General features: G+C 60.2%; 33 protein-coding genes and 1 other RNA gene (1 of these 34 running past the window's edge). 21 read left to right on the forward strand and 13 right to left on the reverse strand.

Annotated features, from left to right (window positions below; all coding sequences use genetic code 11):
- Positions 1 to 388, reverse strand: the beginning of a protein-coding gene (locus tag ACODS9_RS17545) for a DUF2333 family protein (protein ID WP_102684474.1). It extends 680 nt beyond the left edge of the window; the window shows 388 of its 1,068 coding nt (coding positions 1-388); the start codon lies at positions 386 to 388; its stop codon lies off the left edge, out of view.
- Between the two features lie 249 nt (positions 389 to 637).
- On the opposite strand from ACODS9_RS17545, the gene ACODS9_RS17550 reads away from it, so the two are divergent.
- The 12 genes from ACODS9_RS17550 (at position 638) to ACODS9_RS17605 (ending at position 14,438) form a co-directional block, all read left to right on the forward strand.
- The gene (locus ACODS9_RS17550; RefSeq protein WP_367857895.1) at positions 638 to 2,254 is read left to right on the forward strand and encodes a diguanylate cyclase; all 1,617 of its coding nucleotides are present in this window, start codon (positions 638 to 640) and stop codon (positions 2,252 to 2,254) included.
- 361 nt (positions 2,255 to 2,615) lie between these two features.
- Complete coding sequence (locus ACODS9_RS17555; RefSeq protein WP_489094390.1) at positions 2,616 to 4,361, forward strand: methyl-accepting chemotaxis protein; 1,746 nt, start codon at positions 2,616 to 2,618, stop codon at positions 4,359 to 4,361.
- A gap of 85 nt (positions 4,362 to 4,446) precedes the next feature.
- On the forward strand, positions 4,447 to 6,204 hold the full coding sequence (locus ACODS9_RS17560; RefSeq protein ID WP_401111949.1) for a protein-disulfide reductase DsbD: 1,758 nt from the start codon (positions 4,447 to 4,449) through the stop codon (positions 6,202 to 6,204).
- Positions 6,205 to 6,381: 177 nt separating this feature from the next.
- Positions 6,382 to 6,834: a type II 3-dehydroquinate dehydratase gene (aroQ, locus tag ACODS9_RS17565; RefSeq protein ID WP_011535870.1), complete on the forward strand. Its 453-nt coding sequence runs from the start codon at positions 6,382 to 6,384 to the stop codon at positions 6,832 to 6,834.
- A 101-nt stretch (positions 6,835 to 6,935) separates the two neighbouring features.
- Positions 6,936 to 7,400 (forward strand): acetyl-CoA carboxylase biotin carboxyl carrier protein, encoded by a 465-nt coding sequence (gene accB / locus ACODS9_RS17570; RefSeq protein ID WP_489094374.1) that lies wholly within the window; start codon positions 6,936 to 6,938, stop codon positions 7,398 to 7,400.
- A gap of 17 nt (positions 7,401 to 7,417) precedes the next feature.
- Entirely contained in the window at positions 7,418 to 8,773 is a 1,356-nt protein-coding gene (gene accC, locus ACODS9_RS17575) for an acetyl-CoA carboxylase biotin carboxylase subunit (protein ID WP_023631558.1), read from the forward strand.
- A gap of 194 nt (positions 8,774 to 8,967) precedes the next feature.
- The gene (locus ACODS9_RS17580; RefSeq protein WP_046854113.1) at positions 8,968 to 9,261 is read left to right on the forward strand and encodes a hypothetical protein; all 294 of its coding nucleotides are present in this window, start codon (positions 8,968 to 8,970) and stop codon (positions 9,259 to 9,261) included.
- 105 nt (positions 9,262 to 9,366) lie between these two features.
- Positions 9,367 to 9,758, forward strand: a transfer-messenger RNA (tmRNA) gene (gene ssrA, locus ACODS9_RS17585).
- A 187-nt stretch (positions 9,759 to 9,945) separates the two neighbouring features.
- On the forward strand, positions 9,946 to 11,202 hold the full coding sequence (locus ACODS9_RS17590) for an integrase domain-containing protein (RefSeq protein WP_489094375.1): 1,257 nt from the start codon (positions 9,946 to 9,948) through the stop codon (positions 11,200 to 11,202).
- Positions 11,203 to 12,152: 950 nt separating this feature from the next.
- Positions 12,153 to 13,133: an integrase domain-containing protein gene (locus ACODS9_RS17595; RefSeq protein WP_489094391.1), complete on the forward strand. Its 981-nt coding sequence runs from the start codon at positions 12,153 to 12,155 to the stop codon at positions 13,131 to 13,133.
- Positions 13,130 to 13,396 carry a hypothetical protein gene (locus tag ACODS9_RS17600; protein WP_489094376.1) on the forward strand — a complete coding sequence of 89 codons (267 nt, stop codon included), beginning with the start codon at positions 13,130 to 13,132 and terminating at the stop codon, positions 13,394 to 13,396. Before ACODS9_RS17595 ends, ACODS9_RS17600 begins: the two co-directional genes overlap by 4 nt.
- A 106-nt stretch (positions 13,397 to 13,502) precedes the next feature.
- Complete coding sequence (locus ACODS9_RS17605) at positions 13,503 to 14,438, forward strand: restriction endonuclease (protein WP_489094377.1); 936 nt, start codon at positions 13,503 to 13,505, stop codon at positions 14,436 to 14,438.
- 390 nt (positions 14,439 to 14,828) lie between these two features.
- On the opposite strand, the gene ACODS9_RS17610 is transcribed toward ACODS9_RS17605, so the two are convergent.
- The 3 genes from ACODS9_RS17610 to ACODS9_RS17620 are packed head-to-tail and all read right to left on the reverse strand — an operon-like array spanning position 14,829 to position 21,116.
- Positions 14,829 to 18,290, reverse strand: a complete 3,462-nt coding sequence (locus tag ACODS9_RS17610; protein WP_489094378.1) for a DEAD/DEAH box helicase family protein — start codon at positions 18,288 to 18,290, stop codon at positions 14,829 to 14,831.
- A 34-nt stretch (positions 18,291 to 18,324) separates the two neighbouring features.
- Entirely contained in the window at positions 18,325 to 19,503 is a 1,179-nt protein-coding gene (locus ACODS9_RS17615) for a restriction endonuclease subunit S (RefSeq protein ID WP_489094379.1), read from the reverse strand.
- A complete protein-coding gene (locus tag ACODS9_RS17620) occupies positions 19,500 to 21,116 on the reverse strand; it encodes a type I restriction-modification system subunit M (protein WP_489094380.1) in 1,617 nt (538 codons plus the stop codon). The genes ACODS9_RS17615 and ACODS9_RS17620 overlap by 4 nt, the downstream gene beginning before the upstream one ends.
- A gap of 256 nt (positions 21,117 to 21,372) precedes the next feature.
- Here ACODS9_RS17620 and ACODS9_RS17625 point away from each other — a divergent pair, with 256 nt between their 5' ends.
- The 4 genes from ACODS9_RS17625 to ACODS9_RS17640 all read left to right on the forward strand — a co-directional run bounded on the left by ACODS9_RS17625 (position 21,373) and on the right by ACODS9_RS17640 (position 27,415).
- A complete protein-coding gene (locus ACODS9_RS17625; protein WP_489094381.1) occupies positions 21,373 to 21,612 on the forward strand; it encodes a hypothetical protein in 240 nt (79 codons plus the stop codon).
- 391 nt (positions 21,613 to 22,003) lie between these two features.
- A complete protein-coding gene (locus tag ACODS9_RS17630) occupies positions 22,004 to 23,461 on the forward strand; it encodes a DUF726 domain-containing protein (RefSeq protein ID WP_401111921.1) in 1,458 nt (485 codons plus the stop codon).
- A gap of 46 nt (positions 23,462 to 23,507) precedes the next feature.
- The gene (locus ACODS9_RS17635) at positions 23,508 to 25,697 is read left to right on the forward strand and encodes a hypothetical protein (protein WP_489094382.1); all 2,190 of its coding nucleotides are present in this window, start codon (positions 23,508 to 23,510) and stop codon (positions 25,695 to 25,697) included.
- Positions 25,698 to 25,708: 11 nt separating this feature from the next.
- The gene (locus ACODS9_RS17640; RefSeq protein ID WP_489094383.1) at positions 25,709 to 27,415 is read left to right on the forward strand and encodes a LeoA/HP0731 family dynamin-like GTPase; all 1,707 of its coding nucleotides are present in this window, start codon (positions 25,709 to 25,711) and stop codon (positions 27,413 to 27,415) included.
- 116 nt (positions 27,416 to 27,531) lie between these two features.
- Here ACODS9_RS17640 and ACODS9_RS17645 read toward each other — a convergent pair whose 3' ends face one another.
- From ACODS9_RS17645 to ACODS9_RS17665, 5 genes are all read right to left on the reverse strand, one after another.
- The gene (locus ACODS9_RS17645; protein WP_401111912.1) at positions 27,532 to 28,182 is read right to left on the reverse strand and encodes an OmpA/MotB family protein; all 651 of its coding nucleotides are present in this window, start codon (positions 28,180 to 28,182) and stop codon (positions 27,532 to 27,534) included.
- A gap of 12 nt (positions 28,183 to 28,194) precedes the next feature.
- Complete coding sequence (locus ACODS9_RS17650; protein WP_489094384.1) at positions 28,195 to 30,219, reverse strand: hypothetical protein; 2,025 nt, start codon at positions 30,217 to 30,219, stop codon at positions 28,195 to 28,197.
- Positions 30,216 to 31,370 (reverse strand): hypothetical protein, encoded by a 1,155-nt coding sequence (locus ACODS9_RS17655; protein WP_401111907.1) that lies wholly within the window; start codon positions 31,368 to 31,370, stop codon positions 30,216 to 30,218. Before ACODS9_RS17655 ends, ACODS9_RS17650 begins: the two co-directional genes overlap by 4 nt.
- 138 nt (positions 31,371 to 31,508) lie before the next feature.
- Complete coding sequence (locus ACODS9_RS17660) at positions 31,509 to 32,408, reverse strand: ATP-binding protein (protein WP_489094385.1); 900 nt, start codon at positions 32,406 to 32,408, stop codon at positions 31,509 to 31,511.
- A 277-nt stretch (positions 32,409 to 32,685) separates the two neighbouring features.
- Positions 32,686 to 32,820, reverse strand: a complete 135-nt coding sequence (locus tag ACODS9_RS17665) for a hypothetical protein (RefSeq protein WP_401111901.1) — start codon at positions 32,818 to 32,820, stop codon at positions 32,686 to 32,688.
- Positions 32,821 to 33,184: 364 nt separating this feature from the next.
- Between ACODS9_RS17665 and ACODS9_RS17670 the strand changes: the two genes are divergently transcribed.
- Positions 33,185 to 34,216, forward strand: coding sequence for a helix-turn-helix transcriptional regulator (locus ACODS9_RS17670; RefSeq protein ID WP_489094392.1), 1,032 nt, complete (start codon positions 33,185 to 33,187; stop codon positions 34,214 to 34,216).
- 7 nt (positions 34,217 to 34,223) lie between these two features.
- Positions 34,224 to 34,760 (forward strand): GIY-YIG nuclease family protein, encoded by a 537-nt coding sequence (locus ACODS9_RS17675; protein WP_489094386.1) that lies wholly within the window; start codon positions 34,224 to 34,226, stop codon positions 34,758 to 34,760.
- A gap of 381 nt (positions 34,761 to 35,141) precedes the next feature.
- Here ACODS9_RS17675 and ACODS9_RS17680 read toward each other — a convergent pair whose 3' ends face one another.
- Together ACODS9_RS17680 and ACODS9_RS17685 are read right to left on the reverse strand one after the other, a co-directional pair.
- Positions 35,142 to 35,879, reverse strand: a complete 738-nt coding sequence (locus ACODS9_RS17680) for a hypothetical protein (RefSeq protein WP_401111893.1) — start codon at positions 35,877 to 35,879, stop codon at positions 35,142 to 35,144.
- Between the two features lie 87 nt (positions 35,880 to 35,966).
- A complete protein-coding gene (locus tag ACODS9_RS17685) occupies positions 35,967 to 36,257 on the reverse strand; it encodes a hypothetical protein (RefSeq protein WP_401111890.1) in 291 nt (96 codons plus the stop codon).
- A 113-nt stretch (positions 36,258 to 36,370) separates the two neighbouring features.
- Here ACODS9_RS17685 and ACODS9_RS17690 point away from each other — a divergent pair, with 113 nt between their 5' ends.
- Positions 36,371 to 37,246, forward strand: a complete 876-nt coding sequence (locus tag ACODS9_RS17690) for a BrxR family helix-turn-helix transcriptional regulator (RefSeq protein WP_401111888.1) — start codon at positions 36,371 to 36,373, stop codon at positions 37,244 to 37,246.
- 44 nt (positions 37,247 to 37,290) lie between these two features.
- On the opposite strand, the gene ACODS9_RS17695 is transcribed toward ACODS9_RS17690, so the two are convergent.
- Entirely contained in the window at positions 37,291 to 38,250 is a 960-nt protein-coding gene (locus ACODS9_RS17695) for an AraC family transcriptional regulator ligand-binding domain-containing protein (RefSeq protein ID WP_489094393.1), read from the reverse strand.
- Between the two features lie 68 nt (positions 38,251 to 38,318).
- Between ACODS9_RS17695 and ACODS9_RS17700 the strand changes: the two genes are divergently transcribed.
- Complete coding sequence (locus tag ACODS9_RS17700; protein ID WP_489094387.1) at positions 38,319 to 39,170, forward strand: sterol desaturase family protein; 852 nt, start codon at positions 38,319 to 38,321, stop codon at positions 39,168 to 39,170.
- Positions 39,167 to 39,763 (forward strand): NADPH-dependent FMN reductase, encoded by a 597-nt coding sequence (locus ACODS9_RS17705; protein WP_489094388.1) that lies wholly within the window; start codon positions 39,167 to 39,169, stop codon positions 39,761 to 39,763. The genes ACODS9_RS17700 and ACODS9_RS17705 overlap by 4 nt, the downstream gene beginning before the upstream one ends.
- A gap of 50 nt (positions 39,764 to 39,813) precedes the next feature.
- On the opposite strand, the gene ACODS9_RS17710 is transcribed toward ACODS9_RS17705, so the two are convergent.
- Positions 39,814 to 40,791: class I SAM-dependent methyltransferase (locus ACODS9_RS17710; protein WP_489094389.1), on the reverse strand; the 978-nt coding region annotated here is incomplete at its 5' end.

The following is a 40,791-nucleotide window of genomic DNA, read 5'->3' on the forward strand; positions in this document are numbered from 1 at the left end:
CACGCACCTGGACCAGCACGCCGTATTCCCAGCTCGGCATGTTGTCCATCCACAGCCCTGGCGGGAAACGGTCGTTGGAGATGTAGCCACCCGGCTTGTCGAGCAGGGTGCCGGCGACGGTCTTGAGGGTTTCGATGGTGGTGTAGCCGACCACCATCTGCTGGCCGTTGCGCTCGGCGGCGGCCTGGGCGTTCTGCTGCACCGGGAACAGCTCGGGCTCCTGGCTCCAGTACCAGCCCAGGCCGATGCACACCAGCAGGTAGAGGCCGATCAGGGTGCCCAGGGCACGGCTCCACAGGCCGCCAACATAGCTACGGGTAGCGGCGCCGCGGGTTTCGACCCGCTCGCGGGGCTCGGCCTTGGCCTCGCGGTTTTTCCAATCCAGCATGGCATTGTCCTTAATCAGTCACGAACGGTTCAGGGTTTGGACCACAGGCCTCGGCCAGGGTGCCACGACAAACCCAGGTGGCAGCACTATAAAGCAGACGCCGCCATTCGTATAAGCGACCAACAGGTCAGCAACTGAATTACCGTCCCTTAACACTTTGTTGACCCGAGGCACTCGCTTGTCGGAAAAGCAGTGCTAGCATAGAGCCATCATTGAACCTGCGCCCTCCCACTCATAAGTAGTCAGGACATGACCCAGCCAGCCGAGCCGAGCCACGAACGCCTCAAGCAGCATTTTGCCCAGCGGGTGATCCACCAGGCCCGGCAGATCCTCGAGATCTGGCAGCGCCTGCAGCGTGGCGAGTGGTCCAGCGGCGACCTGGGCGAACTGTGCGAGGCCAACCTGCGCCTGCAGCGCTATGCCGAACGCTTCGAGCAGCCCGAGCATGGCAGCCTGTCCACGGCCATCGGCCAGACCCTGCGCGCCATCGAAGCCAACAGCGCGCGCCTGAACTCGGAACTGATCAGCGAGCTCAATCGCCTGATGCAGCGCCTGTCACGCACCGGCCTGCGCAAGGGCGACCAGCTCGACAACGTGCCCCTGCCGCCGCTGCGCAAACCGGTGTACATCGTGCTGCAGGATCACGACCGCGCCGAACGCCTGGCCCAGCAACTGGAGTTCTTCGGCCTGAGTGTGCAGGCGCTGTGCAGCGCCGAGGCGTTCCAGGCGTCGATGAGCGAGCGCTTGCCGTCGGCGATCGTCATGGACGTCGACTTCACCGGCGCCGGCATCGGCCTGCAACTGGCGGCCCAGGCCCAGCAAGGCCTGGAACAACCGGTGCCGCTGCTGTTCTTCAGCCTGCATGAAACCGACACCCCGACCCGCCTGGCCGCGGTGCGCGCCGGCGGCCAGGAGTTCCTCACCGGCACCCTGGACGCCTCCAGTCTGCTGGAGAAGCTCGAACTGCTGACTAGCGCCACCCAGTACGACCCGTTCCGCGTGCTGGTGATCGACGACTCCCGGGCCCAGGCCCTGCACACCGAGCGAACGCTCAACAGCGCCGGGATCATCACCCGCACCCTCACCGAGCCGATCCGCACCATGAGCGAGCTGGCGGACTTCCAGCCCGACCTGATCATCCTCGACATGTACATGCCCGCGTGCACCGGCCCGGAGCTGGCCAAGGTGATCCGCCACAACGACCGCTACGTCAGCGTGCCGATCATCTACCTGTCGGCCGAGGACGACCTGGACAAGCAGCTCGACGCAATGAGCGAGGGCGGCGACGACTTCCTTACCAAGCCGATCCGCTCGCGGCACCTGGTGACCACCGTGCGCAACCGCGCCGCCCGCGCCCGCCACCTCAAGGCGCGGATGGTGCGCGACAGCCTCACCGGGCTGTACAACCACACCCACATCCTGCAACTGCTCGAGGACTGCAGCTTCCGCGCCCGCCGCGAGGTGCAGCCCCTGAGCTTCGCCATGCTCGACATCGATCACTTCAAGAAAATCAACGACCGCCACGGCCACCCCATGGGCGACCGGGTGATCAAGAGCCTGGCGCTGTTCCTCAAGCAACGGCTGCGCAAGACCGACTTCATCGGCCGCTACGGTGGCGAAGAGTTCGCCATCGTCATGCCCAATACCGGACTGGAAGCGGCGCACAAGGTGCTCGACGAAATCCGTCGACGCTTTGCCGAGATCCATTACCCGGCCCAGCCCCACGACCTGCAATGCACCTTCAGCGCCGGGGTGGTGCAGCTGGACGAGCAGCTCGACGCGCTGACCATGGCCAGCGCCGCGGACGAGGCGCTGTACCGCGCCAAGCACGCCGGACGCAACTGCGTGGTGCGGGTCGAGCCTTAGGCAAGCCCGCGATGGACCAGGCACCAATACCGGCACTGTGCCACTTTTTTATGGCGCCAACCCGCCGTCGTCATCACCTCGTCACAAAATCGCAATAACTTCAGGCCCGACTTCTCCACTCCCCCTCCGCAGGAAGTTCGCGGCTATGCGCCTGAAGTGGCTGACCAATTTCAACACCCTGTTGCTGGTGACCGTGTGTATTGCCCTGGGCGCGACCCTGTGGTGGTCGCAACGCGCCCTGGAACGTCCCTATCAACTGATGGAGCGCTACCTGGGCCTGTCCCAGCAGTTCCAGAACGATGCCGCGCGCAACATCCAGGCCTACCTGGGCAGCGGCGACGCCCTGCGCCACGCGGCGGCCATGGAGGCCAACAAGCAATTGCAGGCAGCCCTGGCCGACTGGCCTGAGCCCCTGTCGGCCAAGCTGCGCCCGAGCCTCGACAGCCTGCAGGGCTTCACCGCCAACGAACTGCTAGCCGCCGGCAAGCTGGCCGGCGACCCCCAGGCGTTGCTGCTGCAAGCCGAACGGGAGCTCGGGGCAAACCTCGAGCAACTGGCCGGCTATGCCCGTGACAGCGGCAGCGCCGACGCCAGTCGTTACCTGACGCCACTGCTGGAAGCCTCGTTGCACCTGGGCCGTCTGTCCCTGGCCCGCGACAAGCTGGTCAGCAGCGGCCGCGCCGAGCTGGCCGACGAAGTGGACCGCGAACTGCAACAGATCGCCGCCCAGGCCCAGGCCATCGACGGCCTGCCGCTGCTGGGGGTGACCCGTGCCGCCGAATCCAATGCCGATGACTTTGCCGCGATGATGGGCCTGGAGTCGCAAGCCAGCGCCGAGCAGGAAGACATCGCCGTGGGCCTGAAGCGCGAGCTGCACAGCCTGCTCGGCCGCTACCCTGCCGAACTGCAACGTACCCGCGAGCAGATCGAGCGCCGCGCCACCCTGGCCGCCAGCACCGGTGAGCGCCTGGAGGCGGTGCAGCAGGCCATCGCCGGCCTCGAGCCCGAGGTACGCGGCCTGCACGCCACCATCGCTGGCGAGGTACGGCTGATCCAGGGCCTGATGATCGGCCTGATCCTGCTGATCGCCCTGCTCATCGATACCCTGCAGCGTCGCCTGGCACGCACCCTCACCAGCCTGGCGCCGGCGCTGTCGCGCTGGGCCGAGGGCGACTTCGCCCAACCCATCGCCCTAGGCCGCACCAACCGCGAGCTGCACGATATCCAGGAATCGCTGAACCGCCTGCGCCAGTACCTGGTGGAGCTGGTCGGCACCATCCGTCACAACGCCGAACAGGTGGCCGGCAGCAGCCATGCCCTGGCCGGCATGAGCAGCGCCCTGCACGACGGCGCCGAACGCCAGGCCGGGGACACGGCGCAGATCCGCGACGCCCTGGGCGAGCTGGAGGCGACCATCCAGCAGGTGGCCGGCGATGCCAGCTCCGCCGCCGAGGCCAGCCGCGATGCCGGCCGTGCCGTGGAGCAGGGCCAGACGGTGATTGGCCAGAGCCTGTCCGGCCTGCGCGCGCTGGTCGACGAAGTGCAGGGCAACGCCCGGATGATCGAGCAACTGGCGGAAGAGTCGGCGACCATCGGTGGCGTGCTCACGGTGATCCGCGCGATTGCCGAGCAGACCAACCTGCTGGCGCTCAACGCCGCCATCGAAGCGGCACGGGCCGGCGAGATGGGCCGTGGCTTCGCCGTGGTGGCCGACGAAGTGCGCTCGCTGGCGCAGCGCACCACTGGCGCCACTGGCGAGATCCAGGCGCTGATCGACCGCCTGCAGCAAGCCGCCCGCGATTCGGTGGACGGCATGCGCACCCAGCTGGAGCACGCCGAGGCCACGGCCAACCAGGCACAGTCGGCCGATGGTGCGCTGGACGCGATCGTCAGCGCTATCCGCACCATTTCCGACACCGCGGTGCGTATCGCCGATGTGACCGCGCAGCAGACCGGGGCGGTGAGCGAGATTCGTGATCACAGCGAGCGCATCCACGAGCTGGGCGAGGACAACCTGCAGCGTATTGGCGAAGGGCGTGAGCAGGGCGAGCAGTTGCTCAAGCTGGGCGGTGAGTTGAACACGGCGGTGCGGGCGTTCCGGCTTTGAAAGCATCGCGGGGCTTGCCCCGCGATGGCCCATAGCCTCGCCAAGTCCGCTATCATGCCGCCACGTTCCACCTCGCGAGTCCGCCATGCGCCGCCTGTTTTTCCTGTTGTTCCTGCTGCTGGCCAGCCCTGCGTTCGCCACCGGCCTGCTCGACAACCGCCCCAGCGCCACCCTCGGCGCCGCGTCCAACAGCGCCGACTTCCTGCCGGTGCACGAAGCCTTCAAGCTCAGCCTGATCGAGACCGACGCCCAGACCGTCAAGCTGCGCTTCGTCGCCACCGACGGCTACTACCTCTACCGCCACCGCTTCCAGTTCCGCACCGAGCCTGCGGACATCAAGCTCGGCGCGCCGAACATCCCCCAGGGCGAGGCCAAGCACGACGAGTTCTTCGGCGATGTCGAGGTGTACCACGGCGTGCTCGACATCGAACTGCCGCGCAACGACCCGCGCGCCTTCACCCTGCTGGTGGGTTACCAGGGCTGTGCTGACAAGGGCCTGTGCTATCCGCCGGAGACCGCGCGCTTGAGCATCGACGGCCAAGGCGCCCCGCTGCCGGCAAGCGCCGAGCAGGGCTGGACCTGGAAGTCGCTGCTGCTGTTCTTCCTCGCCGGTGTCGGCCTGACCTTCACTCCGTGCGTGCTGCCGATGCTGCCGATCCTCTCCGGAGTGGTGCTGCGCGGCCAGGTCGGCGGCTTGCGTGGCCTGTCGCTGTCGCTGGCGTATGTGCTGCCGATGGCGGCGAGCTTCGCCGTGCTGGGTGCACTGATGGGCCTGTTCGGCGCCGGGCTCAACCTGCAGGCGCGCCTGCAATCGGCCTGGGTGCTGGTGCCGTTCGCCGCGTTCTTCGTGCTGTTCGCCCTGGCCATGTTCGGCCTGTTCGACCTCAAGCTGCCGCAGGCTTTGAGCAGCCGCCTGGACAGCCTCGCCCACCGCACCAAGGGTGGCTCGCTGCTGGGCGCGGCGGTGCTCGGCGTGCTTTCCAGCCTGCTGGTCTCGCCCTGCGTGTCGGCACCGCTGGCCGGTGCGCTGCTGTACATCAGCGCCAGCGGCGACGCGCTGGGCGGCGCCCTGAAACTGTTTGCCCTGGGCCTGGGCATGGGCGCGCCGCTGTTGCTGGTCGCCACCGGTGGCGCCGCCTGGCTGCCCAAGAGCGGGCCGTGGATGAACACGGTGAAAAACGCCATCGGCGTGTTGCTGCTGGGCCTGGCCATCGGCCTGCTCAGCCGCGTGCTGCCGGGGCCTGTCACCCTGCTGCTGATCGGCCTGCTGGCCGCGGGCGTGGCGCTGTTCCTCGGCGCCCTGGAGTTCGTGGTGAAAACCCCGCGTCAGCGCCTGGCGCAATTGCTCGGCCTGGCGCTGCTGGTCTACGCCCTGGCCTGCTGGTATGGCGCCCTGAGCGGCCAGGGCGATCCGCTGCGCCCACTGCCGCCACCTACCGTGGCCGGCAGCCCCGCAGCGGCCAAGGCCGACGCCTGGCAGACCATCACCAGCCCCGCCGCCCTCGATGCCGCCCTGGCCGAAGCCAAGGCCGCCGGCCAGCCAGTGCTGCTCGACTGGTACGCCGACTGGTGCATCAGCTGCAAGGTGATCGAGCACGAGGTGCTCAACGCGCCGCAGGTCGAGGCGCAACTCGGCGCCTTCCGCCTGCTGCGCTTCGATATCACCGAAAGCAATGCCGAACAGCGCGCCCTGCTCGACCGCTACCGCCTGTTCGGCCCGCCCGCGTTAATGTTCTTTGCGGCGAACGGCAGCGAAATGACCAGCGATCGGGTGATTGGCGAGATAAACGCCGGCGATTTTGCCCAGGTTCTGGCGCGCGTGCGCGGCCAACTCGGTCTATAACTTCCCGCAGCCTCTGAAAAATCCGCTGGCGAGTGACCAAAGTCAGTCATCCGGTCACATACTTTGCGTGAATCTCGGACATCGTGCTGGCTATTGCCGGGAACTGGACACTCAGCGCCTGTTGCGGCATAGTCGCCGCGCTATGTCGAATTGCCCTACAAAACCAAGGAATCGCAGATGGCAACCCTACTGGTGCTGCACGGCCCCAACCTGAACCTGCTCGGGACCCGCGAACCGGGGCACTACGGCGCCGCCACCCTGGCCCAGATCAATCAGGACCTGGAGCAGCGCGCCCGCGCCGCCGGCCACCATCTGCAATACCTGCAGAGTAATGCCGAGTACGAATTGATCGACCGCATCCACGCCGCGCGCAACGAAGGCGTGGACTTCATCCTGATCAATCCGGCCGCTTTCACCCACACCAGCGTCGCATTACGTGACGCATTGCTTGCGGTGAGCATCCCATTCATCGAAGTGCACCTTTCCAACGTGCACAAACGCGAGCCGTTCCGTCACCACTCCTACTTTTCGGATGTTGCCGTAGGGGTGATCTGCGGCCTCGGAGCCACCGGTTACCGGTTGGCCCTGGAGTCTGCGCTGGAACACCTGGCTGCCAACGCACAGCCCTGATGACACAAGGCCTTGGCCCTTTAGGGCCGAGGCTCATGAAGAAACGTTTTCGACACGTTTTAAAAATACGTCCCCGACCGAACCTTGGGAGTTGCTGATTAATGGATATCCGTAAAGTCAAAAAGCTGATCGAACTGCTGGAAGAGTCCGGCATCGACGAACTGGAGATCAAGGAAGGCGAAGAGTCCGTTCGCATCAGCCGTCACAGCAAGACCCCGGCCGCCCAGCAGTTCTACGCACCCGCGCCAATGGCCGCCGCGCCTGCCGCAGCCCCGGTTGCCGCCGCTCCCGCCCCGGCCGCTGAAGCCGCTGCCGCCGCACCTGCCCTGAAAGGCACCGTGATCCGTTCGCCGATGGTCGGCACCTTCTACCGCAAGCCTTCGCCAACTTCGCCGAACTACGCAGAAGTCGGCCAGGCCGTGAAGAAGGGCGACACCCTGTGCATCGTCGAAGCCATGAAGATGATGAACCACATCGAATCCGATATCGGCGGTGTGATCGACGCCATCCTGGTAGAAGACGGCCAGCCGGTTGAGTTCGACCAGCCGCTGTTCACCATCGTTTGATTCGCGGAGAGCCAACGATGTCTGGGAAGCTCGAAAAAGTTCTGATCGCCAACCGCGGGGAAATTGCCCTGCGGATCCTGCGTGCCTGCAAAGAGCTGGGCATCAAGACCGTCGCCGTGCACTCCACGGCCGACCGTGAACTGATGCACCTGGGCCTGGCAGACGAATCGGTCTGCATCGGCCCTGCATCGTCCAAGGAATCCTACCTGCACATCCCGGCGATCATCGCCGCCGCCGAAGTGACAGGCGCCACCGCCATCCACCCGGGCTACGGCTTCCTCGCGGAAAACGCCGATTTCGCCGAGCAGGTGGAAAACTCCGGCTACATCTTCATCGGCCCGAAAGCCGACACCATCCGCCTGATGGGCGACAAGGTGTCGGCCAAGGAAGCGATGATCAAGTCGGGCGTGCCGACCGTGCCAGGCTCCGACGGCCCGCTGCCGGAAGATCCGGAAACCGCGCTGGCGATCGCCCGCGAGGTGGGTTACCCGGTGATCATCAAGGCCGCCGGTGGCGGTGGTGGTCGCGGCATGCGCGTGGTGCACAAGGAAGAAGACCTGATCGAATCGGCCAAGCTGACCCGCACCGAAGCCGGTGCCGCGTTCGGCAACCCGATGGTCTACCTGGAGAAGTTCCTGACCAACCCACGCCACGTGGAAGTGCAGGTCCTGTCCGACGGCCAGGGCAATGCCGTGCACCTGGGCGACCGTGACTGCTCGCTGCAGCGCCGTCACCAGAAGGTGCTGGAAGAAGCCCCGGCCCCGGGCATCGACGAGAAGGCCCGCCAGGAAGTCTTCAAGCGTTGCGTCGACGCGTGCATCGAGATCGGCTACCGCGGTGCCGGTACCTTCGAGTTCCTGTACGAGAACGGCCGTTTCTACTTCATCGAAATGAACACCCGTGTTCAGGTGGAGCACCCGGTTTCGGAAATGGTCACCGGTATCGACATCGTCAAGGAGATGCTCAGCATCGCCGCTGGCAACAAGCTGTCGTTCCGCCAGGAAGACGTAGTGATCCGCGGCCACTCGCTGGAGTGCCGGATCAACGCCGAAGACCCGAAGAAGTTCATCCCGAGCCCAGGCAAGGTGAAGCACTTCCACGCCCCGGGCGGCAACGGCGTGCGCGTCGATTCGCACTTGTACAGCGGCTACTCGGTTCCGCCGAACTACGATTCGTTGATTGGCAAGCTGATCACCTACGGCAAGGACCGCGACGAAGCCATGGCGCGCATGCGCAATGCCCTGGACGAGATCGTCGTCGACGGCATCAAGACCAACATCCCGCTGCACCGCGACCTGGTGCGTGATGAAGGTTTCTGCAAAGGCGGCGTCAACATCCACTACCTTGAGCACAAACTGGCCAACCAGGAGTGATCACGTTAGCGTGATGACAGAGCCCCGGCCCCGTGCCGGGGCTTTTTATTTGCGCGTGCCAAACCCCGCAAGCGCAAGGCGTGGGAGCGGGCTTGCCCCGCGATGCAAGGGCGACAAACCCGATTGAACCCCGCCCAAAGCCGCGCAGTCCACCGATCAGGCCCACCTTCCCGAGGCCTCACGAGGAGACTCCCATGAAAGGTACTGCGCTATCCGCCCTGTTCGCGGCCGCCACCCTGCTGGCCTCGCCTGTATTCGCCGCCGACGACCTGTGCGCCATGAACCTGCAGAAGATCGACGACAGCATGGCCACCGCCGGCGCCACCTCCGAAGGCCTGGACAAGGCCATCACCGAGCACGTGGACCAGGCCAAGGCCGCCCAGGCGAAAGGCGACAACAAGGAATGCATCGCCATCACCAGCAAGGTGCTCGAGCGCCTGGAAAAGACCGAGAAAGGCAGCGGCTCGGCCGGTGGCAGTGGCACCTAGGCCCTGCGCACACGCGGGTGGCCGAACCTTCTGTCGACGTCGCCCGCGTAAGCGCGTATACTCGGCCTTGCGTGCTGAAAGGCACGTTCAGCTAGAGCTGAGTGTGGGGCCGATTAGGATTCGACGCCGGTAGCGAAACTCTAGGTGCATGCCGAGTTGGTAACAGAACTCGTAAATCCACTGTTGCAACTTTCTATAGTTGCCAATGACGAAAACTACGAGGGCTACGCTCTCGCTGCGTAAGCAGCTGAGCCCGCTCTCCTGGTAGCTTCGGCTCCAGCAATCATCAGGGGATGCCTGTAAACCCGAAATGATTGTCATACAGAACAGGATCGTCGTGCAGCACGTTGGGGGCGAAGCGACTAAAACTTACCCAACTCATCCAAAGCACCCTGCCCGTCGGGCGGCTGCGGATTAAATCAGTAGACACGGCTAAGCATGTAGTACCGACAGCGGAGTACTGGCGGACGGGGGTTCAAATCCCCCCGGCTCCACCAAATGATCAAACAAAGACGTCCACGGACGTCTTTTTTTGTGCCTGCGATCCAGTAAATACGCGGCTTCCAGCGCTTTTGCGGTCTTTCAAGAGTTTTTGAGTTCCAGCTATTCGGGTATTCCAGGCGGTATTCCAGCTCACCCGGTGCTAATCTTTGGAATACCGAATCAGTGCTTGAGGACAATCTCATGCCTGCTCAAAACCTCCGCCTCTCCGATCGACAACTCAAGGGAGTCAAACCCGCGTCCAAGGATTACGTCCTCACGGACGGTGACGGTTTGCAGCTCCGCGTACGCAGCAACGGCTCGTTGCTGTGGAATTTCAACTACCGAGAACCGGTGACCAAGAAGCGCATCAACATCGGCTTCGGCACCTACCCCGAACTGTCACTGGCTAATGCACGAAAGATGGCAGTCGATGCCCGCGAGCTGCTCGCACAGGGCATCGATCCGAAGGTGCAACGCAATACGTTGAATGAGGCCAAGCGCGCAGAAACGGAACACACCTTCGAGAACGTGGCCACCGCCTGGTTCGAGCTCAAGAAAGACTCGGTCACCCCGGCCTACGCCGAGGACATCTGGCGGTCGCTCACACTGCACGTGTTCCCCGATTTGAAGACGACGCCACTGACGAAGATCACCGCGCCGATGGTGATCGCATTGCTTCGTCCAATCGAAGCGAAAGGCAGCTTGGAGACGGTCAAGCGTCTAAGCCAGCGGCTAAACGAGATCATGACCTACGGCGTAAACTCCGGGCTGATCTTCGCCAATCCGCTCACCGGCATCAGGGCAGTATTCAAGAAGCCCAAGAAAGAGAACATGGCTGCGCTTCCGCCCGAAGAACTCCCCGAGCTCATGCTGGAGATCGCGAACGCCAGTATCAAACGCACCACCCGCTGCCTGATCGAATGGCAGTTGCACACCATGACTCGCCCCGCCGAGGCGGCGACTACTCGCTGGGCAGACATCGACTTTGAAAGGCGTGTCTGGACTATTCCACCGGAGCGGATGAAGAAGCGCCGCCCTCACAGCATCCCGTTGAGTGATCACGCTGTCGCACTTTTGGAGTCACTGAAAACTCACAGCGGCCATCGCGAATACGTCTTCCCGGCAGACAGAAATCCGCGTACCCACGCCAATAGCCAAACGGCCAACATGGCGTTAAAACGCATGGGGTTCCAGGATCGGTTAGTCAGCCACGGCATGCGCTCGATGGCCAGCACCATCTTGAATGAACATGGGTGGGACCCGGAGCTCATCGAAGTAGCCCTGGCGCACGTCGACAAGGATGAAGTGCGCAGCGCCTACAACCGAGCCGACTACATCGAGCGCCGGCGCCCGATGATGGCTTGGTGGAGTGAGTACATCCAGAAAGCCGCCACCGGCAGCCTGCTCGCCTCTGCATACGGCCAAGTCAGAGACAATAACGTGGTGCCGATCCGCTAGCACTGTACAGGCGCAATAACGGCGGCGACAGCAACTGATCGCTCAAGATTCAGGGAAAGCAGCCTCGTTTATCCGCTTGTCAGCGCGGGTCCATCCAAACAGGGCTGCAAAGCCGCCCTGTTTGGATGGACCTCACCTTGAAGAGCTAAAAGCCACGACGTAATCCGGGATTTACCACGGAATTCCACAGATGGATAACCGCTTTTCACGTCCCCATAAGCGCTGAATCTCGGCCCTTGACCGGGTTTATCCACAAGCGTAGAACTGGCCGAGCAAGCGCTGTCGATGACAGCACCCCAGGTGACCCGAATCTTAAAGGTCACGCCGCTCCCGCGGTGGTTCTCCCCAAGGGCGATTCGCATCCGGCAGCTCGCCCGGTCACCTCCCCGGTGATGGATGCCAACTACATTTCATGGCCCTCGTGCGCCAGACGACACTTCCTATTGCGCTGCCCTGCAGCAACCTATCCGCTTGGCCGAATCTTGCGCCAACCTGTGCCCGTCTCTTTCTCCTGGAAAGAGACGGGCGCTTCTAACCCTGCTGCAGCCCTCATCGCACTTGGCTTTGCGGCAACTTCCCTCGTGACAATCAGCGTGACAACCGTCGATGTCACCAGCAACAGCGCTTTAGATGATGGTGCCGCAGACCAAGGAATGGACTGCACCTGACTGACAGTCAGGCATGCCCCGGTCATCGCACCGCTGCGTTCACCCGGTTCAGGATCTCGCGGCACTGGTCTCGTCAGCCAATGCAGCCTCCACCCGCCCACCGGTAATGGTGCTCAGGAGGCCAGATCATGAGATGCCCTTGCTCCCGGTCGTAAGGAGCCGCCAGTCCCGCGTAGAGGACATTCCCCACAGGTCGCAGGGGCCTTGATCCCTGATAACACTCAGCATTCTTGGCGGGATGACGTGGGGCAGGACTGGAGAGCAAGAGATGAGGTGACCGATATGGCATTGGTGGGTAGACGCGATGGCCGCAATTTCGGCTACGGCAGACAACTGAGCTATGCAGGGCCGCAGGCGTTGAAAGACATGTTCGGCGGCGGCCACTACGGCACGGTGAAGGCACACTGTGATCGGTGGCAGGCATTCGTTAAGTGGTGCCGCTCAGAACAGGGGCCGGGTATCAATGATGCGCGGCAGATTGATCGGAAGGTATTGGCGGACTATGCGGCGTATCTGCGCGAAGTGGTTAGGCGCGGTGAGCTTGCTCTTAGCACCGCACAAAACCGCCTTTCCAGCGTTAACAGGACTATGGCAGCGCTTCGCGGTGATCAGTACGTGGCATTGTCCAGTCCGAGCAGGGCGTTGGGTATGCAGCGCACCGGGATTCGCCACTCAGTGCCGCAGGGCCAAGACCGCGAACAGGTTAAACAGATCGTCAATGCGCTTTGCCGCAATCATCAGCAACGGGCCGCTGCAATCGTTCTGTTGGCGCGAGCCACCGGCATGCGCTTGCGTGAGGCGATCCTAGCCGACTTGCCACGGCTGAGCCGTGAGGCTAACGACCTAGGCAGGATCAACATCCAGGATGGCACCAAAGGCGGCCGAGCTGGCGCCTCAGCGCCACGATGGATTGCGGTGGACCACCATGTTCAAGACGCACTTGGGTTTGCACGGCAGCTGTCACCTACGGGCAGCCGCAACCTGATTGCACCAGATGAAAGCTACCTGAATTTTCTCCAGGAAATCATCCGCCCTGCGCGGGACATCCTCCATGCACACAACCTCAGAGGCTTCCATGAGCTACGAGCGGCGTATGCCTGTGAGCGCTACGAGCAGATCAACCAACACCCCGCGCCAATCAATGGCGGCCAATGTTGCCAGGTAGACGGGAACCTTGATCGTGAGGCCCGAAGGCAAATCAGCTATGAGCTGGGGCACGGGCGGATCGACGTGGTCGCTGCCTACATTGGAGGGTGCGCATGAGCAAGTCATTCGACATGGAGCTGTTCTTGTCTGCGGTATTGACGGGCTCGCACGCAACTCGACAACGCCATGTACGACAGGCGAAAATCATCCAGGCTGAGATTGCAGAGCGCTGGCAGCGAGAAACGCCTTGGACTTGGCAGCGGAAGCATGTGATTTGGTTCCTCGAACAGCGTCTAGCCCGGCGCAGCAATGCAACGCGGTATTACTACCTCCTAACCCTGCGACTGCTCGCTCGCCGCTTAGAAAAATCATGGGTGTGAATATGGTAGACAGCGCGTTGAGATCAGCAATTTGGCTCACTAAGACAAAGCGCAGTCGCTGAGCTGCTACGTTGGACTAAGCCTCTAATCAGGAATAGAAAGAGCCATGTCAGTCCCGACCTACGACCAGTTCATAGAGCCCATCCTACGTTTTCTCGCCACACGTCCTGACGGGTCCACCGCGAGCGAGGCTCACGAAGCCGCCGCCATGTCTCTTTGCCTGAGCGAGTCACAGCGGCAGGAGACCATCGCAAGTGGCCAGGCCACCTACAAGAATCGATCAGGCTGGGCGCATGATCGGCTAAAGCGTGCTGGCTACTCTAGCAGCGCCAAGCGTGGCTACTGGCAGCTGACCGACACCGGCCGCGCATTCGCCCAGGCAAACCCGACGCCGTTGAGCCCAGAGCAAGTCGAGCACCTAGCTGTGAACTTCATGAGCGTGAAGCTGAAGACAGCACCGGACGCCGCCTCGCTTGATGAAAGCAGCGACACGTCAGAGCCTATTGCCAAGACCGACCTCGCCACTAGCAGCCCGCAGGAGCGCCTAAACCAAGCCATCCTCGAGCTGCGCACAAGCGTCGCGGGAGACCTTCTGGACAATTTGCTACAAGCCAGCTCGACACGCTTCGAGCACATCGTACTCGACGTGCTGCACAGCCTGGGCTATGGCGCGAACCGTCAGGCTCTGCAACAAGTCGGCGGCAGTGGCGACGGCGGCATCGACGGCGTGATCTCGCTGGACGCACTAGGGCTGGAAAAGGTTTACGTGCAGGCCAAGCGCTGGCAGAACACTGTCGGGCGTCCCGACCTACAAGCGTTTTATGGCGCCTTGGCCGGGCAGAAAGCCAAACGCGGTGTATTCATCACCACCTCCGGCTTCACCGCCCAGGCCGTTGACTTCGCGCGCTCGGTCGAGGGGTTGGTATTGGTCGATGGTAAACGCCTGGTAAACCTGATGCTCGACCATGAGGTGGGTGTCAGCTCGCAGCTTTACAAAGTGCCCAGGCTCGACAGTGACTACTTCGACGAATCGCTCGGGTGAGCCCCCACTATGGCCTCGACAAGCTCGCAGGCCGTCGGCGCCCTGCGCCTTTCGAACCCTATCCAATGCCAGTGGGGCCTTATAAACGCCCGCGCATCGGACCCCGGTAAGGGACTAACTGAGACGGCGCTGTTCGATTGAAACATCTAATCTCGTGTACACATTGGGGCACAGGCCAGTAAGTGCTCGAAGTGTCGCGTTCAACTAATTCCGGACACCGAATTTAGTTTTCGGTAAGCGCTGGTAGTAACCGACCGTTGAGCTGATGCGTCGCTCCCACTCGTAGCGCTGCATCAGCCAACTGTACGCGGTGAATGAGATGGTACTGTCAGTCAGCATGACAGTCGCAACTCTAGCTATGGCCGCCAACTATCTTCGCCCTGCTGCTTCTCAATACCCTCTCGTGGCTTCCGCGACCATTGACATATTACCCCTCGCCTCCTCATTCACCGCCTGTGCATTATCGTTGATCACACGAATTCGCTGTGCAATATCGGCGATTTGGGCTGGCTGGAATAGCTGCAGCAGGTCGGCGGCGAACGGCGGCTGAGTAAGGCGCTCGGGGGCCAACACGCCATTCTGAGTAAAGTAATCAATCAAAAGAGTGACGAACTGGATCTGCGCACTATTCATTTGTCGCTCGTCTAGATAATCAGCGAAGGCCTCCTTGGCCTCGCTGCGGTCAAGGCCAATCAACTCACGGATAAACACCCCGAGCGATTTATCCGGGTGTATATTTTTCTCGTAAGTTGTACGGTCTGGCAAGCCGCTGGCAGCAAACAGAAGGTCCTCCAGCACCGCTAAGTCTTGGACGGTGACAGGACGGTTGCGCTTTATCCGTTGGATGGTCAACTGCCCCTCGTTGGCCTTGATGAATGCTTCAACTTTCTTGCGGTACTGCAGCAACGCTCCGCCGGTGGCGATGATGGAGATAACATCCTTCTCTGTCGCCTCACTCAGTTCATCCTCAAAGCGGGTATAAACCGCCTTGCGCCCTTCGCGGTCGACAAACTGCACAAGCTTCCGTAGACGCAGACGCATCTCATCGAGCATTGGGATTGTCGAGTCCTGCCACCATTCATCACTTTGCACTTGCTGGATGAAATGCAGGTGCGCCTTAACGTCAGGCACACTCGCTTTGGCTTCCAATTGTCTAGCTAACTCCACCACTTGTAGACGTAAACTCTCCGGGATTATGCCCTCCTCCAGCCGTGCTATTTGCAAGCGGAGAACCAGGTGGTCAAAGCGCAGCGCAAGCTCACTGTCAGCCTCGGCAGTATTGAAGGGAGCTGCCTCAGTGGGCAGCGGTCCCAGATGGTCATTCAGCTCACCAATCTGCAGGGCATTTAGACAGTTCCAGGCATCGCGTTGCAGGTAGCGCTCTACCAATTGGCGACGCGGGCGCACCATGAAGTTGTCGAGGTTCATCCCAGTGATCCGATGGTGCAGGAGGTCGAGGGTGTAGCGCCGATAAACCTGCTCCGCAGTATGCTCGGAGCAAGCAAGCGCCGTAGCAAGCTGCAGACGCTTGGCGAAAATCTGCTGTGACAGCGGCTTAGCAAGGTTATCCGTCGCGCCCTCTGGGTTTTCCTCAAAAAACTCGAAGTTTTGACAATAGTCGAATATCCGAAAATCAGTCTTATCGTCGCCGGGAGCGAAAAGATCTTTGCACAGTCGAGTGCCACGACCAAGCATCTGGAGGAACTTAACCCGAGACTGTACAACCTTGAAGAAAACGAGGTTTACCACCTCAGGGACATCAATCCCAGTATCCAACATATCCACTGATACAGCAATGGTTAGTGGCACGTTAGGATCGACCGGTGCACGCTCGCCCTTAAACTCATCAATCAGGGTGTCTGCGTACTTCTCTTTGTAAGTAATTACCCGTGCGAAATGCCCTTTGCAATTTTTATAGTGATGATTGAATCGATCGACAATCAGCTCAGCATGTGCATTGTTTGCGGCAAAAATTATCGTCTTACCTAACCGATCGCCACCAGCCACTTTGATACCTTGCGCCATCAAAACCTGGAGCATCTTGTCGACAGTGTCGGTGTTGAACAGGAATTGGTTAACCTCCGAGGGTAGTACCTCGTCGCGCTCATCCAGTTCCTCTTTGCTCTCCCACTCTTCACGCTCCTCGGCAGACAACTGAGCGTACTTCACTCCTTGGCGCATAAACTTGAGCGGCACGCTGTAGCCTCGCGGAGGCACCAAGACCTTGTCGTCAAAAGCCTGGTGCGCCTCATAGGCAAAAGTCGGCACGCCGTTCTCGATGTCAAATATCTGATAGGTGTTCTTGTCGATATCACTCTTAGGGGTAGCAGTCAGCCCAACCAGCAGCGCATCGAAGTATTCAAATAGGTAGCGGTACTTCTGGTAGATGGAGCGGTGCGCCTCATCGACGATCACCAGATCGAAATGACCAATGCCACACAGACGCTTGTCTGCTGGTGCATTAAGCTGGTTCATCATGGTTGGATAAGTCGCTAGCGAGATCCGGCTTTTCAGCGCACGAGTGCCGCCAGAAAGTATTTCCGCGCCGGCCCTGGGCAGTAACTTAGTGAACTCCTTCTTAGCTTGGCTGATCAGCGCATTGCGATCAGCGAGAAATAGCACATTCTTCACGCAGCCGGCACGCATCAACACATCCACCAGCGCGATCACCGTTCGTGTTTTACCGGTGCCAGTAGCCATTACCAGTAGGCTTTTACGCTGTTTATGCTGTTCAAATTGCTCGCATACTGAACGGATTGCCTGAACCTGATATGGTCGGCCCTGGCCGGCAATTGCACTGTCAACGCCTACCTCAGCAAGCGGTGTGACCAGAGTACGACGGTCGACCATGCGCTGCAGCTCGTCCTGATTGTGATACCCCTGCACCATACGCGGCGGATAACTGGCATCATCCCAGAACCAGATCTGATAACCGTTGGTGTAGTACATCAGTGGGCGCTGGCCATGCATCTGCTGCAGGCAATCAGCGTACAACTTTGCCTGCTGCCGGCCCAGATGGGGCTCGATGGTAGCCCGCTTAGCCTCCACTACCGCCAGCGGTTTGCCGTCAGCCCCCCACAGGACATAGTCTGCGTATCCGAGCACTTGAGGACTGGGCATGCCGGTGACTTTGTACTCGGCGACATTCGCACCATCGGGCTTCCATTCAGCCTCACGCAGCAATTGATCGATAAGGTACTTACGAGTTTCTGCCTCTGACCAGTCGTGGCTATCAGGCAACTGCTGATGCTGAACCTTGTGGCTGGCAACTTGCGCCTGTAGACGGGCCAGTTCAACACGCAGTTCGGCGTTCTGCTGCTCCTTTTCGGCCAGCGCCTCGGCGGCCTTTTCGTCCCGCTCCTGCAACTGGCGCTCGAGCGCCTTGAGCTGTTTGACGCTCTGCTGCACCAGTTGAGCGTCGACTGCAATCGTATGTGGAAGCTGCGTCGCATCAAACACCTGGTTCTGCGGCGTCTGCCGCGTATAGCTGCGGTAGAACCAATAAAGGATGTGATGCAGCTCCTTGACCACCTGAGCTGCGTCAGCAGGGGACACCTTGCGCTCACTGTGCACCGCCGCATTACCAGCTTTCTGCACCAGCTTCAACTTGCCGAACAGTGGCGGTGGCAACATGTTCTTGAAGCAAGACTGGTGGATCAATGTATTCAGGCTGTGATCGTAGCCGGGCTGGTCCATGGCCGGATCGTAACGGTAGACCCAACTCACCGCTCGCTCCACGGCATAACGAGCATAAAAGCAGGCTGCACGTGGGTCAGCATGTACCAGGCTTTCTGCCTTGCCAGCCGGCTCCAGCAGTTCAGGCCACTCGACCATGAAAAGGAAGTTACTCATCCGTGGTTCCTTTAAATACGGGACTATGGGTGGATCATGCCAGCTTTAAAGCCAACTCGCCCCTGAAAGCGCGTTGCATCAGCGACTGGAAAGCCTGCTCCAGCTCCGCCTGTTGGCGTAAGGTGACCTGTCGCTGGGCCTCAATCCTCTGCAGCGTTACAGCGAACTGCGTCTGCCTGTCGCGCGGCTCCTTCGGCATCGGTAAGGCCTTGAGTTGCGTCATGTTGATTGATGCCAGGTTGGTGGTCTTTTTCGCGCAGCTGAGGAAGTAGGTCTTGACCATTTGAGTGCGCAAATAACACTCAAAGAATTGCGGGTCGTAGTCGTCGGAAAGGCGTACCCGGAAGATGTGGTTCTGGTGAATGCACTCGGTGATTTCTCCCGACCACATGGCACCGCGCCCAAGCTTGTCGAAGTCTCCGCCCTCGGTCATAAGAATGTCGCCAGGCTTGAGCATGTATTTTTTGATGTCGCGCTCGGTTGCCTCGATTTCCTTGACGTCAGACAGATTAAGAAAGCCATCCTGCACATTGGCAACACGTAGATATGGCAGGGTGCGAACTGCACCGCTCAACTTACTACCCTTAGCCACGCCGGAAACCACATCAGCAACTTCCGCCAGCGAAACGAATTTTTCAGCTGTCTGTTGCCGATAATCGCCAAATAACTCCAGAAACAGCGACTGAGTAAGCTGCTTTAGCTCCGTCTCTATCTGCTGCGCCTGCTGACGCAGGCGATCAACCTGCTTCAGCACTTTGGCGATACGGCGCTGTGTGGGCAGAGGAGGCAACGGAATCTTCTGCTCGCCAAACAGTTTCATGCTCAAGCGAGGCATCTTAGCGCCAGCTGTTTTGCTGACGGCCCAATTTACGAAGTCGGGCGAGCGCAGATAGAACGCCAGATAGTCCCGATCAAGCCTTTCCTTGTCCGGAAGCAAGGGCACCAGCTCGCTGGAGCAATATCCATATTCGTCCGGCACCACGACCTTATTTAGGTTAGGACGTAGCTTTGAGTAGAGAACGTGCTGAGGGCCAAAAACATTGGTGGAAGTACCAATTCCATTCAAGTCGACGCGCAGTTTAGAAAGTATACGACCCGAGTTCGCTTCGACCTGATCGAGGTTTAAAAGCCAGTAGCCTTCTCTGTCAATCAAGCCACTTTCCAGCGGGATAATCGGAGCAACCTCTGACATTTTCACTTCAGGAAAGCTCACAGCATCCCCTCCAACGCCTTGATCCCCTGCTCCATGGCATCTTGCAACGCCTTGATCCGCCCCAGAATCGCCTTTGGTGCGTCGTACTGCACATCCTTGTAGATCAGCTGCTTATAACGATTGATCGATAGGTCATAGCCGTTGCCAACGATTTCCGCCTTGGGCACTAGGAACGACTGATCGCTGCGTGCTCGCACCCTCTCATCATCGCGTGCAAACCAGCGGTGGAGGATATCCGGTAGATTGCATTGCTCATGGGCCTCGAAGAGCTCGCCCCTCTCGCCCTGCAGATGCCGATAGAGCGATTCCTGTTGCGCTTGGGAAAGCAACTCCTTGCGCTTGTCGTCAAGGCTCCAACCATCAGCTCGCATGTCGTAGAACCAAACGTCGTCGGTACCACCGTTGCCAGTCTTAGTAAACAGCAAAATGGCCGTTGACACTCCAGCATAAGGTTTGAAAACCCCAGACGGCATGGCGATTACCGCATCCAACTTGTGCTGTTCCACCAGGGTCTGACGGATTGCCCGGTGCGATTTGCTGGAGCCGAACAGAACGCCATCCGGCACGATCACCGCAGCCCGCCCACCAGTTTTAAGCAGGCGCAAGATCAGCGCAAGAAACAGCAACTCGCTCTTTTCCGAAGGACCTTTCTTATCAGCAGTTTCGTCACCGTCTTTCTTGGTCTTGCCGCGAGTCTGTACCTTTTTTGGGGACTTACCCAGCGCAGATAGCAAATCAGGCGACAGTTCGTCATAGGCAACCGAACCCTTAAACGGCGGGTTGGCAAGAATCAGGGAGTAGGCCTCACGAATGTTATCTTCGCCGTGATCGCTGAGACTATCTCGGTAGGCCACTGTGGGGTTGTTGACTCCATGCAGCAGCAGATTCATGGCACCGATGCGCAACATGTGCTGGTCAAAGTCAAAGCCGGTGAACATGCGATTGTGGAAATGGCTTTCGTTGTCATGGCGCAGTACCGGATCACCGTAGCAGGCACGCACATACTCCTCGGCGGCCATCAGGAAACCACAAGTACCTGCTGCCGGGTCACAGATAGTGTCGCTCTTGTTTCCGTCCAGCACCGGCGCAGTCATCGCCACCATCAGTCGAATTATGTGCCGTGGAGTTCGGAACTGACCGTTGGTACCGGCGCTGCTCAGCTTGGAAAGCATATATTCGTAAAGGTCGCCATTGGTGTCGCGATCATGCAAGTCGAGCAGGTCGATCAGTTGCACCACCTGATCCAGCACTGAGGCCTTGGGGATCATGAAGATTGCATCTTTCATGTGCTGAGCAAAGGTGCTTTCAGCATCATGCAGGCTCTTGATGAAAGGGAACACCTGATCACGCACTCGCTCGAACATCTGCTGCGGATCAATGTTCTTGAATTTGTGCCAGCGCAGCCCCTCCTGCTCCGGTGCAAAAACCGGACTGCTCAAAGGCACTCCGATAGCATTAGCGACCTTTTCACGCTGCGTATGGATGTCGTCGAGGCGGCGGATGAACAGCAGGTACGTGAACTGTTCGATGACAGAAATGGGGTTGCTGATACCGCCGGTCCAGAAGGCTTCCCAGATCTTGTCGACCTGACCGCGGAGCTTGCCTGTGAGCATGGTATTCCTTGGAGATTCAGTAGAGAGCGTGGAGCACCACGGAGAACCTTCAATTTTAACCGATTGACGCCAGCTACGTCTCACATGATGAGGAGAGCGCCAGCGCAGGAGAGCGGAACGTAATCGATCATTTCGCTCAATCAATCTGCCACAGAGACCCAACATACCTTGTCAATGACGTGTGTATAGGGCCTGTTCCAAAAATCCCTGAATGTCTTAGAAGGCTTGCAGCAGCACAGCCGGTACGTTTTGACCTATGATCAAGCTCATCGACCAGGCTTCAATCGCTATTGGGGCCAAGCATCTCGCAAGTCGGATCGACTTCATGCCTACGCCTCCGGGTAACCCCTGCGATGGACTGAATGGCGCCTTAGGTCAAGAGCGACCACTCACTATTGCAACCCAGCCCAGATTCGATATTCAATTAGCTTTTTTTCTGCCCGCAGCTTTTGGTGTTGATGCAGCTATGGCGATAGCTCCGGAGGAGTCTGGGTGATGCATGTTATTGGAAAGTCGCTTAGCTGAATGACTGCGCTTGGCTCAGGAGTTACCTGGCAGCGGTCGAGCAGCGGCAGGCCAAAAATCCTGGATCCAGTCTTCCAATTGGTATTCCAGCTTGAATTAAGAACCGATATTCATTCTATAGATCAATCTGTTACTGACTGAATTCAAATTACCCCGGCCCGTAAACAGGGCCATTTTTCCTGACAGCTTATTGCTCATGCTTCAAAGTCCAATCTGCGTTGAGAGGTGTATCGATGCATCACTCTAAAGCTGCGAATTGCAATTCCGGCTGCAACGTAGACGAGAGGACAGGCTGGCAGTTTGCCACCCAGCCTGACATGCTAAGCCCCTGTGGATCGCGCCCTCGCACGGAGCTCTCACCCTTGAAACCCCAGCGCTTCAGCTTCACCACCCAATCCTTCAACAGTACGACCACCACCGCCAACGTGTTTATCCACGGCTACTCCGCGGGCCACAACTTCACCGACCGGGCACTGCTGGTCAGCCAGATTCCGCAGGCCCTGAATACCGATATCAACCTGCTTGCGTTCTGGGAATCCAGCCACTTCGGTTCAATCGGCAAGCTTTCGCGCAATGTCATCTTCGGTGCCTCGCGCCTGCACCCAGCAGCAACGCTGGCGGCGTTTGCCGGGGACAGGGCCGTCCATTTCGCGATGTCCCGCAAACGCGCGAATCTCGTCGGCGAAACCCTGCTCGATGAACTGGGGGACTATCTGCTGGAGCACTACCCCTACGTCACCCACGTAAACCTTGTCGGCCACTCTTTGGGCGGACGAGTGGTGATCAGCGCGCTGCGCAAACTGGCCCAAAACCGCGATGCGTGCGACCTGATCATCAATGACGTGCTGTTGATGGCTGCGGCTGTGGAGGTATCGGCGGACGAAGCGCAGGCGTTGAACGATACCGCGGAACGTGTAATCAACGCCTACTCCAAGTCGGACGGTGTGTTGCTGCTCAATGCCGATGAAAAGTGCCTGGGGCGGCATGAAGTCGAGCCCTTCGATAACGTTGAAATGACCAAGTTCGGCCACCTGGACTACTGGCCGAAACTGCATGACGTGCTCATGCGCACGCAGTTTGCTGGCTTCAACGGCCAACAACTCGGCCAGCTCCAGCTGCAAGACCCGGTGCTCAACGACGTCTTGCTTTATGGGCTGCTCCAGAGCGTCCCGCAAGAGGTACTGGCCCAAGGCATCAAACATCTCAAAACCAGCAGTTGGGCCAGCATCGACGAGCAACAGCCGCTGCACTCCTTCATCCGCGAAATGCAGTACCTGGGTGGCCATTGCATGGTGAACTTCGTGCGGGGCCGGGGCATTGCCTACCCCGCGCTGCTGGACATGCTGGTGGAGCACTTCGACCTGGCCAATGACCGACAACGTTGCGGCGCCGTCGTGGAGTTGGAGGCACTATTGGTTCGGCAAGTGTTCGACAACGCGTTCCCGGAAGGCCATGCCTTCAGCAGTTCGCCTATTGCCGCAGTGAAGGCCATGCCTGCGGACACCTATTTCAGCCATGTCGACGCACTGGCCGAGCGCTTGACCCTGGCTTCCTACGTCAAGGCTTCAGCCTCTGCTCCAGAGGTGGAAACCTCTCAAGCGCTGACAGTCACCGGCGGGACGCTCAACATCACGCAACTGGCAAGCTGGACCCTGCTGTCGGCGCTGCCCGGGGCACTGGGCAAGCATATAGCCGGCCGCTGGATGACTAATTTCAAGACCGCGCTGAAACCCGGCTACTCGGCTTTGGTACCCGCCGTGGCTGTGGTGTTTTTTGCGCGGGTTCACTGGGGGAGCGAGCGTGGGTTCAGACACCGCTGAGACATCCACCGCGCCAAGCGTAACCAACGTCAGATAGGAAGACACCATGACTGCAACCGAAGACCTCCCCGAAGGTCTCTACCTCAGACTCATCGAACATGTCGGCGCGCTGCTCAGCGCCCTGGGCCGCAGCGCTGACGACGCCAGCCTCGCCTCTGCCCAGGCGGATGCCCAAAACAAGCTCAAGGAGATCGAGCAGGCGCTGACCAAGGCCATCCTCGAGCTGAAGGAAAACGCCGAGCACAAGACCTTCACCGTGGCTTTCTACGGCGAAACCAACGCGGGCAAATCGACCCTGATCGAAACCTTGCGCATCCTGCTCAAGGAAAGCACCAAACAGGCCCAGCGCCAGCGCTTTCTCGACCTGCAACAGCAGTCGGGCCTGAGTGAAGCAGCGCTACAGGCGCTGGAAGGGGAAATCGCCTCGTTGACCTCGCGCCTGGCCCAGGCCGAGGCAGAGGTGCTCGCCGCCGACGCCCGCCACGACCAACGCCTGGTCGAGCAACAGCTGCAGGAAGAGGCCCTGCGCACACGTATCGAAGAACAGAAACGCAACGCAAACTTGTTCCAGCGCATCCTCAACCTGCTACGCAAGCTTCCCGAGGAAATCGCGCTGGTGCAGTTGCAGGCTGGCGCGTCGGTATTGCCCATGCAGCGTGACGTCGAATTGACCTCGTTGCGCCAGCAAAGCGAGCAACTTCAAGGGCAACTCGGCGAGCAGAACCAGCGCCACGCCACCACTCTCGACAGCCTGCAGCAACTGGCCGCCTTCGAAGACGGCCGCATCATCGGCGATGGCCGCGCCGACTTCACCCGTGAAACCCAGGCCTACACCTTCGAAAGCGCCGGGCAGCAGTTCCAACTGCTCGACGTGCCCGGTATCGAGGGCGATGAAAGCAAGGTCAGCGAGCAGATCAACAAAGCGGTAAAGCGTGCCCACGCGGTGTACTACGTCACCTCCAAAGCAGCGCCGCCGCAGACAGGCGACGCCGGGCGGCCTGGCACGCTGGAGAAGATCAAGGCGCAACTGGATGCGCAGACGGAAGTGTGGACGCTATACAACAAGCGCATCACCAACCCTATCGCCCTCGACAAACCAAACCTGGTAAGTGCCGACGAACAAACCAGCCTGGACAACCTCGACCAGGTCATGGCCGGCCAACTCAAGGGCCACTACCGCCGCAGCATGACCCTGTGTGCACTGCCAGCGTTCTACGCCGCTGCCGAATGCCTGGTACCGCGCTCCACAGCGGCGGCCAGCCGCAAGAAGTTCCTCAATGCCATGCCTGCGGACGACCTACTGACCAAGTCTGGCATCAAGCAGTTCTACCGGCACCTCACCCATGACCTGGTGACGGACGTGAAGGCCAAGATCCGCCGTTCGAACATGAACAAGGTGCAGTTGGCCGTAACCCACGTGTGCGAGGAAATCGCGGTCATCCAGCACAAACAGTTCGCGCCACTGGCCAGGAAGCTCAAAGAAGAAGCCGAGAGCGCTTGCGAGCAATTGCAGATCGCCTTCAAATCGCTCAACAGCCGACTCGCCAACGAGGGCGAAAAGGCGATCGGCCAATTCGAAGAAAACGTGCGTAACCGCGTTTACAAACGCATTGAAAGCAACATCAGCAACGATGAATTCAAATCCGCGCTCGAACGGGTATTCGAGAGTGAGCAAGCCGCCCTGCAAGAAAACCTGCCGGCGGTGCTCGACAAGCAAGTCGAGCGGTTCCAGAACCAGGTCAGCGATATCGTGCAGCGCTTCGAAGCCCATGCCAAAGACCTGCTCGACGGCTACTCGCAAATCGGCAAGACCCGCTTGGCCAGCGACTTCAACCTGAATGTGAACATCGATAACGGCATCAACGTAGTGGGCCTGCTCGCCAGCCTGGCCGGCGGCGTGGCGTTGTTCTGGAACCCGGTAGGCTGGGTGTTGATGAGCATTGGCGTGGCCACGCTACTTATTGGCGTGATCAAGTCGGTGTGGGGCTTCTTTGACGACGACTACAAGAAAGGCCAACAACGCAAGGCCACCGACAAGAACCTCGATCAAGCCTGCCAGGCCATCCGCGAAGGTTTCCAGAAGACCCTCAAGCAAGCGCTGCCGCCGCTGGAAGAAAAGATCGAGCACATTGACAGCGTCCTGCATCAACCCGCCCGCCAGGCCACGCACATCCACCGCAAGCTCGCAGCCGCGCACCGTGGCCTGAACGACCTTGCCAGCGACCTCAACGCATAAGGAACTGCAACATGCATTCAACTCTTGAAAGCTTTCAACACCAGAACAACCAGGCGCTGGCACTGCTGGGCAAGCTACAGGCGTTTCTCGAACAAGGTGCCGCGCTGGGCGTCAATATCGACCCCAGCCTGTTGAGCAAACTCGAACACGCCAGCCAGAACCTGGCCACCGAAAAGCTCAAGATCGCCCTGATCGGCGGCTTCTCCGAAGGCAAGACATCCATCGCCGCCGCGTGGATGGAGCGCCTGGACAAGGCCAGCATGAATATCAGCCAGCAGGAGTCGTCCAACGAAGTGAAGGTCTACGATGTAGACAACAACTTCGTGCTTATCGACACTCCCGGGCTGTTCGGTTTCAAAGAGCAGTACAACGCCGACATCGATGCCATGGAGAAGTACAAGGACATCACCCGCAAGTACGTCAGCGAAGCGCACCTGGTGCTGTATGTGATGAACTCCACCAACCCGATCAAGGACAGCCACAAGGACGACCTGAACTGGCTGTTCCGCACCCTTGACCTGCTGCCGCGCACGGTGTTCGTGCTCAGCCGCTTCGACGAAGTGGCCGATGTTGAAGATGAAGACAGCTATGCCCAGCACTTGCAGGTAAAACGCAGCAACGTTGAGGCCCGTCTGCGCGAGAGCATTGCTGCCAGCGACGCGGAAGTAGCAGCCTTGAGCATTGTTGCGGTCGCCGCCAACCCATTCGACATGGGCACCGACTACTGGCTCGAACGCCTGACCAAATTCAAGGCACTGTCGCATATCGGCAACCTGCAACAGGCCACTGCCGGGAAGATCCAGGCCAGCGGCGGGCCGGCGAAAATCGTCGAGCAGGCGCGCAAGAGTGTGATCCTCGACGTGCTGCACAAGGAGTTGCCAGTAGCGATTGAGAACGACCTGCGCCTGGGTGATGAAGTGGAGCACCTGAGTGGAGTCAACCGTGCCCTCACTCGCCAACTCAGTGGCGCCGAGGGCCAGATAAGCGAAGTACGCACAGGCCTGCGCGAGTTCGTTGCGCGTTACTTTGCCGGGCTGATCCTGCGCACCAAGGGCCTGACCCAGGAAACCTTCCAGGAATTCTTCGAGCATGAGATAGGTCGCGACGGCGTTATGGTCAACACTCGCCTGAAGAACGAGTTTGATCGCCAGCTCAATGGTGTCAGCCAGGAGCTTTCCCGCATGCGCCTTAGCTTCGACTCGGAGATAGACCACTTCAATAGCACCGTGATCGACCTGGGCAAGCAGGGCTTGAACTACGTGGTCAAGGGCAAGTTCATCAACAACGGCAGCATCCTGGCAGCCCGTGATGGCATCGTGAGCGCGGCCAAGACCCTAGGTGTGGATCTGGGCAAGACTCTCAAGTTCAAACCGTGGGGTGCGGTAAATCTGGCCAAGAATCTCAATGGCATCCTTTCGGTGGCTGGCTTGGCACTGGAGGCCTGGGACAGTTACGAGCGCAAGAAGCGCGAAGATCAGTTCCGTCTGGCGCTCGTCGAGATGGAGAACAACTTCAACGATCAGCGTGAAGAACTGCTGGCCCTTATCGATGCCCCAAGCTTCGAGGCCCAATTCTTCCCGGACTATGCCTCATTGCAAAGCAATGCCGAAGACGTGCGCAATGCTATCGAGAGCCAGAACACGCTGCGTGAACAGTTCCAGCAATGGCGCCAAAGCGGGGAGTTGATCGAGGCCGAGTTCACCCGAATCGAAGGGTAAAAGGCATGTGGCCCAGCCCCCAAATAACAGCGCAATTTCTGTGGGGGCGGGCTTGCCGGCGAGTGCCATCGAGGAAACCCGCCCCCACAGGCGTTGCGTTTATTGCTGGAGAGCGCTTATGGCTTGGCCGGCTCCGGTGTGATCCAGCGCACTTCGATACGCCGCTGCTGAGCATCCTCCGGTGCAATACCGGGGATAGGCTGTGAGTCTCCATAACCCGCCACCACTACTCGCCTTGCCGTGGCAGCATCGAGGTTGCCGATAATCAACTTGCGCGCCTCACGCGCGCGCGCGGCCGAGAGCGTGAAGTTGTCGTCGTAGACCGTGCAATTGGCCTCGAAGTTGGTGACCGGGCGCAACACCGGCAGGTTGTCGGTATGACCCTCGATGTACACCTGGGCGCCCTGGAACTGCCCCAGGAACTTCGTCACCGCCACCTCGATGCTATTGAAGGCTTCCCGGGACTGCTCAGTAATACAGGCACTACCACGGCCAAACACGCCATCACGCAGCGTCAGTTTCTGCGCGCCCAGGTCTAGCGCCACCAGGCTGGCGCCGTCAGTGCTGTTCAGCGAGTCGCGCAACGCACCCAGCAACTGCTCCACCTTCTGCCGCTGGCTGGCACTGCTCTGGGCCTGTTCCTGCTGGTGCTTGATGTCCGAATAGCTCTTCTGCAACACCGCCATCACCAACAGCAGCATCACCACCGCCATTACCCCAGCCATCAGGTCGGCAATAGATACCCATTCATTCGGTTTGTCTTTCATCGCCCGCTACCTTCACTCGACCGTTTCTTGCTGCGGCGCCACCGGCTGTGGGCGATCGAGAACATGGAGCTTCTCGATGATCTGACGCAACGACTGGGTGATCTCGGTGCCGGTACTGTGCTGCTGGCTGCGCTCGGCAAGGTTGCCCAGTGTTTCCATGTGCTGCTCAATACCCTGCAGGTTACGGCCGATCATCTCCACCCGCGCCGCCAGTGCCTCCATCGCAGGTTGCAGCGGGCTGCTCTGCTGCATGGCATTGAGCTGCTCGACCAGGGCCTTGATTTCATTGGCTGCCAGCTCGGCCTGTTTCGTCACCTCGTCGTAGCGGCCATCGAGAGCGACCATGCGCCGGCCACTTTCGGAAACCGCCTTGAGCCCCGAAGTGATCCGCTCTTGCAGCACTTCCACCAGGTGCGTCATGCCTTGCACTTTTTCCTGCAAGGTAAGGCTGGAACTCTCGAACGTGCTAAGCGCCGTGACCTGCATCTTCAGCGAGCGCTCATTGGAGGACTTCATGTCTTCCATGATCTCGCCGACGCTCTGCGACAGGTTGTTCACCGCAATGGAGATGCCTTGCGTGGCGTCGGACAAGCTGGCAGACATTTGCTCCATGTTGCCGGTAAAGCTGCTCCCCATCAGCCCAATGGTCTCGCCCAAGTCCTGTTTCAGATGCCCCAGCACACCGGCGACACCTTCCTTGAAGTCGGCAATGGCTTGCTGCAGGTCACCGGCAGATTCACCGATGGTGCTCGCCGCGCTGGCCATCTGTTCGGCAGCGCCAGAAATTGCCGCCAGGTTGCGTGCGTTGCTATCGATCAAATGCTCCATGGCCTGGCGCGTAGCACGAGCGTCTTCGAGTTGCGCCTGGTTCTGCTCTCCATGCTGTTGCAACTGGGTATCTATGCCACCCAGCGCCGTCAGCACTTGCTCGCTGGTGCCGTTCAAGGCTTGCAGCAATGGCAACGCGGTGGCCAGGGTCTTGCCGCTGGCTTGCTGGGCTTGCAGCAGGTCTTGTCGAATCTTGCCGCCGGCTTGGGCTTCCTGCAGCAGGGCTTGCCCTGCCTGGTTTGCGGTCGTTTGCAGATCATGCAGCTTTTGCAACTGCTGGCTGCCCGCCTGCTGGCCCTTGAGCAGCGACTGGGTGCCGGCCTGCTGCTCCTGCAACAGAGCCTGCAAGGTCTGGTTGCCGGCCTGCTGCTCCTGCAACAGAGCCTGCAAGGTCTGGTTGCCGGTTTGCTGCTCCTGCAACAACGTTTGCAAGGTCTGGTTGCCTGCTTGTTGATCCTGCAGCGACACCTTCAACGGCTCCAGCAACGCGTCGATGCTGGAGCGGTTGTTGCTCAGCGCCTGCTGGGTCGTGGCAGTGTGGTGCTTGAACTGGCGGCTCTGCAAGTCCAGCAACTGACGCTGGCTCTCGTTCTGGGCAGCCATGTTCTGGTCGAGACGTGCCAAGGTTTCGAGCAGCGTCATCTGTGCCTGCTGGCGTTCCTCCTGGCGCTGCTGGCGGCTGCTGTCGAAGGCATGTTTCATCTGTTTGGCGCACCAACGCAGGCGGCGTTCCTCGTAGCCGTTGCGTGCGGCATAAAGCTTGAGCAACAGGAACGCCAGAATGCCCCAGGTCGAGGTTTTGAACTTGGTGCCCAGGCCTTCCATCATGCCCATGAGGTTCTTCATGGCATCGTCCATGCCGCCACCGGCATTGGCGTCCACCAGGATGGTCGATGCCTTGTTCAGGGCGATGCCAAGGCCCAGGAAGGTGCCCAGCAGACCCAGGATCAACAGGATCCCAGGCATGTACTCGGCCATCCGCTCGCCAGGGCTGGCCACCGCAGCGCTGATTTCATGCAGTGAGCCGTGCTCTACGTCCAGGTCGTCCTGGCCGCCTCCCTTCCAGCGGCTGGCCCAGGTCTGCTCGCGCGCGCCGCGCTTCAACGCCACTGCGGTCAGCAGCGAAAGTACGCCGATCAGCCCGGCGAACAAGAGCTGCAGCAGGTCGGCAGAAGGCAGCAGGAACGTCAGGATCTCTTGAAAACTCACGCAGACACCTCAACCAGACGGGCAGCACGTTCACGGCTGGCTTCTTCGAAGATGTTGGCAAAGTCGATGATCAGACTCTGCTCGTCTTCGGTGAGCTCCTCCCACAACTTGCCGTGTTGCGCACAATCGATGATGACCATGCCCACCTGCTGGCTGTCCGCAAGCAGGTACGCGTCGTCGGCGAAGTCTTCCGGCCCCTTTTCCAACACCTGCAGGAAGCCCTCGGCGGCGAACACGTAGTTGCGCATTTCCTGGTTGCGTTTGCGCAGCTCGTCCATCTTCGCCTTCAGGCCTGGCAAGCGAGCCTGAATGTCGGCCAGGGCGGCCTTGTCTTCGGCAGAAGGCTCGCCGAGGTTCATGCTGATTTTCAGCTGACGCTCCTGCACCTGAAGCTTGGCCACCGCTTCGCTGAGGGTTTTCCAGTCCTTCTCCTGCTGCTCGAGGTTGCAACCCCAGGCCATGATCAACTCTTCGAACACAAATGGAATCAGCTTCTTGCCGAAGCGAACCTCAATCACCTCATCCAGGCGCACCGCCTGGACGTCACTGATTTGCGGCTTGGCCTTGAGCAGCTCGGAGGCCACTTCAACCAGGAACAGGTCGTCGCGGTTCAGGGCTTCCAGGTCCTGGGCGCGAATCAGCCGCTGTTCGGTTTCCTTGAGCAGCTTCTGCGAGGCACGCAGGCGCAGGTAGTGGTCGAAATCGGCAATGCGGTTGTTCTCCAGCACTTGCTGGATGCGTGTGCTCAACTGCGCGTATTGGGTAATCAGAGTAGCCAGGTCGAGGGCGCGACGAGCGTCGCCGCGTACGTCTTCACGGGCTTCGCGCAGCACTTCCTCGTGAGTGGCAGCCTGCTCCATCTCCGCATCGTTCAGCAGGATGTCGCGCAGCGTCTTGGCCTTGGCGATGGCCCACTCGACAGCAGCCTTGACCTTCTTGGCCAGCTCGCTCTTTTCCCAGTTCAGCAGGGCTTCCAGCGCCTTGTCGAACGCGCGAATGGCCGTGGCCACCCAGGGGAAGGTCGGCAGCGCAACGGTGGCCCACTCTGCGGCCACCTTGAGCGCGGGCCGGACCACATTGGCGATGAATGGCTTGACCTTGCTCCACACCTCGGTGACCTGGCCCACGAACGATTCGGCCTTGGTAGCCATCCAGTCCAAGGCATCCCTGGCTTTTTCGCGCACGGCTTCGTACGTGGAGCGCACTGTCTCTACAACGGTTGAGCCCACGCTTTTGATAGCGCTCCAGCAGTCCGATAGAAAGCCCATAAATCAGTCCTCTTGATGGCGTCAGTCGATACCCAGCATGGCCTTGGCCCGCTTGGCATCCTTGATGGCGTGGTTGGCGTGGGTGGCGACCTGCCGCTGGGCGGTCTGCACTTCATCGATGGCCAGCTGAATATGGCTCAGTTGCAAGGTGGCCGGGTTGCCCTGTTGTTCCGCGGCAAGCAGCGCCTTGGGCAACGCCAGGCGCATGCAAGTACGTATTTCGCGCCCCGACAGCCCTTCCGATTGCAAGGCCGCTTCGGTCAGCAGCAGGTCACGGGGCAAATCCAGCGGGATCTGCTCCACCAGAAAACGCGACCACAGTTGCTCGCGGGCGGCCAGGTCCGGAAGGCTGAACTCGATGTGGTAGCCGATCCGGCTGCGGAACGCTTCGTCGTAGTTGCCCGCGAAGTTGGTGGCAAACACCACGATGCCCTCGTACCGCTCAAGCTCGATCAGCAAGGTCGAGCGCATGGCGTTGACTTCGTTGTCGACCCCTTGAGTAACCGACGACAAGCGCTTGCCAAGCAGCGTATCGGCCTCATCGAAGAACAGCAGCGCACCGGTCTCTCTCGCCTGGGCGAAGGCGGCCTGGATATTGCGCGCCGTTTCGCCCATGAACTTGCTTTCCAGCTCGGCAATGCCCAGGGCCATGAACGGCAGGCCCAGCTGGCCGGCCAGCGCCTCGGCGCACAGTGTCTTGCCTGTGCCCGGTGGGCCGTAGAAGTTGAGGATGGCGGTCATGCCCATGGGATCGACCGCAGCGAAACCCCAGTCCTGGTAGATGGTGCGATGAAAACGCAGACGCGCCAGGCACTCGTCCAGTTGCAGGCGTGTCTTGGCCGACAGCACCAGGTCATCGTTAAGGGTGAAGCGCGTAGGCCTTATGGTGAAGCCTGGGTCGTTGCGAGCGGGATCCAACACGCGAGGTGGCGCCGCGTTAGCGCCGGAAGCGTTATCGTGCATGGGGAAAACCTGCGGGAAATGGGTGCGGGAACATCATTGGGTGGCATCCATGCTTCGAAGAGGTAGGGCATAAAAGGCAGGGCGACGTACCCGTACGAGTCTTCTTCCAGAAGGCTCAAGGGTGGCATTTTGATTTCAAAATGCTATCGAGCCTACTAGGATCAAAAGACAATTTCCACTTCGACCAAAGTCGCGAGTAGGCGTGGGCTTCTAACCTTTCTATAGTCTCAACCCCTCATTTCCCCTGCTCCCCCGCCGCCTTGCGCCAAAACGCATTCTCCCGCTCCATCTCCTGGTACCGGCAATACGCGCAGTACCCTGCCTTCACCAGCACCGCCAGGCCAACGGCCGCCAACGCATTCTTCAACATGGTTACTTCTCTCTTTTGCCTTGAGGGGTGCTTGAAGCATGCACAGCGGGCACGTCATCTTGCGTCGTACCCAGCCCAAAACAAGCGCTTACCCGCTACGACACATTCTGACCACCCTGACGCCTTCACCGCATCGGGACGTCCCTCATGGGTACTCAGTTGCACTACATCACGCTCAACTTCCGCCGCGCCAGCGACACCTGCGCGCGCTCGCTGAAGTAGAGTTTCCAAAGCGCCGCCGAGCTAACGGGCAACAACGCACCATCAGCTTCCAGCAATGGACGAACTAAAGCTTGCAGGTTTGTCACCGATAGGCAGACTGACTGCAGCAATGGCCAAGAGCCACACCGCCAACCCTACAAGGATGTTTCTCTTGCCTTCCGCCAAGACCCATAACGCACTAAGCCGCCAATGGGAGCTGCTGCGCCTTCTGCCCAAGCGCTCCCCCGGCATCACCGTAAGCGAACTGCTGGCGCGTCTGACCAGTGCTGGCTACGTCATCAGCCGACGCACGCTCGAGCGCGACCTGCACGACTTGTCCCTGGTGTTCCCATTGCAATGCAACGATGGCGGCACGCCCTTCGGTTGGTATTGGAAGCCTGGGGTGAGCGTTGAGCTTCAGGGCATCACCCTGACCGAGGCGGTAAGCCTGACGCTGGTCGAAGATGCCGTGCGGCCACTGCTTCCTGGCAGCATGCTGAGCGTGCTGGAGCCGCGTTTCGAACATGCCCGGCAGAAGCTCAAGGGCCTGGGCGAGGGCAACCCGGCCGCACGCTGGCCCGCCAAAGTCGCCAGCGTGGGGGCCGACTTCAAACTTCAAGCCCCGCAGATCCAGGCCGAGATACTCGAGGCCCTGCAACACGCGCTCATCAGCGAGCAGCAGGTGCAGTGCCAGTACTACTCGGCGCACAACGACAAGCGCAGCGACCTTACCCTCAACCCCCTGGCCATCGTGCAGCGCGGGCTTATCACTTACCTCATCGCCACCGCAGCGCCGTACACGGACATCCGCCAATTCGCGGTACACCGCTTCCAGGCGGTGAAGGTATTGGGCTCGCCCTGCCAGGGCCTGGAATCGTTCGACCTGCAGCGCTACCTGGCCACGGATGCCTTGCAATTCGGCACGCCCGAGAAGATCCAGCTCAAGGCCTGGGTGAGCGAGTTCCAGGCGCGCCTGATTCGTGAAACGCCACTGAGCCAGGACATGCAGCTTGTGCCGCACGGGCAAGGCTTCCAGCTGAGCGCGACGGTGACCGATACCTGGCAGTTGCGCTGGTGGGTGTTGTCGCTGGGCGATGCCTTCGTGGTGCAGGAGCCTGCGGCCCTGCGCCAGCAAGTGGGTGATGCGTTGCGCCGTGCGGCGGCCGCCTATGAACTTGACTCGCCGGTGGTGTGAACACGACATGCTGAATGAATCGACTCTGCAAAATATCGCGACCCAGTTGTACGACCTGGCCGAGGGCGTACAGCGCACAGTCATTGAAGCATCCCATCAGCTGAGCATTCCGTTTGCTGCGATCCATGAGGAAAACCGTGCGACATTGAAGAAGAACCTGGAAACGTTGTGTACCGCAAAGGGGCGCTATATCTACCGGTTTTCGGTAGCGCAGGAGGTTTCTGAGCAACTGCATAAGGCGTTTTTCGAGGCCAAGGCGGCGAAGAAGAACAACCGTGCTTATTGTCGGGTGAATGAAGCGTCGTCATTGCTATATGTCGGGAGTTCTTCGAGCTTGCACTCGCGTATTCAGCAGCACCTGGGTTTTGGTAACCGCGGCACCTATGCCATGCAGTTGTCGCACTGGTTGCCGGCTGTGGAGGGGGAGTTGAGCATCGAGGCGTGGCACTTTGGCCCGGCCGTCGATGGTGCTGTTTTGCAGGCTATCGAGGATGGGCTGTGGGCAATCAACAAGCCCATGTTCGGCAGACAAGGCGCCCGCTGATTTGACACGGTGGTGAATGGCCAGGGCGCAGCCCTGGTTCGCGGGCGCAGCCGGTGCCGTACACCGCAGACCTACCAGGGCAACCGCGAACGCCACTCGGCCAACAGAGCATCGAACACCCCGGCAGCGCGCATGTCCAGGGGCTGATGGCCACACCGTGCACAACGCTCAAAGCAATCCCCAGGCCCCAGCGCATCGCTAAGCGGCGCAACGGTCTTCTTCCAGCCACAACGGCCACAGACAAAGGTCAAAGGTCTAGGTCTTATCGGCATTTACAGGCTCCATATCCAAGGTCCGCCCCACCTTCCTTCGGTGTATTCAAACGCGGCCCTGCTCGGCAGGGTGCAAAACCTGTTCACATCGTTCGGGCCCGGCTTGGCCTCACTTGCGCAGCAGCTCATGCCGGAAGCGTGCTTCCAGAGAGGGTATTTCCAGCAGCACGTCTTCGTCCTTCCAGACGTGATAAGAGCGGTCCATTGCCACATCACCGGCCATGAACGCCTCGTCGAACGGCGCATCATCATCGACTTCCTCATGCAGGGACGAGGTGTATCCCTTGATCCACAGCTTGCGCTTCTCGGCGCTGATGACGTAGCCGGAGGTATACTCATTGCCCCCCAGCCGAGCGGGCATCGCCGAGCCTTTGCGGGCCAGGGCAGTAATGGCGATGACCAGGTGCGCCAGTTCGTCCATGTCCGGGCAGACCCGCTTGTGGAAGGCCGGCCAGAACAGCTCATCCTGCTCCGAGCCACGCCAGCCGGTATTTTTGTTGACCTTGGCAAGGTCTTCGTAGGGGTGGGAGTGGAACGTGCCAATGAGTTCCAACTGCGGCCAGTATTCGCTGAAGAAGTCGCGCTTGATCCCGACGGATTCGAAATCGGGGGCCACCCAGTCGGTATGCCTCAAGGCCGACGTCTCAACCGTGGCAACCACCGCCACCAAGCGCGCGGGAAGGTCGTTGCGTGGCGGCAGCGCGTACCCCCACAGCAAGCCGAAGGTCTCCAGGCCTTTGTTGGCCTTGCCGCGGGCATGCGCCCGGTGCGAAACCTCGTAGGCCTCAATGGCCGATGTGAGCAATTGCGGCAGAACGTGATCTTCGATGATGACCTGTGTACGCATGCTTTCCTACCCTGGAATAGCTGATGGTCTGCGGCCGTGCCTAAGCGCTGCATGGCTTCCGGACAAATAATGGCAAAACGTCTTATTTTAGCGCGCTTCTCGCTCGCAAAACGGTTGCTCGAGGCAAAACGCCTCGCCGTTCTTGGTCACCATACCGAGCGAGCGTTGCAGTTCGCGGCTGCGCTGGCGCTCGGCGTGCAGTGCACGCTTGAGTTCCTGATTCTCGCTCTCGAAGATCCGTGCCCAGCGCAGCGTCTCACGGCAGCCGCGCAGGCCCTCCCACACGTCTTGCAGCTTGAAGTACTGCAGCAACAACACCAGTAGGATGACGCCGATCATTGCCAATGTGCCCACCGTGGCCCAGTCGTAGGTGCTCATGTGCCTGTTTCTCCCAGTTGATACTCGATGACAGAGAAACGATATGTAGATTTAAACGACAGGTCCATAGTGTAGACACATACAGGTAAAGTATTGGCACACATGGAGGCCACATGAAACGTCAACAGTCAATCGCTCAGGTACGCTGGGACCTGGCTCTACGCTATCGCCTGATCGAAACCATTGTCTGGTGGGAAGGCCGCCTGACCACGGGGCATCTGATGCAGAGCTTCGGCATCAGCCGCCAGCAGGCGTCGAAGGACATCAATACCTACATCACCGAACATGCGCCCGAAAACTTGACGTATGACAAGCAGATCAAGGGCTATGTACCGAGCGAGCAGTTCGAGCCACGATTCATCGACTACAGCGCCAGCGCCTACCTGCACTTGCTTTACCAGAACAATGAACGCGCCCCGCACATTGACGGACTGGCACTGGCCTATGCGCACACCCGGGTTCTGGAAGTGCCTGATCGCCCCATTCGGCCCGAGGTACTGCGCCCCTTGCTCAAGGCCTGCCGTGAAGGCCTGCGCCTGGAAACCGAATACGTTTCCTTCAACACCCCCAACGTCGAGGTGCGCCTGATCGCACCGCACACGCTGGTCTACACCGGCATGCGCTGGCACGTGCGGGCCTACTGCGAAAAGAACGGCCAGTACCGCGACTTTGTCCTCAGCCGCCTGCGTGGGCAGCCAGACTTGCTCGACGCATCGCCAAACACCCGCGAGCAGGATGAAGACTGGAATATCGAAGTGCCGATCATCTTCGAGCCTGATTGGCGCCTGAACGCGGCGCAGAAGGCGATTATCGAAACCGACTTCGGCATGACGCAGGGAAAACTGGTGGTCTCCAGCCGCCGAGCACTGGTGAAGTATGTGCTGCAGCGGTATCAGATTGACCACCGCAACATGGCAATACTGCCCGAGGCCCAGCAACTGGTGGTGAGCAACCTCCAGGAACTGCAGCCGTGGTTGATGAAGTACTGACACTTAGCTCTTCGCAGCGCCAACCGAGATAAACTGCGTGGCTCCTACAGCGATCGCCAGCGTTTGCGCGCATGAACATAAGCCGCCAGGTCACTGTAGCCAAGCTGTGCAGCAATCTGCGCTCGGCTATCTCCCTGCATCTCCAGGTACTGCTCCAGCTCGGCACGAACCCGGTCGAGCAGCACACGAAAACTGGTCCCCTCATCCTCCAGGCGCCGACGCAAGGTACGTGCACTCTGGTGAAGGTCCTGTGCCTGAGCCTCCAGGGTGAGCGATCGGCCCGTGATGAGGCCTTGGCGAATGCCCTGGGCTACCCGGGCCGACCAGCCACTGAGTTGGGACTGCTGCGCCAGTCGGCGCTCCAGCTCCTGGCTCACCACATCCATCATCCCGGCATGCTGGGTCAGCAATGGCATGTCCAGCTGGGTACCACTGAAGTACAAGCGGTTGTACCCGCAGTCGAACTGGATATTTTCACCAAACCACTCGTGGTACTCCGGGTAGTACGCTGGCCGACTGTGAGCGAAGCACGCCCGCTGCGGCACAACAGCCGTGCCCGTCCCCACGCACATCACGCTGAGGGACATCACGCTGTAGTGCTCGACCATATAACGCACCAGGCTAGCTGGAGCATCGATACGCAATTCCACCCCAAGGCAATCCCCCTCCTCGACCAGCACCAGGGTATCCATGTCCGATGCCAGCCGTGCATAGCGCGCCCAAAAGCGGATGGCCTCGGCCAGCGTGGCGCTATACAGGCAGCCCTGGGCCAGCACATGCCAGTCCTGGCGGCTGAAGTGCGAGAACAGGTGCAAGCCGATTGCCGGATCATGACTGGCCGCCTTGGCCCAAAGCTGCTCCAGCGCAAGCATGCTGTAGTTGCTGCGCGCCTTCAGTGAATGCGTGTCAAGGTAGCGCTCCAAGACCCGCCCGAGCGGGCCGCGGTGGAATCGCTCGGGCGATGGGTTGGCCGCTTCTCGGGTGATTCTGTCCGTTTCGCGCATATCGTCTGACGGGTTCATGAATTCTTATGGGTGGGCACCGCCTTGATCGGCGCCCACCGGAGAATGCCATGAGCACAACAATAACAAACAGCCCGATACCGATTATTCTCGCCATCCTGATCGGCTTCATCCTCCTCGAAATCACCTGCGCCTGCTTCCTCCAGCCCCGCGGCAAACGCCGGGACGCGATCATCGAGATCGTCGGCAGTGCCCTGCTGATGGCAGTCACCCTGCCGTTGGTCACGTTCCTCAGCAACAGCCTGCTGGAACACTTCGTGCCGCAGCTGAAGGGCAGCCTCGCCGGCCTGCACTGGGCGCTTGGGCTTGTCCTGTTCCTGGTGCTGGACGACATGACCCAGTACTGGTGGCATCGCCTCAGCCACAAGGTGCCCCTACTCTACTCGCTGCACCGTGCACACCATTCAGCGCCCTACATGAGCATCCGCATCGTCTATCGCAACAACAGCTTCTATTACCTGCTGATGCCCGGCCTGTGGTTCAGCGGGGCCCTGATCTACCTGGGGTTGGCGCATGTGTACTTCGGCTACCTGATCGTCAAGATGCTGGTCATCTTCGGCGCCCACAGCAGCGTGCCCTGGGATGACAAGCTCTACCGCATACGCGCATTGCGACCCTTGATGTGGCTACTGGAACGGACCATTTCCACCCCCGCGACCCACTCGGCGCATCACGGCCTGTGCGCCGATGACGGGGTGACGCATTACAAGGGCAACTTCGGCAACCTGCTGTTCTTCTGGGACGTGCTATTCGGCACGGCAAAGATCACCCGCCGCCGCCCGCGGCATTACGGTATCGAAGGCATGCGCCCGGTCAGCTGGCAAGAGGAGCTGTTCTGGCCGCTGATGCGTGGCAGGTCGACCAACATGCCAACTGAATCGGACCAGGAGCTGGTCAAATGAGCCTGAATATCGTACTCGTGGCCGGCTCCAGCCAGCCGGAGAGCCAGTCGGCGAAGGTGGCGGCCTTTCTCGCCCAACGCCTGCAGGAGATGCAACTCAGCGAGCTGCCGAGGGTGATCGATCTGGGGCTAGCGCCGCTGCCGTTGTGGCCCGCCAAGGATGAACACGGACTCTGGCCCGAGTATGCAGCCCTGCTGCGTGAAGCCGATGCCCTGGTGGTGCTGACTCCGGAATGGCACGGCATGGCCTGCCCGGCGCTGAAGAACCTGTTCGTCTACGCCGGCTACCGCGAGTTGGGGCACAAGCCGGCATTGCTGGTCGGAGTGTCCTCTGGCCTGGGCGGGAGCTACCCGCTGTCTGAGTTGCGGGCATCCAGCTACAAGAACTGCCGTATCTGCTACCTGCCCGAGCAGTTGATCGTGCGCCAGGTGGAGGACGTGATGAATGGCCCGGAAAGTACCAGCACGCAAGACCTGCGCATTCGTCGCCGGGCCGACTGGGCGCTTCAGGTACTGGGCGAATATGCCTGGGCGCTCAGGGGGATGAATGAGCGCATCGCAATGAAGGATCCGGAGTTCGCCAACGGGATGTGAGGGTTGATGGCCGCTATCGAACGATAGCGGCTGCCTCGGCCTGCGTCCGCTTAACGCCTCGCTTCAATGAGGTGACGGGTTGAATGCGCGACAAAAGGCTCGCCCTGGCGCATCTGGCTATCCAGGGCAAGCAACTCAGCGCGGTACTTGTCCACAGAGAAGTCCGGCACCCACCATACGCATTTGCGAAGAATCCATACGACTGCGCCCACATCATGGAACAGCATGCGGCAGCGGGCTGTCCGCAGGTCTGTCACCGTTAACCCAGCTGCCTGCGCTGCTTCCACCTCATCCCGCGGCTCGCGCATTTGCCGCTCACGTGGCAACGGCCCTAAGAAATGCTCGATCAGCTCGAAAGCCGAGGCTGGGCCTACGTGCTGGGCGAAGTAATGTCCACCAGGCCGGAGGACGCGATGGATCTCGTGCCAGTCGGGATTCACCGGATGGCGTGAGGTGACCAGGTCGAACGAGGTGTCGGTGAATGGGAGCGCTGTACCGGGGGCTACCTCGATGACTTCAACGCCGCGTGGTCCCAGGTGCTCTTGCGCCTTGCGGGCGTTGGGTGGCCAGGCTTCAGTTGCGCACATGCGTGGCGGGAAGCGTGGAGCCTCACCTAGCACCTCCCCGCCGCCGGTATCGAGATCCAGCGCGGCGCGTACGCCGTCCAGACGCTGTGCAAGGAGCTGGGCGTAGCCCCAAGGTGGGCGCTGCTCGGAGGCGCGCCCTGTCAGCCAGTCGAAGCCCCAGCCGGTTACATTTGCAGCACTGGCTTCGGCTAGCAGGTCGTCAAAGGAATTCATTTGAGCGTCCAGGGTAACGTTTGTATGGGGGGCAGTATAAATCGTGTAGGTGCGGGCTTGCGCGGCTGTAGGCCTCAGGGCGCCGCTTACGCGGCGCATCGCCGGCAAGCCGGCTCCCACACTGACAGTACCTGGGGGTACCGGCTTGCTGATGATATGACCTGGCCGATTTCCCGGGCACAAAGACAAAACCCCTACCTGCTCGCGCAGATAGGGGTTTTGCGAAAT

The sequence above is a fragment of the Pseudomonas sp. FG36 genome (genome assembly GCF_057809275.1).

What these genes read in the sequence shown, in the direction of transcription:
- ACODS9_RS17690 (WP_401111888.1), top strand. Translation starts at nt 36,371, where the DNA reads ATGAAACGTCAACAGTCAATCGCTCAGGTACGCTGGGACCTGGCTCTA.
- accC (WP_023631558.1), top strand. Translation starts at nt 7,418, where the DNA reads ATGTCTGGGAAGCTCGAAAAAGTTCTGATCGCCAACCGCGGGGAAATT.
- ACODS9_RS17560 (WP_401111949.1), top strand. Translation starts at nt 4,447, where the DNA reads ATGCGCCGCCTGTTTTTCCTGTTGTTCCTGCTGCTGGCCAGCCCTGCG.
- ACODS9_RS17620 (WP_489094380.1), bottom strand. Translation starts at nt 21,116, where the DNA reads ATGCTCACAGGCAAGCTCCGCGGTCAGGTCGACAAGATCTGGGAAGCC.
- ACODS9_RS17625 (WP_489094381.1), top strand. Translation starts at nt 21,373, where the DNA reads ATGATCAAGCTCATCGACCAGGCTTCAATCGCTATTGGGGCCAAGCAT.
- ACODS9_RS17695 (WP_489094393.1), bottom strand. Translation starts at nt 38,250, where the DNA reads ATGCGCGAAACGGACAGAATCACCCGAGAAGCGGCCAACCCATCGCCC.
- ACODS9_RS17605 (WP_489094377.1), top strand. Translation starts at nt 13,503, where the DNA reads ATGTCAGTCCCGACCTACGACCAGTTCATAGAGCCCATCCTACGTTTT.
- ACODS9_RS17675 (WP_489094386.1), top strand. Translation starts at nt 34,224, where the DNA reads ATGCTGAATGAATCGACTCTGCAAAATATCGCGACCCAGTTGTACGAC.
- ACODS9_RS17700 (WP_489094387.1), top strand. Translation starts at nt 38,319, where the DNA reads ATGAGCACAACAATAACAAACAGCCCGATACCGATTATTCTCGCCATC.
- accB (WP_489094374.1), top strand. Translation starts at nt 6,936, where the DNA reads ATGGATATCCGTAAAGTCAAAAAGCTGATCGAACTGCTGGAAGAGTCC.
- ACODS9_RS17670 (WP_489094392.1), top strand. Translation starts at nt 33,185, where the DNA reads ATGTTTCTCTTGCCTTCCGCCAAGACCCATAACGCACTAAGCCGCCAA.
- ACODS9_RS17550 (WP_367857895.1), top strand. Translation starts at nt 638, where the DNA reads ATGACCCAGCCAGCCGAGCCGAGCCACGAACGCCTCAAGCAGCATTTT.
- ACODS9_RS17635 (WP_489094382.1), top strand. Translation starts at nt 23,508, where the DNA reads ATGACTGCAACCGAAGACCTCCCCGAAGGTCTCTACCTCAGACTCATC.
- ACODS9_RS17600 (WP_489094376.1), top strand. Translation starts at nt 13,130, where the DNA reads ATGAGCAAGTCATTCGACATGGAGCTGTTCTTGTCTGCGGTATTGACG.
- ACODS9_RS17610 (WP_489094378.1), bottom strand. Translation starts at nt 18,290, where the DNA reads ATGAGTAACTTCCTTTTCATGGTCGAGTGGCCTGAACTGCTGGAGCCG.
- ACODS9_RS17680 (WP_401111893.1), bottom strand. Translation starts at nt 35,879, where the DNA reads ATGCGTACACAGGTCATCATCGAAGATCACGTTCTGCCGCAATTGCTC.
- ACODS9_RS17595 (WP_489094391.1), top strand. Translation starts at nt 12,153, where the DNA reads ATGGCATTGGTGGGTAGACGCGATGGCCGCAATTTCGGCTACGGCAGA.
- ACODS9_RS17655 (WP_401111907.1), bottom strand. Translation starts at nt 31,370, where the DNA reads ATGGCTACCAAGGCCGAATCGTTCGTGGGCCAGGTCACCGAGGTGTGG.
- ACODS9_RS17645 (WP_401111912.1), bottom strand. Translation starts at nt 28,182, where the DNA reads ATGAAAGACAAACCGAATGAATGGGTATCTATTGCCGACCTGATGGCT.
- aroQ (WP_011535870.1), top strand. Translation starts at nt 6,382, where the DNA reads ATGGCAACCCTACTGGTGCTGCACGGCCCCAACCTGAACCTGCTCGGG.
- ACODS9_RS17580 (WP_046854113.1), top strand. Translation starts at nt 8,968, where the DNA reads ATGAAAGGTACTGCGCTATCCGCCCTGTTCGCGGCCGCCACCCTGCTG.
- ACODS9_RS17590 (WP_489094375.1), top strand. Translation starts at nt 9,946, where the DNA reads ATGCCTGCTCAAAACCTCCGCCTCTCCGATCGACAACTCAAGGGAGTC.
- ACODS9_RS17705 (WP_489094388.1), top strand. Translation starts at nt 39,167, where the DNA reads ATGAGCCTGAATATCGTACTCGTGGCCGGCTCCAGCCAGCCGGAGAGC.
- ACODS9_RS17555 (WP_489094390.1), top strand. Translation starts at nt 2,616, where the DNA reads ATGGAGGCCAACAAGCAATTGCAGGCAGCCCTGGCCGACTGGCCTGAG.
- ACODS9_RS17665 (WP_401111901.1), bottom strand. Translation starts at nt 32,820, where the DNA reads ATGTTGAAGAATGCGTTGGCGGCCGTTGGCCTGGCGGTGCTGGTGAAG.
- ACODS9_RS17640 (WP_489094383.1), top strand. Translation starts at nt 25,709, where the DNA reads ATGCATTCAACTCTTGAAAGCTTTCAACACCAGAACAACCAGGCGCTG.
- ACODS9_RS17685 (WP_401111890.1), bottom strand. Translation starts at nt 36,257, where the DNA reads ATGAGCACCTACGACTGGGCCACGGTGGGCACATTGGCAATGATCGGC.